Origin of the sequence: Arthrobacter sp. ISL-30, assembly GCF_018613855.1 — a bacterium.
Lineage (GTDB): Bacteria > Actinomycetota > Actinomycetes > Actinomycetales > Micrococcaceae > Arthrobacter.
In genome coordinates this window covers 1-49613 of sequence record NZ_JAGGPK010000048.1, presented here as the reverse complement: position 1 = coordinate 49613, position 49613 = coordinate 1, and the positions used below count along the sequence as shown (strand labels likewise).

The following is a 49613-nucleotide window of genomic DNA, read 5'->3' as shown; positions in this document are numbered from 1 at the left end:
GCATCGGTGGATCAAGGCTAAAGCACCAGTGACAGCCAGAACCATCCGCGGACCGGCTCCGGAACCCCTTATCCGCTCGTTTGAACAGGCTGCGCCGAACGGTTGGCCGAGCGATCTGTCGACCATGTATCGTCTCTTCGACGGTGCAGAACCGTCAACGGCGGGGAACATTCTCCCGAGGTATCGCCCACTTCCCTTGGAGGAAGCTGAGAAAGTGCGACAAATGATGCTCAGCATCTGGGCACAGGTCGGGGCGGACCTAAACGCAGAATTCGAACGGGAAAAAAGTTCCCCAATCTATCGAAACCTGCGGGCGGTCCATGAAGCCCACAGCAGCGTTCCTGTGCCCGAACCCCACAAACCCTATGACCCCGCAAGTGCTGAAGCTGATGAGGCCGGCACTCGCGCTTGGATGTTCATTTCCCCGTTCCTGCCGATCGCAGACAACAACGCCGGCGACTTCCTGTTCATCGATCTCAGAGCCGGACGGCAGCACGGCTGCGTCAGCGAGTATTTCAAGGACGACGCCGATTGGCGCCCAGCCATCTGGTCATCCGTTGAAGAACTCCTGGAGGAAATGCTGACCAGCCTGCGAACAGGACGACCAGCATTCTTCTCCAGGCCCTCGGTAATAGACGGTTGTCTGAATTGGAAATTCGTCCGGGAACTGTAACCAATCAAACAGGGCAGCTCCGGAAGGCCCAGACTGGCCTGTCCCGGGAGGCCGGTTCCCACTCGCGGTCAGGAAATGTGTGAATTGGAATGGCGGTCAAATCGGAGCTTCTAATTGGCGTTTCATTGCTCGCATTTGGGGAACCGTGAGCGGGATGCGCGCATGGACGAGGTGAGACTCGGGGCCCGAGTTGAAGAGCGGGATCGTGGCCCCGCCGGGCCAGTAGTCGTCTCGATGTTCCTCACGAACCTAAAGTTCGCCGCCGTACTTTCGCTCACCTAGCAATCCGATTGCAGCCGAGAGTGCAATTATCGCAAGGCCTGCCCATCATCCAGCTACTCCAAACGATTGCTAGAACCATCGCCACGAGACCTGGAACTGCTCCCGACTGGGTGGAAGGCGGGAATACAGCAACACCCCGCGTCAAGCTTCAGTCGCGGATATTCTCCTCCAGGTAGCCGACGACCCATTCGTGGAGCTGGCTGGTGCTCCAGGTGGGAGTAGCAACGAGGAGCACTTCGCGGTCCTCGCGGATGACACGGGTAATGCCGTCTTCACGCCCGAGGGCCTTGACCATTCAGCCTACCATCCGGTTGTGCTCATGGCCGATGTCCTCCCGCAAAGACACTTCAAGCTCCCGGCCGCGGAGCTCGTCGTCGCCGAGGTCTTCCACTTCCACGACAGGCTCGTCCTCGCCCGCCTCCTGTTCGACTGGGTTGTCGCCCCGGTTCAGATTGTCAATGAGTCCCCGCGCATACTTGGCGATGGTGTCGTCCGGAGATTCGCGAACCCCGTGTAGGACACCGTGGGCGTGGGCCGACGGTAGCCCAGGCAGGAAGTTGTGGATCTCGCCCTTGCCGCTGACAAGGCACGGGTGGTTGTTGTGGGCGTACCGCTTGATGCGGTGGCGGGCAATTTCCCACCGGGCCAAGGGTGCGCGGTCCTGCACCACGGCCGCGAGGTAGGACACCAGCCCGTCCAGCAGGTACAGCGACTCCAGGGACAGAGTCTTCTCTTCCTCGTACATGTACCGCTCCCAGGACGGCCACACTTCCCGCGGCACGCTGGCAGGGTCCGTGGCACCGGGGGCGTCCGGCCGTGTGAGGTTGGAAATGATCCACCGCCACAGGGGCACCAGACTCTCGATAGAGCCGTCGAGGAGAGCGTCAGGTTCCTGGCCGTGGGCCGACAGGGCGTCCCGCAGCCGCTCCAGTGCCGGCCCGCGCTCATCCAGATACTCCTGGAAGGCGACCTCGGACTGTTTCTTGGTCATGTTGATGTAGTTGACGTAGTGCGACATGGCATCCCCCTTTTACGGCCAAAGCATATCGACCTATTGAGGTGCGGGCTGCCCGGAATCAGGCGTTTGGGCCGCATTCGCGAGGTAGCGGCGGGGCCACGGGGCGATCGAGCAATTCTGAAGAAGCCGCCTCCGTTTCCGCTGCCTAGCATTAGGGTGTTCCCATCAGGTCGCGCAGAAAGGCAGCTGCAATGAATGACGCCGAAAACTCCACCACGAGCACCAAGACGTACGACGGGTTTACCGACGAGGAACGAGGCGCGATGAAGGAGCGCGCCAAGGAGCTCAAGGGGTCTACCGGCCGCGGATCGCGCGGTCCCAAAGTGGACGGGGAAAGCGAGGTGCTGCAAAAGATCGCCGAGATGCCGGAAGCGGATCGTGCCATCGCCGAGCGGCTCCATGCGATTATCAAGACCAGCGCCCCGGAGCTCTCGCCGAAAACCTGGTACGGCATGCCCGCCTACGCCAAAGACGGCAAGGTGGTCTGCTTCTTCCAAAGCTCAAGCAAATTCAAGACACGGTACGCAACGTTCGGTTTCAACGACTCGGCGAACCTCGACGACGGCACCATATGGCCTACCGCCTTCGCCCTGACGAAGCTGACCGCCGCCGATGAGGAAAGGATCAGCGCGCTCGTGAAGAAGGCCGTCAGCTAAGGACGGCCTTGGGCCGTCGGCGGGAGCGCCCGGGCCTTCGGACCGGGGTGTTTTTCTTCGTACCGCGCTTTACTGGTTCTGCTGCACAAGGCGGCACGGGATCGGCACGTTGCCGCCATAGAAGCTTGGGGAGGTGGGCACAACGAAGTATTCGATCCCGCCCGTCGCACATTGGGTTTTACCAATCATGACGTTGTCAGCCCAGACCGGCCCCGAATCCCTGACAGTCCAAGCCGGGAAATACATCGTCATGAGCATGAGCGCGAATCCAATCAGGACCGCGAAAGGCGCCTTGGGCGAGACACGCTTGACCGCCGACGCGAGGATTGGCACGACGCCCAGTACGAACATCGTGGGAACTACCGAGTATCGGCTGAATGTGAACAGCTCTTTCCAGTCGTCGCTACTGAAATGTGCGTAGTCGAAGTACTTGGTTGGGGTGACCACGACACAGGCAGCCCAAACCACGGCAGAAGCAGCGATGAACAGGCCGGCGAGCCTCCGGTCCCGACGCGTTCCAAGGATTATTACCGCTGCCACTACGACCGCCATCACGATTGAAACAATCACAATTGGAGCAGCCCCGAAATTGATGATCTGCTGCGTTATGTGCTGGGGATTGCCGTAGGCAATTGGACCAGCGGTGTTGATGAACCACCCGTATATAACGGAGAGCGGATCGATGGGGTCGCTGCCCACTCCGGACCTCGGGTAACTGAGGGTCGCAGAGACCTGACAAGCGAGTCCGATGGCGAGGCCAATCCGGGCAGGCCAATATGCCCGATCTTTCCACCGGAAGAAAAACAGCGGGACGAAGACGATCGAGATGATTTCCGTGAGCGAAGTGAGGCTGGCTGCAGTGAACAAGCCAATGGCACCCGCCACCGACTTGGCTGGCTTGATCAGAAGCCACGGCGCGAGCCACAGGAGGTACCAGTGAAAGTTCGCGAAGTTACCCAGCGTCTCAATGGCGCCGACGTTAACAAATACGGGTATTGCCGCCCATGCCCCGCGTATCCACACGTTCTGGGTAACGGCTTGCGCACAATGGAACGTCAAGACGGCGACGACTGCCACACCCGCACACGCCAGGACTGTCATTGCCTGCGCATAGTCAGCAACGGCGAAGAACCTCACCACTACTTCGGCCGCCAGTCTCGGTACAACGTGCAGATAGCCGGCGTAAGGCCTGAACGGCGTCCAGTCCTGGCCAGGAGCCATGGCGTCTGTGATGAATACGTTGCCGTCTTCAGCCCAAACAACTCCCTGAGCCCTTGTAGGCAGGCGCCACAAAGCCAAAAGAGTCAGAAGAACTACTGAACAAAGGTAGAAAATGGCGCGAGGAACAGGTTTCAAGGCTGATCGGCTCCATCGCCTATCAGGATCAGGCTTCGGATTACCACTACGCTGCCATGGCCGCCACAGCCGTTCGCTGCTTTCCGTCATGATCCCCATTTTCTTGTGTTGTTCGGGCTGACTCGAAGGTCCCCCTAACTTTATCGGCTAACTGCCGTCAATCTGTCGTCCGCGTTCGTCGTGCGATCGTTTGATCCACACCCGAACGCTCCCGCGGGATTCCTGCGACGCAATTGAAAAGCCCTTGGGATCCTGCCGTGACAGGCTCCCAGGGGCTTTCTGTTTTAGATCGGGTTCGGCAAATGCCCTCCGCTACATCCCCGGCTGGCCGGGCTGGTCCGGCTCCGACTTCTGGCCCGACCCCTTGAAACTCTCGGAAACCTTCGTGAACACGTCCTTGATGGTTGTTTCTGTGCTCGTCAGCAGGTCAGGCTGGACGTACACATTCTGTTCCGGCGGCAAACCAAATTCATTCTGGATATGGCCCGCTCCTGCTACGCCGTCCAACGCCACAAACACCTGCCCATCTGTCTTCGCAATTGCCCCAACGCGGCCGAATACGACCGTGGTCTCATTCGCCTGGAACCCAACTGTCAGCCCTATATGGGTCCTGTTCAGCTCCCCCGCTGCCACTGCCTTCTCGTTTGAACTTCCGCTGTAATTCACGATCTTCTCCTGAAGTTGGATGGCGCCTTACAGCAGCAGTCTATGGACGGACGAATGCAGACGTACAGCGCGGCGCGGATGTACATTGAAGCCCGGCGGCAGCGTCCGAAGGACGGCGGGACGGCATGCTTGGGATTCGGAGGCAAATATGGCGAGCACCGATTACGAGTTCCGGACTGTTTGGCGGGTCGCCGGGACTGTCTCCGAAGTGAAGAACATACTCGGCGATGCAATGTCACTGCCTCAGTGGTGGCCCTCTGTTTATCTCTCCGTCAGGCCCCTTTCAGCGGGCAACCCGGACGGCACCGGCCGGGCAGCAGACCTTCACACCAAAGGCTGGTTGCCGTACACCTTGCGCTGGACGCTCACCGTCACCGAACCGATCACCGATTCCGGCTTCGCCATTAACGCACAAGGCGACCTTAACGGAACCGGCAAATGGACATTCGTGCAGGATGGCCCGGAAGTCATCATCACGTACGACTGGCGGGTCAACGCCGCCAAACCGCTTCTCCGGCGGCTCAGCTGGCTACTGAGACCCGTTTTCTCCGCCAATCATCACTGGGCCATGGCGCGAGGCGAGGAGAGCCTGGCACTCGAGCTCCGCCGTCGTCGGTCCCCTGACCGGCCGGGAAGCATTCCACCGCCGCCCGGTCCCACTTTTGCCCGGTGGGTGCGCGGGAGGCAATAGGGGCCGGAGGCAATAGGGCACAGGCCCGGGCCGCAAGGTGAGGAAAAAATGTTCCTGACAGCGGGGGACCAAAGGTCCACACTGGGGATATGAGTGTCGAAACCAATGGTCCGGCCACCAACCAAGCCGCCCCTGTTTCCCCCGTCATGGTTCCCTCCACGGGACCCATCACTCGAGAAGAACTCCAACTTGCCTCGCGCAACCACGCCCTCCCCCTGGAGATGCTCCGCTGGCCGATTACCCCGGTTGGCATGCACTACCTCCTGATCCATTTCGACATCCCCAAGGTCGATCCCATTAGCTGGCGGCTCCGGCTGGGCGGCCTGGTTGACCACCCGCTCGAATTCACCCTTCCTGAGCTGAAGCACCGCGAACGCCGCACAGTGCCGGTGACCATGGAATGCGCCGGCAATGGCCGCTCCCGCCTGGAGCCAAGGCCCGTGAGCCAGCCATGGGACCAGGGCGGAGTCGGCACGGCGGAATGGACCGGGACTCCACTCGCCCCGATCCTGCACGAAGCCGGAATCGCGTCCGACGGCGTCGAGCTCGTCTTTACCGGTGCGGACCGCGGCGTACAGGGTGGAACAGAGCATCAGTATGCCCGCAGCCTCAGCATTGAGGACGCCATGGGCGACGACGTGCTGCTGGCCTATGAGGTGAACGGCCAGCCCCTGCCGCCGCAGCACGGCTACCCGCTCCGGCTGCTGGTTCCGGGCTGGTATGGCATGACAAGTGTGAAGTGGCTCGAATCCATCGAGGCTGTGGCCAAGCCGTTTGAGGGATACCAGCAGGCCATTGCCTACCGCTATCAGCAGGGACCCGATGACCCGGGCACGCCGGTCCAAAGGATCAGGCTCCGGGCTTTGATGGTGCCGCCCGGGATACCCGATTTCTTCACCCGCAACCGACTGGTACCGGCAGGTCCGGTGTTGCTGGAGGGCCGCGCTTGGTCGGGAACCCATCCGATTGAGCGGGTGGAAGTGTCCGTTGACGGCGAGTGGGCAGAGTCGCACCTTGAACCACAGGCAGGCGCTTACGCCTGGCGGGCCTGGACATTCCCGTGGGTGGCTGCCGCCGGAGAGCATGAACTCGCTTGCCGCGCCATTGATACCGCCGGCACTGTTCAACCGAACGAAGCCGAATGGAACTACCAGGGCATGGGCAACAACTCCGTGCAGCGCGTGAAAGTAACCGTCCGCAATTGACGCCCTTCCGAAGGCGGGTCCGCGACGAACCACCGGTAGGATTACGGGGCCGACTCCCCCAGGGAGGAGACGGCCCCGCCAATCAACTGCCGAAGGGGATGACATGCGCGCGCCGCAACGCAACACACCCTTCCAGGCGCTGCGTTCCGCCGCCCTCGCCACCGCCATTGTGTCCCTTGCGGGCGGAGCCCACGTCTTGGGTGGCGGCACACTGCCGGCTCCCCCAATCCTTCTGGCCGTGGTGGCCCTCACCGCGCTCGGGACCACGCTGGCAACACGCATTAAGCTAGGTCTTCCAGCCATGGCTACGCTCCTAGGCGGGGGGCAGCTCCTCCTCCACGAGGCATTTACGGCTCTGGGACAGGCGGTCCCTCCAGCGGCCGGGACCACGGGTCACCACAGCTATTCGTCGCGTGTGGTGATGGCCGCCGACGTCGGTGCTTCCGCCCACGCGCACGCGCCTGTCACCATCGCCGATGCCGCCATGCTCGCGGGCCACATCCTGGCCACCCTGCTCGCGGCCGTTGTGCTGGCCAAGGGTGAACAGTCACTCTGGCAGCTGGCCGCATGGCTGCGGCCCCTCGTGCAGCTTCCGCATGTCGTAAGGGTCCTGCCCGACGCCGGCACCTGTGTTGCGCCCTTCGGCGCACCGTCAGGTTTCATTCCCCGCCCGGGGCGGAACCTCAGGCAAGACAGCAGGCGCGGCCCGCCTGCCGCCGTCGTAATTTCTGACTCAGTACTTTTCTGACTCAGTACTTTTCCGACTCAATACTTTTCTGACTCAGTCCATTTCTGACTCCGCCCGGCGCCAGCCTGCAATCGCCCTTTTCATTGGCGCGCAAATTTTACGCGTGACGGGCATACCCTCCCTACCCCTCGCACGCCCTCTGCGTGCTCGAAAGGCCATCTTCCATGAACACGTCCCTGCTTCGTCGTACCCTCACCGCCGCTTCCCTGGCCGGGGGAACGGCCATCCTCATGCTGGGCGGTATACCCGCGGCGTCGGCGCATGTGTCCGTCGATCCGAACAAGACCGAAGCCAATTCCTATGCCCTCCTGACCTTCGGCATACCGCACGGCTGCACCGACTCCGGAACCACCAAGGTGACCATCACGCTGCCCCAGGAGCTCAACGATGCAACGCCCACCGTCAACCCCAACTGGAATGTAGAAAAGGTTGTGCAGGTGCTCCCCGAGCCCCGGAAGCTCGCGGACGGCACTACCATCACCAAGCGCACCGGGCAGATCGTCTACACGGCCAAAGCGCCCCTCGATCCACACATGCGGGACGCCCTGGTGCTGTCAGTGAAACTGCCAGACACTGCCGGGAAGACCCTTTACTTCCCTACACTGCAGAACTGCGAGCAGGGCCAGACCGACTGGGCTGAGATCCCGGAGGAAGGCCAGAACCAGGATTCGCTGGAGTCGCCGGCTCCCTCCATCGCCGTCACGGCAGCAGCGGGCGACGGACATGCCCATGGCGCTGCCGCCGTCGACACGACGCAGGCAACATCCGTAAACAACGACGGCGGGGCCGGCAACAGCGGGACCGGCAACGACGGCGGGGCCAACGTACGCAGTTGGACAGGACTGGCAGCCGGCGTTGCCGGACTCGGTCTTGGTGGCGCAGCGCTGCTCCGCGGCCGGACAGCTCGTACGGCCAAATCGGCCACCTAGCACTGGCTAGCCGCGTCTCTGGGCAGAATGAGGGCTGGCGGTTTTGACGCCCGGAACATCACAATCCGGGCGTCAATCCGCCCCGCCCGCCGTGGCGCGTTGACTGGCGCCGACTCGAACGTAATTCTGGGGGCATGAGCCCTCACCGCAAAAAGAAGAGTTTGTTGCTTACTGCAGTGGCAGCTTGCGTCCTGCTGCTCTCCGCCTGCGGCCAGGGACAGCCGCAAGGGCAGGGTTCTCCCGCCGGTACGGCGACTTCCGATTCATCCACGTCTTCAACCACGCCGGCTTCACCCACGCCTTCGAGCCCTGCCGCGGTGCCATCCGAGTCCATCGCGGCTGCCGGCACCCCGCGCTGCAAGGCCGACAGCCTGGAGGCACGAATGGACTCCGACAAGGGAGGCGGCGCGGCCGGGAGCGTCTACATGAAGCTCGTCCTGACCAACACCGGCGGCGCAACATGCCTTCTTAAGGGATTCCCCGGAGTGTCACTGACACACGCTCCCGATGGTGAGCCCATCGGGCTGGCCGCTTCCCGCGACAACGTAACGTCCGTGGTCGACGTTGTCCTGGCGCCGGGCCAGTCCGGAACCGCGGTATTGCGCTACGTGCAGCCCGGAAACATCCCCGAGTGTAGCCAGGCTCCGGCCATGGGCTTCCGGATCTATCCGCCGGAAGAAACAGCTTCTTTGTTCATAGCCCAGGAAACGAGGGCCTGCACTAACGCGGACATCAGCCTGCTCGCCGTGAGCCCTTTCCAGACGGCCTAAGCTGCTACTCCCCCTGCAGCTGCTTTTCCCACACGTCTAAATACTGTCAGAGGCATGGGGCATGATTGAGGCATGCAGGGAAAGCTGCCATCCAGCGGCTCCATGGACCGCTTCAGCCAGGCCACCCGGGAATGGTTCCTGGGCGCTTTCAACGCGCCGACTCCCGCGCAGGACGGCGCCTGGAACGCCATTTCTTCCGGCTCCCACGCCCTGGTTGTTGCGCCCACCGGCTCTGGCAAGACCCTGGCCGCCTTCCTCTGGGCCTTGGACCGGTTGCTATCTAAAACCCCTGCCGCCGAACCCCTGCCTGAACTGAACGCACCTGCGCGAGGCCGGGCCAGGGCTCCCAAGCGCAAGACTCGGGTCGTGTATATCTCCCCGCTCAAGGCCCTAGGCGTTGATGTTGAACGCAACCTCCGCGCACCGCTCATCGGCATCACCCAGACCGCCAAGCGCCTGGAACTTCCCGCGCCGCTGATCACGGTGGGCGTCCGGTCCGGAGATACGACGGCGGCCGACCGCCGCGCGCTGCTCAGTCACCCACCCGACATCCTCATCACCACGCCCGAGTCGCTGTTCCTGATGCTCACGTCGCGAGCACGGGAAACCCTAAGCGAGGTTGAGACTGTTATCGTGGATGAGGTCCATGCAGTCGCCGGCACCAAACGCGGCGCCCACCTCGCGGTGTCATTGGAGCGACTGGATGCCCTGCTGCCCAAGCCCGCGCAGAGAATCGGACTGTCTGCGACCGTGGAGCCGCGAGAGCTTGTGGCCCAGTTCCTCGCCGGTTCCGCCCCAGTGGAAATCGTTGCACCCCCGGCCAGCAAGAACTGGAACCTCACGGTCACGGTTCCTGTGGAGGACATGGCGGATCTCCAAGGTGCCTCGGGGGCCTTCGACTCCGGGCCTGCGTCCGGACTGCAGCCCCAGGCATCCATTTGGCCCCATGTGGAAGAGAAGATCGTCGACCTCGTCCTCTCCAAGCAATCCACTATCGTTTTCGCCAATTCAAGGCGCCTGGCCGAGCGCCTGACGGCGCGGCTCAACGAGATCCATGCGGAGCGCCAATTGGTGGCGGTGGGCGCCGATGTGTGGTCTGAAAATCCCGCTTCTTCGCCGGTGCCCGCGTCCAGCGGCGTACCCGTTTCCACGGCAACGCCGGCGCGCATGATGGCGCAGGCGGGGAGCACCAGCGGTGCTGAGCCGATCCTGGCACGAGCCCATCACGGCTCTGTATCCAAGGACCAGCGGGCCATGATCGAGGACGACTTGAAGTCCGGGAGGCTGCGGTGCGTCGTGGCGACGTCGTCCCTGGAGCTCGGCATCGACATGGGCGCGGTGGACCTCGTTGTCCAGGTGGAGTCTCCGCCGTCGGTGGCAAGCGGACTCCAGCGCGTCGGTCGGGCCGGGCACCAGGTCGGCGAGATCTCCGAAGGTGTACTCTTCCCCAAGCACAGGGCGGATCTCGTCCACACCACCATCACCGTCGAACGGATGTTGGGCGGAAAGATAGAGCGGCTCCACATCCCTGCCAATCCCCTGGACATCCTGGCCCAGCAGACTGTCGCGGCCACGGCCCTGGGAAGCATCGACGTCGAAGAGTGGTTCAGCACGGTCCGCCGTTCAGCGCCGTTTGCCACCCTCCCGCGCTCGGCGTTCGAGGCCACGCTTGACCTCCTCGCAGGCCGGTACCCCTCCGACGAGTTCGCCGAACTGCGGCCGCGCATCATCTGGGACCGCGATGCCGGAACCATAGAAGGCCGGCCCGGGGCGCAACGGCTGGCTGTGACATCCGGCGGCACCATTCCGGATCGCGGACTCTTCGGCGTCTACATCATTGGCACGGAGGTTGAAGGCTCAGCCAGCCCGTCCTCAGGGGCCTCAGAGGGTGCCGGCGGTCCGGCGCCGGGCTCCAGTTCCCGGTCGGCCAAGGGCGGGCGCAGGGTTGGCGAGCTCGACGAGGAAATGGTTTACGAATCACGCGTCGGCGATATTTTCGCGCTCGGCGCCACCAGCTGGAAGATCGAGGACATCACTCACGACCGTGTCCTGGTCTCCCCCGCCTTCGGCCAGCCAGGCAAGCTCCCCTTCTGGAAGGGGGACTCCCTGGGACGTCCCGTCGACCTGGGACGCGCACTGGGAGCCTTCGTCCGCGAGCTGTCCGTATCGGATCCGGCACCAGCTATGGAGCGTTGCAAGGCGAGCGGCCTCGACGACTTCGCGGCAGGAAACCTGCTGCAGTACCTCGGCGAGCAAAAGCAGGCAACAGAGGTGGTGCCCAGCGACCAGACCCTCGTCGTCGAACGCTTCCATGACGAGCTCGGAGACTGGCGGGTGGTCCTGCACAGCCCCTTCGGAATGCCCGTCCACGCACCATGGGCTCTCGCCGTCGGGCAGCGGCTGCACCAGCGCTACGGGCTGGACGGCTCTGCCATGGCGGCCGACGACGGCATTGTGCTGCGGGTGCCCATGATGGAGGACGAGCCGCCGGGGGCAGAGCTCTTCCTGTTCGAACCCGAGGAACTGGAACAGATCGTGACGTCAGAGGTGGGCGGCAGCGCACTGTTCGCCTCAAGGTTCCGCGAGTGCGCTGCAAGGGCCCTGCTGCTGCCGCGGCAGAACCCTGCAAAGCGGCAGCCCTTGTGGCAACAGCGGCAGCGTTCGGCCCAGTTGCTGGACGTAGCGAAGAAGTACCCGTCGTTCCCCATAGTGTTGGAAACGGTCCGCGAATGCCTGCAGGACGTCTATGACCTCCCCGCCCTGAAGGAGATTGCCTCCGCTGTTGAGCGGCGCGAACTGCGGATCGTGCAGACCACGACACAACAGCCCTCCCCCTTCGCCAAGTCACTGTTGTTCGGCTACGTTGCCCAGTACCTGTACGAGGGAGATTCCCCGCTGGCGGAACGCCGGGCCGCGGCCCTGGCGCTGGATTCAACCCTGCTCAACGAGCTCCTGGGCCGAGTGGAGCTGCGGGAACTCCTCGACGCCAAGGTCATCGAAACCACGGAACTCGAACTCCAGCGACTGGCACCGGACCGGCGCCTCAAGGGAATGGAGGGGGTCGCAGACCTGCTGCGGCTCTTGGGCCCGCTCACTCCGGAAGAAGTGGCCGCCCGGCTGCAGCCTGCCGAAGCGTTGGTCGGCCAGCCCGTCGAAACGCAGCCTGCCGACGGGGAACCCCCGGCATCAGTGGCCGAGGCCGCCGGGCACCTCTCCACCCTGCAGAAGGCCAACCGTGCGCTCAAGGTGAACATCGCCGGCGTCGAACGTTACGCCGCCGTGGAGGATGCGGCGAGGCTGCGCGATGCCATCGGCGTGCCTCTTCCCATGGGCATTCCGCTGGCCTTCATTGAGCCCGTGGCAGACCCGCTGGGGGACCTCGTTTCCCGCTATGCGCGGACCCATGGTCCGTTCACGTCCGCGGAGGCAGCAGCCCGCCTGGGATTGGGAGTTGCAGTCGTGGCGACGGCGCTTAGGAGGCTCGCCACCGACGGACGCGTCGTGGAAGGCGAGTTCCGTCCCCATCCGGCCAGTAGCCCCGCCCCCGCCCTGCCGTCAGATGCTTCGCTCGCGGGCTCCGTTGCCCTGGACGACCCTTCGCACGCCACCAATGAGACTCCGATGGCGGCGGCTGGTGCCCCGCCGGCCCCAGAGTGGTGCGATTCCGAGGTGCTTCGCAAGCTCAGGCGGCGTTCCCTCGCTGCCCTGCGTGCCGAGGTAGAACCTGTAGACGCGACAGCGTACGCACGCTTCCTCCCCGCGTGGCAAAACGTCACCAGGCCGGGTTCCCGGCGGAGTTCAAGCCTGCGTGGCCTCGACGGCATCATGACCGTCGTCGACCAATTGTCCGGAGTTCCTGTGCCAGCGTCGGCGTGGGAGCCCTTGGTGCTCGCGAGCCGGGTGTCGGATTACCAGCCGGCCATGCTCGATGAACTAATGGCCGCCGGTGAGATCCTCTGGTCCGGTTGCGGCTCCCTTCCAGGAAACGACGGATGGATCAGCCTCCATGTGGCCGAAGCGGCGGAACTGACCCTGAACCCTGTGCCCGGCTTCGAACCTGGCGATGCAGAGCAACGGCTTCTCGATTTCCTGCAGACGGGCGGAGGGGCATACTTCTTCCGGCAACTGACCGAGGTCGCCGGAGGAATGGACACCGTGTTGAGTGACGAAGCCGTCGTTGCCGCCCTCTGGGACCTGGCATGGGCAGGCCGGATCACGGGCGACACCTTTGCCCCCGTCCGGGCGTTGATCGCGGGCGGCAAGACGGCGCACCGGCAGGTGGCAAGGCCGCCCCGGGCGAGATCGCTGCGCATGAGCAGGCTTGGCCGTTCCCATGGCACCGGGCTCATGGGCTCCCCTGGCTTGGGTTCACCGGGTTTGGGTTCACCGGGGTTGGGTTCACCGGGGTTGGGTTCACCGGGGTTGGGCGGCGGACGTTATGGGTCCGCATCAGCCGCACCGGCCACCCCGCCCCTCGCCGTCGGCCGCTGGTCTGCGCTGCCGGTTCCCGAACTGGATGCCACCGTCCACGCCCGGGGCACCGCCGAACTCCTGCTCGACCGTTATGGCGTGGTCACCCGCGGATCCGTGATGGCCGAAAACATCGTGGGCGGCTTCGGACTCATGTACAAGGTCTTGGCCAGGCTCGAGGAAGCGGGCCGCTGCCGCCGAGGCTATTTCATCGAGCATCTCGGGGCTGCACAATTTGCCGTTCCAGCCACGGTGGACAGGCTCCGCTCCTTCACCGAAGATGTCCAGCCGGACAAGGCAGAGCCCATGGCGCTTGCCCTGGCGGCCACTGACCCCGCGAACCCCTATGGCGCCGCGCTCCCTTGGCTGGCACTGTCTGCAGAGGCCGGTTCAGGACATCGCCCCGGGCGGAAGGCGGGCGCGCTGGTGGTGATGGTCGACGGCGCCCTGGTGCTTTACGTGGAACGCGGCGGCAAGACACTCCTTGCTTTCAGCGAAGATGAGCAGGTGCTTTCCGCCGCAGCGGCGGCGCTGGTTGATGTCGTTAAGCGCGGGGCCATTGACAAGCTATTTATGGAGAAGGTCAACGGCCATGACCTCCTGGAAACTCCGGTTGCGGCCGCACTGACGGCGGCCGGCGCCTACTCAACTCCGAAGGGCCTGAGAATCCGTGCCTGAGGGTGACTCCATTCGGCGGACGGCCATCGAGCTCCACGAGGCCCTGGCCGGGCAGGACTTGATCGAATCCGACTTTCGCGTGCCCCGCTTCGCCACCCTGAACCTTGGGGGCTGGACCGTCAGTGAGGTAGTGCCACGGGGAAAGCACCTCCTGATGAGGGTCGTCAGTCCAACCACCGACAGTCCGGCCACGGACCGCAACGCCCGGCAGGCACTGACCATCCACTCACATTTGAAGATGGAGGGCAGCTGGCAGGTCTATCCTCCGCGAGGGAGGTGGAGGAAGCCCGGTCACACCGCCAGATGTGTACTGCGGACCGCGACCGCAGACGTCGTCGGGTTCTCGCTGGGCGTCCTCGAGGTGGTGCCCACCGCAGAGGAGGACCAGGTGGTGGGCTATCTCGGGCCCGACCTGCTGGGACCGGACTGGGATCCGGCAGAGGCGGAACGTCGGCTCCGAGCAGCCCCGGGGGTCCCCCTCGGTGTGGCGTTGCTTGACCAGCGAAATGTTGCCGGAATCGGCAACATCTATCGCTGCGAAGTCTGCTTCCTGGCCGGGACACACCCCGCTACCCCGGTAGCGGAAATAAGCGGGCTCGGAACGGTGCTGGAGAATGCCAAGCGCCTGCTTCAGGCCAATGCCGGGCCTATACGGCGCCGGACGGTCGGCGTCGACGTCATCATGGACGGTCTGCGCGGCAAGGGTCGCGGCGACTCATTGCGAACTGCTGCTTCTGGACGCCCTGCCGCTTTTGGACGCCCTGCCGCTGGACGGCCTGCAACTTCTTACTGGGTGTACCGCCGGGAGCATCAGCCCTGTCTCCGCTGCGGCACACCGATTCGACGAGGAGTGCTGGGCCCGGCTTCCGGACTGGAGGAGCGAGATATCTACTTCTGTCCTAGCTGCCAGCCCGAGCCGGAACGCTAGCGCTCTCTGGGCCGGTTTCCGGGGCGGTTTCCGCGGCGGTTTCCGCGGCGGTTTCCGCGGCGGTTTCCGCGGCGGTTTCCGGGGCGGTTTCCGGAACTTTATGTTCTGGGACGAGGAACATCGGCAACAACAGTTGCACCAGGGGTCCGATTGCCAAGGCGTACAACACCGTTCCCACGCCGACGGATCCGCCCAAGAGCCAGCCAATAGCCAGGGCCACCACCTCGATCAGCGTCCGCGACAGGCGCACTGACCAACCGGTGCGACGGGCCAGGCCGGTCATAAGACCATCGCGGGCGCCAGGGCCAAGCCGGGCACCGATATAGCAGGCGGACGCGATGGCGTTGAGCAGGACAGCACCCACGAGCAGGGCGATCTGGCCACCCAGGTGGGAGAAAGCCGGGATCAGCGCTAGTCCCAGGTCCGCGAACACGCCCACCAGGACTGCGTTAGCCAATGTGCCAAAGCCAGGCTTCTGGCGCAGCGGGATCCAGAGCAAGAGGACCAAGAAGCTCACCACCACAACCACAGTGCCGATGCTCCAGCCTGATTGGCCGGCTACGCCCTGATGGAAAACGTCCCAGGGATCGAGGCCCAGGCTGGCCCGGATGAACATCGCGAGGGAGATCCCGTACATCGCGAGGCCGATCAGGAGTTGCCCAACCCGGCGAGGGAGCCTGGATGAACGGGTGAGCCTGGACGAAGGGCGGCCTGAAGGGCGGGACGGGGATTTCTTGAAGGGACGAGTCAACATGCCATAGATCTTTCCAAAGAACTGGCCTTGTAATCCATAGCCAGTTTGCAATACTGGACCTATGCCCGGCTCCTTGAATCCCACAGCCCTAGTCCGCCTTCTCAGGTCGTGGAACATCGGTTCCGGCCCCGCATACCGCGAGCTGGCCGACGTCGTACGCTTGCTTGTCCTGGACGGGCGCATCCCGCTGGACGTCTCGCTGCCCAGCGAGCGGGCCCTTGCCGAAACGCTGGGACTCAGCCGCACCACTGTGACCGCGGCCTATGCGAGTTTGCGCGAACAGGGCTACCTGGTTGGCGGGCAAGGCAGCCGAGCGCGCACTGGAATCCCGCACCGCAGCATACCGGTGAGCATGCCGGGCCTGGCCATTCCGGATGGGGTGCTGGACCTCGCCTACGCCTCCTTGCCGGCAGCTGGCGAAGCGGTGCATCGGGCTTTCGCGGAAGCACTGACGGAACTCCCCGCCCTGCTGCCCGGCTTTGGCTACGATGCGATTGGAGTCCCAACGCTGCGCGAAGCGATCGCGGCGCGCTATACAGCAGCCGGCGTCCCTACTAGCGCGGGGCAGATCCTGATCACATCCGGTGCGCAGCATGCGCTGAACATCGTGCTGCGCACCATCGCCGGGCAAAACCAGAGAGTCCTGGTTGACCATCCCACGTATCCCAACGCCCTTGACGCCATCCGCTCTGCACGCTGTCGGCCTATTTCTGTGGCGTTGCCGGAAGGCGCGAAGGCCGACGTCGGGGACGGAGACGGCGGCGGCTGGGACATCGAGGCAATGGTCTCGACTATGCAGCATCAAAGACCCGCCATGGCGTACTTGCTCCCCGACTTCCACAATCCCACCGGACGAATCATGTCCAACCTTCAGCGGCGCCGCCTGGTCCGGGCAGCAGCTTCCGCGGATACCATGCTTGTGGTGGATGAAACCCTGCGCGAATTGAACCTCGACGGCGTCGCAACGTCACCACTGGCAGCTTTCAGCCCCGCCGTCGTGTCCATTGGCTCGCTGAGCAAGTCGCACTGGGCCGGCCTTCGAACTGGCTGGATCCGGGCAAGCGAGGACATGATCACACGGCTGGTTGCCACCCGCACCACGATGGACTTGGGCGGACCCGCCGTCGAGCAGTTGGCGGCCGCGCACCTAGTGCGCTCGTTCGAAGAACCGCTGGTGCATCGGCTGGAAACTCTTCGGGGGCAACGCGCGGCGCTGATGGGCCTCCTCGCCGAACACCTTCCCGACTGGAAGCCTGAACGTCCGCGAGGAGGGCTCACCGTCTGGTGCAGGCTCCCGTCGCCATCCAGCACTGCCTTGACGGTAATAGCGCCGGAATTTGGCATCCGTTTGGCGGCCGGGCCACGGTTCGGATTGGGAGGAGCGTTCGAACAATACCTGCGCGTGCCGTTCACTTTGCCGCCGGCTCAGCTCGAACAGGCTGTCCTTGCCCTTCGCTCGGCACAGGAAAAGTTGGATGAATCCCCCCAGCTACGGAGAACCCTGAAGGAGGCACCTCCCGCCGCTATTGCCTAGCCCTGTTTCTGGGGCGGGGCCGTTTGTTTGGGGGCGGGGGCGCCACGTGAGGACGCGCATCGAGCGCCGGGACGCGGCGACAGCGTGGGGACACCCAGATCCGGGTGTCCCCACGCCATCCCCCTGTCCCGCGGCAGGTTCCGCGTCCGCACGACACGTTCCGCGTCCGCATGGTAGGTCCCGCGGTGCGCCGCCTACGCGTAGACCTTCTCCAGGAAGCCGGACCAGGCCTTCGCGGTGGCCTCGGAATCACCCGAGCCGCTGAAATCGTGCACCGCCATCCCCACAGGACCGCCGAAAGCATTGCGACCGAAGAAGCGGTACATGGCATCCTCCGTACGCAGGCCCAGGAAGTTCTCGTTGGAGAAGTCGATGTCGCCGGACAGACGCCCGACGCCTTCGAGGTCCAGATCGACCCTTTCGCCCTGCACGGCATCCTCGACGCCGAGAGCACGCTTCAGCCGGATAAAGCCATCCGGCGTCTGCGACGAGGCCGGTGCCTGGATGTCGGTGAATTGCACGGGCTTGCCGTCGAAGTACTGCAGGTACTGGCCCAATGTGTGCATGTAAAACTGCGTGTGCTTGCTCGCGCCGTCGTACTGCTCGTCCCAGTTGTCCGCGAAGATGCCGCTGTGCACGTAGTGGATGCGGGCCCGGCCACCCTCAAGCGGTTCGATCACGTGCTCCAACTGGTTGAACCAGCCATCCGGTCCTTCCATGCGATTCACCAGGTGGTTCGGGTACTCCTCCACGGTGTTGACTGATTCCCAGCCTTCATTTGGGAACAGCCATGCCGCCGTGTCCTTGGTGACGGCCTCCCATACGCGCTCGGGCGTCCCTGGCAGTTCGCCGTCGAATTCGATCCTGAATTCCTTGTTGTCGCTCATTGCTCTGTCCCCTTCTAGGTGTTTGAGGTGCGTGATGCTTCTTTGAGGGCCGGATGGAGGGCCACGATCAGCCGATGACGGCGGCCGGCTCCTCCGCCGTCGTGGTATTTGGCAACGAGCCTCGTTACGGCGACGCCGAGCTCCTCCGCGAAGGCGGCGCGGTCGGCGGCAGTGCGGAAGGTGATGTCGGCGTCGATGGCGAAGCTGGCAAGCTTCTTCTTGGCGGCGGCGGAGCCTGCAATCAGCTTGCCCATCTCCTGGACAGTCCTGGAGGCCAGCGCAAGCAGCCAGAAGGCGGAGAAGCGGTCCGAGAAACGGTGCGGATCCGGAGCCACGGAGGCCAGCGCCGCCGGCGAGATTAGGTACGAGGCCGCCGTCGCGCGCACAACCCTCTCCGTGACATTCCCCTTCTTCCGCTCCTCCACGAGTTCCACCAGCCGGTGTGCTTCCAGCGCTTTGAGATGGTAGTTCACCTTCTGCCGGGGCAGGCCCACTTTAGCCGCGAGCTGCGTGGCCGAAGCGGGTTCAGCCAGTTCGCGGAGGATGCGCGTCCGGATCGGATCCAGCGACGCTTCCGCCGCGGCCGGGTCCTCGATCACTTCGATGTCCAACATGCTTCCATTGTGCGTACCGACAATTTTTTTTGTCAAGAACATTTTTACCGTCGGTGCTCGTTTCGATGGTTCCCTGGCCAGTAGACGTTGCCCGACGTCGAGCACGCAGCCATCGAACCGGAGCGGGCAGGGTCCACGCCAAAGTAGAATGGACCGATGATGCAATCCCCCCTCCCAGTGCGCGACGGCGTGAACGCCACCCGCCTGCGCCTCCCCAACGAGGGGCGTTGGGACACCGCGATGGACTACATGATGCATCGTTGGGGCCACATTGATCCGCAGGGCATCGAGGACAGGTTCGACGCCGGGGAGATCGTGGGCGAGGGCGGGATTCCCCTGAATCGGACCACCAGGCTCGAGGACCACACCTTCATCTGGTACTACCGCACGCTGCCTCCGGAAACGCGGCTGCCGGTGGAGATCAGCATCCTGCATCAGGACGAGCACATACTCGTTGTGGACAAGCCGCACTTCCTGCCAACGACACCCGGCGGTACCTACATCCAGGAATCCGCCTTGGTCCGCCTGCGGAACCAACTGAACCTGCCGGACCTCATCCCGATGCATCGCCTGGACCGGATGACCGCCGGCGTCCTGCTGCTCTCAACGAACCCCGAGACCCGGGGCAAGTACCAGGTGCTCTTCGAGAAGCGCCAGGTCCAGAAGGAATACGAGTGCGTCTCCGCCGCCGAGCCGGCCGCCGGCCATAACGCCGTCGAATTCCCCGCGGTGGTCCGCAACCGCATGACCAAGTCGCGCAGCTACCTCCTCGCGGAGGTAGTGGACGGCGAACCCAACGCAGAGACCCGCATCGACCGGCTGAGGACGTTTGACGGCGGCACTGGCGACGGCGGCACTCACGACGGCGGCACAACTCACCGCCGGGCGCTGTACCGACTGGAACCCCACACGGGCAAAACCCACCAGCTTCGAGTCCACATGGCTTCCCTGGGGCTGGGGATCCTCAACGATGCGTTTTATCCTGAGGTGCTGGACAAAGCCCCTGACGACTACTCCAAACCCCTGCAGCTGCTGGCACGGGGAATTCGCTTTGTGGACCCCATTCGCAACCAGCCCGTTGAGTATCGCAGCCGGCTCGAATTGAGCGAAGCCAGGTCTTAGCCGCACAGCGAACAGCGGCAGCGCAAGTGTCCCGCATGGGCCGATTTTCGCCCCTCCCGCCATTGCCCTCGGCGGCCTACGATGGGAGTCCATGGTGCGTTCTCCATCGCACTGCGGCGCTGAGGAGGCAGCATGGATCAGCTGAACGAAATCCCCGGGGACAGGACGGCATCCCGGTTCGCCTATGCTGCGGCCGCAACCGGTGCGGTGGGAGTGGTCACCCTCGGAGCCATGTTCGCTGTGGAGGTCCCGCGCGGCGGGCCATTTGTCTTCGGTACCATCACCGACGCCACCGGCGCAGTGTTCAATGTGCTGGTGATTCCGGTAATCCTGCAGGTCCAACGCAGGGTGCCGCCCGCGCCGTGGACGGATCCGATCAAGTGGATCACGGTCTCAGCCTGTGCGGCCGGGGCGGCCAGCTCCGCGCTGCTGGTCTTCAAGGTCCTGGACTTCAACTCCTCGACCTCCATCTCGATCGCCTCCATCAGCCTGCAGGCCCTTTGGTTTTTCCTGGTCCATGGTCGACTCCGGAAGGTAGAGGGCTATCCCCGCAAGCTCTCGCGCCTGGGACGATTCATCGGCGGTGCACTGCTGGTCGGACTGCCCATTGCAGGTGCGGGCTATGCGGCCCAGAGTCCAGATTGGCTGAAAACGGCTGTCATGGGGATCGGGATCGCGCTAGGGGCGGCATCCTGGCTGGCCTGGCCGTATTGGTACTTCCTGGCTGGACGGCATCTTGGCCACAAAGTGGACCTGGGAGCGGCGGCAGCTCCTCCGCAAACTGCCCACTGAGAGCAGTCAGGCCTCCAGCGCGTCCCGGAAGATATCCACCGTCGGCTGGCCGAACAGTACAAATTCCACGAGCTCCGGGCCACTGTCCGGATTCTCCGCGTCGAAGCGCCGCACGGCGTCGAAAGCTATGGACGCTACTTCGCCCGCATCCCAGCCATAGATACCGGCGCTAACAGCCGGAAAAGCCAGCGACCTCGCGCCCAGATCCTTGGCTACCCCGAGGCTCTGCCGGAAGCAGGAGGCCAGCAGCGCGGGATCGGTCTGCCCCGCATGGCGGTTGGGCCCCACGGTGTGGATGACCCATTGTGCGGGAAGTCGGAAGCCGGGGGTCGCGACGGCGGAGCCCACCGACAGCCCGTCCGGCAGTTCCGTTTTCCGGAGTTCGCGGCATGCCTCAAGGAGTTCAGGTCCCGCCGCCCGATGGATCGCGCCGTCCACTCCCCCGCCGCCGAGCAGGGAGGAGTTTGCGGCATTCACGATCGCGTCCACGTGCCGTGAAGTGATGTCGCCCTCAACAATTTCAATCCGCATGGAGCCAGTCTGCCATCGGCAGGTTCCCTCGAGAGGAAAGTGCGGTAATTTGTGCCCATGGACATGAGCTTCGCCGACGGCTGGGGTGCCGCAATCTATTTTTGGATCATCCCGCTCGTCCTCGGCGATGCCGTGTTCCCGCCCGTGCCCTCGGAGATGGTGGTGATCACGGGCGGCGCACTGGCGGCCGACGGCAGGGCCAGCGCCTGGCTGGTCGGAGTCATTGCCGCCACGATGTCCTGGCTTGGCGACATGGTGGTCTTCCAATTGTTTAAGCGTCGCCTCAGCCATGTCCTGGATCGCTGGAACTGGGGACGCCGCCTTCACCGGGGCATTCATGACGCAATTGCCAAGCTCGGCCGCTCCTCTACCTACGGAGCCATCATCGGGGCACGCTTCATCCCGGGAGGACGCCTCGCCACATCGGCTGCGGCGGGTATCGCCGGTGTCTCCACCAAGGGCTTCAGCCTGTGTGCGGGATTGGGGGCCATCCTGTGGGCATCCCTGCAGACCGGCCTTGGCTACTTCGCGGGCACCGCGACGGGGTTGCCTTTCTGGGCGAGCTCGCTGATCGGCGTCGGTGTCGGCCTACTGATCGGCGTCTGCATCGGCGTTATCGCAACCCGCCGTCGCGGCAACCGCTCCCCCATCGACGAACCTGGCGAACCGCTGCTCCCCTGAACCGGACCTTGCTTAAGCCAGCGTTGCTAAGACCGATGCTCAAACCGGCGCCCACTTGCCGCGGGTGCGGCGGAGAACATAAAGGCTTCCGGTCACGGCAACGCGTTCGACGGCGTCACGCATCATCGCGGCAGAGGTCCTGGCTTCGCTGTTCTCACCTTGGTATTCGCCCGCTGGCACCATGAAGCGCAAGCAGATCTGGGGAATGCCGGCCACAATATCCAGCTGGTTTGATTCCACGTGATGGCGGGTACCAAGCGCTTCCACTGCTGCGGACATGACAGCTTCGGGTGGGTTGCCAGGCCGAAGGCCAGTGATCTTAAGCCGGGTCTGGAACGAAGGCATGCTTCAACCCTAGTAGCTAAGGCTCACTGCCATGGAGACCGTCGAGAGTAAGCTGCACCAACGGTTCTCTGTAGTCAACGCGCACGACGCCGTCAGGAATCCTTGAGTCCGCTGCCGGGGCGGACCATTCTTGAAGGCAGGAACGCGGCGCAAATACAAAGGAGACTGAAATGACATACAGCGACCAAAGCAGCGACACGGCCGTCCGGACAGCGGGCATGATTGCCGCCCTGACCTATATTGACGGCGTCGGTTTTCACGGCGTCGCCACATCTATCGCTAAACCGTCCCCCACGATCAACCCGGACTGGTCCACGCTTCTCCGCAACGCCGGGACCGCCGTCGCCTCCATCACATGGCCCGAAGACCTTCACGAGACCGTAGAAACGTTCGTGGCCGCCGCCGGGCAACTGGCCGCAGCTCTCGAGAAGCGCGACATAGAGTCGGCCAAGGCCCCCGCACGGGAAGTTCACGTTGCCTATCACGCCCTAAGCGACGGCGGCTGGAAGCACTTATCAGCGGCCGCAGGTACTGCTGGGAGCGCCGAGACCCCTGAGGGGGCCGATAAGCACCATCACGACCATCACGGACATTAAGCCCAACTGATCGCTAACCCGTGTTGCGCAGACCGGCTGCCACTCCATTGATGGTGATGAGCATGGCCCGCTGCAGGCGTTCGTCGATCTCCGATTCCGCGCCGTTCTTGGCCTTGGCCGCCTGCTCACGAACACGTCGGAGCAGTTCCACCTGCAGGTAGCTGATGGGGTCGAGGTACTGATCGCGGATCTCGAGCGACCGCTTCAATGTGGGCTGCGCGTCGAGGAGTACGGATTCCCCGGTGAGGTTTTGGATCTCGGAAACCGTGAGCTCGTACTCGGCCCGGATCGCGTGGAACAGGTGGTGCAGACCGGACGGAACCAGGGAGGACACGTAGTGCCCGGCAATATCCATGTCGGTCTTGGCCAGGGTCATCTCCACATTGGAAATCACGGACCGGAAGAAGTGCCAGCGGTCCATCATTTCCACCAACTGGGCGGAGTTGCCGGCCTCCCGCGCCGCCTTTAAACCGGAGCCGACGCCGAACCAGCCCGGCACGATCTGACGGGACTGCGTCCAGCCAAACACCCAGGGAATGGCGCGCAGGCCGCCAAGGCCGGCGCCGGAGTCCGGGCGCTTGGAGGGGCGGGATCCGATGTTCAGCGAGCCCAGCTGCTCCACCGGCGTCGAGGCCAGGAAGTAGGCGGGCAGGTCGGGATCGTCAATCAATGCACGGTAGCGGGCAAATGCGGCGTCGGAGATGATCTCCATGACATGCCCGTAGCGTTCGCGCTCGTCGTCGGAGGTACGCGGCGTGCGGTGCAGTGCAGAGCCCTGCATGACGGCGGCCAGCGACAGCTCCAGGTTTTCCCGGGCCAGCTCCGGCAGCGAATACTTGTCCGAGATAACTTCGCCCTGCTCGGTGAACTTGATTTCACCTTCGAGCACACCGTTCGGCTGCGCCATGATGGCGTCGTATGTGGGTCCCCCACCTCGACCAACGGAGCCTCCACGACCGTGGAACAGCCGGACGCTGACGCCGTGCTTGGCGGCGACGTCGCGCAGCTTACGCTGGGTCTTGTGGATCTCCCACTGACTGGTCATCACACCGGATTCCTTGTTGGAGTCCGAGTATCCGAGCATGATTTCCTGCACGTTGCCGCGCAGCCGGACGAGTTCCCGGTAGGACGGATCGCTCAGCAACTGGTCCACGATTTCCGCGGAAGCCCGCAGTTCCTCCACCGTTTCCAGCAGCGGCGCGAAGCCGATCTTGGCGTGCGGGGCGGTGCCGAACAGGTTTACCAGGCCGGCTTCACGGGCCAGGACTGCGGCGGCCAGGACGTCATCGGCGCCGCGGGTCATCGAGATGATGTAGGTCTCGACGACGTCGGGGCCGTAGGTGCGCAACGCCTGCCGGATCTCGCGGAAGACGTCGTACGTGCCGTCAGCAGCGCCGTCGAGCCTGATCGGGTGGCCTGACAGCGGACGGCGAGAGGCAAGCTCGGCGCTGAGGAACTCGAAGCGCTCCTCGCGGCTGAGTTCCGCGTACGGCCTGCCCAGTTCGCCAAGGCGATCCACGAGCTGCCCGACGGCGTCGTGGTGGTGATCGGCGTGTTCGCGGATGTCCAGGGTGGCCAGGTGCAGGCCGAAGGAGGCGATGGCGCGGCGTACGCGGGCCAGGGCACCGTCCGCCACCAGGCCGGCGGAGTGGTTGCGAAGCGACGACTCCAGCAAACCCAACTCGGAAATCACCTCGGTGGTGGCAGTGTAATCACGACCAGGTTCGTGCTGGCTGCCCGCTGCGACTCGCTTGCCCGTGTTGATCAGCTTCGCCTTGATGCAGGTGAGCTTCAGTCGGTACGGCTCCTGTGCGTTCAGTTCAAGGATGCGCTTGTCCAGGCCGGGAAGGTTCTTGAGGTCGACGTCGATCGAATCCAGCAACTCCTGGTCCGCCCCAAACAGTGACGTGGAGTTGGACAACACCGAGATGAGGTCGTCGATCAGGGCGATGCTGATCCGGACCGCGTTCTGGTTCTGCAGCTGCAGGATCTCGCGGGTGACTGCCGCAGTTACGTTCGGGTTGCCGTCGCGGTCCCCGCCGATCCACGAACCGAAACGGATGGGGGGATTCCCGGCATTCAGGGTGACGCCGTGCTCAGCCAGCAGCTCGGACAGCTCGGTCAGCATTTCCGGCATGGCGTCGGTGAGGATGCTGTTGAGGTAGTAGATGGCGTTGCGGGCCTCGTCCACGGGAGTGGGCCGGACCTGGCGGAGCTCATCTGTCTGCCACATCTGGTCGATGATCTCGGACAACTGGCGGTCCTGGCGCCGCCGGGCAGCGGTGCCTTCCTCAGTGGGCTGGGCAAGGACGTCCGACAGCTTGCGGACCTTGTCCAGGACGGAGCGACGGGAGGCCTCAGTGGGGTGCGCAGTGAAGATCGGCCGGACGTCGAGCTCGTTCACGACGTCCTGCAGCACGTGTGGGCCTGCCTGCCCCGCTATCTCGGCAACGGCCTTGGCCAGCCAGCCATCCTTCTCCTGGCGGGTCCGCAGTCCGCGCACCCGGTGGACCTGCTCAGCGGCGTTGGCAAGGTGGAAGTAGAACGCGAAGGCGCGGACCAGGTCGGTCGCCTGCTCAAGAGGCAGGGAGGCCAGCAGCTCGCGGACCTGGGCGACGACGTCGTGCGCGCTCCAGGGACCCGTGGCATCTGCGCCGCCGCGAGCGGCTTCCTTGGATTCCTTGGTGAGGAGGCGGACCTGCTCCACGAGGTCAAGCAGTTGCGGCCCGTGCTGTCGGACGAGGGATTCGCCCAGGAGCGTGGAAACGCGACGGACGTCGGCGCGAAGTTCTGCGGCGAGATCCGTACCGTTGTTTTGTGCAGTGTCAACCATGAAAAAAACTTACCTCTGATTATTGGCCCGTACACTGCGCTGGATACTGTGAGCCGGATTACTAGTTCCTATGGGATGTTACCCGCAGCACGCATGGGCCGGGAATTCGTTTCACATAGTGTCCGAACATAGCGTCCGACCGGCGGGTCTCAGCTGGCGCTGCCGCCTCCCGGGAATGCCCGGGCCGGGTGCATAGTTGAAGGCAACGACACAGCACCCGCTTTTGGAGGATCCGTGAGCACAGCAACCCAGGCAACTGAGGCCCAACTGGAGCGCTGGCAGCGCTTTCGGCGCAGCAGGAATTCCGCCCTCGCCGCGGAGCACGGCTGGCTCACGCTGACGTCATTCCAGTGGCTCGATAGTGAGCCGTCCACTGTGGATCTCGCGCCGGGGCTCTGGTCTACGGACGGCACGACGGCGACCCTCACCGCAACGGCTTCGGACGGATTGACGCTGGTGGAAACCGGTGAGCCGGTAGATGGGACGCTTACCGCGACCCTTCAGGATGAGGAATCACTCATGTGGGTCCAGTTCGGGGGCGACGACGGCACCCAGGTTGTAGTGGAACTCGCCATGCGTGCGGGCAAGTACGCCGTCAGGACACGCGACAACTCCTCCCCCGTCCTGACTGAGTTCGAGGGCGTGCCCACTTTTGACTACAAACCGGACTGGGTGATCGAAGGACGGTTCGAGCCCTACCCGGAGCCGGTTGACGTCCCTATCAGCACCGCGAATCCGCTCGTGGAGGGGGTGCACCGTTCGGTTGGCGAGATCGTGTTCCGTGTCCCCGGACTGCCCCACGAAGTCCGGCTCCACGCCGAGGAGGAGAAACTGGGTGCACTCAACGTCACCTTCCACGACGAGACCAACGGGATCACCACCGACGAATGGCGCAAGGTGTTCGTGCCCCGCCCCCGCCCGGACGGCAGCGTCATCATCGACTTCAACCGCGCCATCAACTACCCCAGCGCCTTCACGCCCTACGGCACCTGCCCTATGCCCGTCCGAGGCAACTCCATAGATGTCGCAGTGGAGGCCGGCGAGAAGCTGCCAACAGGCCGGATCGTCTAGGACTGCATCGCTTTCATTTGGGGGCCATTCGGATGGCACCGTCAAGCCGGATGGTCTCGCCGTTGAGCATCGCATTGTCCACGATGTGGGCCACGAGGTTGGCATACTCGGCGGGTCGTCCAAGCCGGGAAGGATGAGGGACCTGCCGGCCGAGGGAATCCTGCGCCTCTTGGGGCAATCCGGCCAGCATGGGTGTTTCGAAGATGCCCGGGGCGATGGTCACCACCCGGATCAGCGAGCGCGCGAACTCCCGGGCAAGGGGCAGGGTCATGGCTGCCACCCCTCCCTTGGACGCCGAATAGGCGGGCTGGCCGATCTGCCCGTCGAACGCTGCTACGGAGGCGGTGTTGATGATGACGCCGCGCTCGCTGCCGCCAAGTTCGGTGGTGGCGGGCTCGGTCCGGGCCATGGCCTCGGCTGCCAGCCGAAGGACATTGAAGGTGCCTACGAGGTTGATCTGGATGACTTTGCTGAAGGCGTCCAGAGGCAGGACACCTTCTCGCCCCAAGACCTTGCCGGGAGTCGCGATTCCGGCACAGTTCACCACGATCCTCAGGGGACCGAGCGCTGTAGCGGCGTCGACGGCGGCCTGGACCTGTTCCGGGCTGGTCACGTCTGCCGGGACGAAAACCGCCTTGCCCCCAGCTGCTGCGCCCGGGGTGCGGGAGTTGAGCTCGTCGGCGTAGGCAGCCCCATTGGAAGTCGGCAGATCCATGATCACCACGGACCCTCCGGCGTCGAACAATCGCCTGGCAGTAGCGGCGCCGAGGCCTGATGCCGCGCCCGAGATCAGCGCAACTGCGCCCTTGATGTCCACACATCCTCCTTGATGCCGCCTTGCAGTCCGTTAATGCATGTTAACTGGATCACAGCCGTTCCGCACATCGGGGAGAGGGCAGCGGACCTGCCCGGCGCCGAACGACGGCCTGGCAATGCTCAGTTGCAGCTGGCCCACGCATCGCTGCAGCAGTGTTCAGCTAGGCTGCAGCAGAGCTCAGCTAGGCTGGCGCTATGCCCCGCCCCGAGGACGTCCCACGCCTTTCAGGAGAACCATCTTCAGGAGAACCCGCACCAGCAGACCGGGCTACTGCGGCGGCGCGGGCTGTTACCCGGCATTTCGGCCAGCGCCTTCCCTTCCTCCCCTGGACCCACCTGGGCGCAGTGGCCCACCCCTCCAACCGGCTCCAGAATCTCTTCCGCCCGTGGCATTACTGGTGGCAGGCGCACTATCTGGACTGCCTGGTGGATACGGGGTTCCGCGAGCTCGCAACCGGCACCAGGTTCGACGGCGGCCTCCGTCCCAGCGCAGGCAGGCTCGCGTCCCGGCTCGTCACGGGAATCCGGCTCAGGAACCTCCTGCGCTTCACTAACAGCTACTACGACGACATGGCCTGGTTTGCCCTGTCCACCCAGCGGTTGCAGAAGCTCGCGGATCAGTCACGAAAGCCCGGGCGCAGGCGCAATGACCGAATCCGGCGCAGGCTGTCTCTCGAATTCGACTCCGCTTCAACGGATGACCTGGGTGGCGGCACTTTCTGGAGCATCAAGCGCGATTTCAAGAACACTCCGGCCACCGCACCCGTCGCCCTCTACTTTGCCCGCTCCGGGTATCCGGACAAGGCACAGGCGTTGGTGGACTGGCTGAATGCCCGCCTTTTCGACGCCGACCGTGGCCTCTACCTGGACGGCATCCGGATCAGCAACGGGCAAGAAATCCTGGAAGAAGGGGTCTACACCTACAACCAGGGACCCATCCTGGGCGCCTTCCTTGAGCTCGGAGGGGAGCGGAACCTGGACCGCGCCGCCGTCGTCGTTGCCGCCGTCGACCGTCACCTCACGGTTCCTGCAGTCGGCGTTGCCAACCGGCTTCTGCGCTGCGACGGAACCGGCGACGGCGGGTTGTTTACGGGGATCCTGGCGCGGTACCTCGCCCTCGCCGCGGCCGATCCTCGACTTCCCGCAACGACCCGTGCTACCGCGAAACGGCTCGTCACAGACACGGCCGAGGCGTTCTGGGCTGGCAGGATGCTCCGCCCCGAACGAGCTGAAAAAGGAAGAACCAAGGCCCCGGACTGGCTGGTCTTCTCAGTCCACGCGCAACTGCCCGCGGCCGAAACGTATCCGCCAGGGTCCGCCGTCGAGCTTTCCACGCAGCTGCAGGCATGGATGACGCTCGAAGCTGCCGCCACGCTCACGTAAGGGCGACTGACTTAAATTACGAAACGCAACACTGACGTAATTGTTGTGATGTCAGTCACTTAACTACCTCTTAGCTTGGTGCTTAGGTTTGGCTAACCTACCATTTTTCCATTGACGCCACTTCTCCCGGGGTCAAGAGGACCGCGGTCCCACAACTCGTGTTCGCAGAAAGCAGCTCCAATGATGATCCGCTCAAAGGCACTGGCCGGCATTGCACTCGCAACCACCGCTGCACTCGGACTGGCAGCCTGTGGCTCCAGCCCCTCCGCCACTCCCGCAGCGACTGAGGCACCTACCGCAGGCCCCGGTGAGCTCACCGTCTACAACGCCCAGCACGAGAGCCTGACCAAGGAATGGATCGAAGCCTTCACTGCTGAAACCGGCATCAAGGTTGTGCTGCGCCAGGGCTCGGACACGGAGATGTCCAACCAGATCGTCCAGGAAGGCGCGGCCTCCCCCGCCGACGTGTTCCTCACTGAGAACTCTCCCGCAATGGCGCAGGTGGAGAACGCGGGCCTCTTCGCGGACGTAGACAAGGCCACGATCGACCAAGTTCCTGCCGAATTCCGACCCTCCACAGGCAAGTGGACCGGCATCGCCGCCCGTTCTACCGTGCTGGTGTACGACAAGGCCAAGCTGAGCGAAGACAAGCTGCCCGAGTCCATGCTGGATCTGGCCAGCCCGGAGTGGAAGGGCAAGTGGGCCGCGTCGCCGTCGGGCGCCGACTTCCAGGCAATCGTTTCGGCCCTCCTTGAACTCAAGGGCGAAGCCGCCACGAAGGAATGGCTCGCAGGCATGAAGGAGAACTTCAAGGCCTACAAGGGCAACAGCACCGCCATGAAGGCCGTCAACGCCGGAGAGGTGGACGCCGCCCTGATCTACCACTACTACTACTACGGTGACCAGTCGAAGACCGGAGAAAACTCCAAGAACGTCATGCCGTACTACTTCAAGAACCAGGATCCGGGCGCATTCCTCTCGGTCTCGGGCGGCGGTGTGCTGAAGTCCTCCAAGAAGGCCGAGCAGGCCCAGGCTTTCCTGAAGTTCATCACCGGCAAGAAGGGCCAGGAGATCCTGAAGGACGGCACCTCCTTCGAATACGCCATCGCTTCCGAGGTTGCCGCGAATGACAAGCTGGTTCCCATCAAGGACCTGCAAGCACCCACTGTTGACCCCGCCAAGCTGAACTCCAAGAAGGTCACCGAGCTGATGACTGAGGCAGGACTGCTGTAATTCCATGACCACTGGTCTATCGGCCCCCGAGCTTCCGGGGGGCACGACGGCGGGCAAGGGCAAGCGCCCTCGCCCGCCTTTCGGCGCTTCAGCGCTCGGGGCCATCGCCGTACTGATCGCCCTGTTTTCCCTCGTTCCGTTGGGTTACGTCGCCTACATGACGTGGGCAACCGGCTGGGATGCCGCCGTCGGACTGATCTTCCGCCCGCGAGTGGGTGAGCTTCTGGTCAACACGCTGCTCCTTATGCTCTTCACCGTGCCTTTGTGCCTCGTGGCCGGCGTCGGCGGCGCCTGGCTCGTCGAACGCACCAGGCTTCACGGGCACAGGATCTGGGCAGTTGCCCTGGCAGCGCCGCTCGCAATTCCCGCCTTCGTCAACAGCTATGCCTGGGTCTCCGCGGTGCCATCGCTGGAAGGTGTCTGGTCCGGCGTACTGATCGCCACCCTGTCCTACTTCCCCCTCGTCTACATCCCTGTCGCTGCCACCTTAAGCCGGCTGGATCCCGCGATCGAGCAGTCCGCGGCATCGCTGGGCCTGGGGCCGTGGGCAGTATTCTTCCGGGTAATCCTGCCGCAGCTCCGTATTGCCATGATCGGTGGCGCACTCCTGGTTTCGCTGCACTTGCTGGCTGAGTACGGGGCGTTCGCCATGATCCGCTTTGATACCTTCACGACGGCGATCATGATCCAGTACCAGTCCACTTTCAACGGATCAGCGGGCAACATGCTGGCCAGCGTCCTGGTGTTTTTCTGCCTGATACTGCTGCTGATCGAGGTCCGCAGCCGTGGCACAGCGCGCTACGCCCGGGTAGGCTCCGGGGCCCAGGCCAAGGCCGTTCGGCTGCCGCTGCGCCACTACCAGGCTCCCGCCCAACTGGCCCTGCTGGCACTCACGCTGCTGGCGTTCGGGCTGCCGCTCTGGTCGGTCCTGCGCTGGGTCATGGCGGGCGGCGCGCAGGTCTGGGGCGCCACTGAAATCCTGCCCGCCCTCCTGCAAACGCTGGGCTACGCACTCGCGGGAGCCGTTGTGACTACAGTGGTGGCCTTTCCCATGGCTTACCTGGCAGTCCGGCACGCAAGCTGGTTCACGAAGCTACTGGAACTGTCCAATTACGTCACCAGCTCCCTTCCCGGGATCGTGGTGGGCCTCGCTTTCGTCACTGTCAGCATCCGCGCCGTCCCTGGCGTCTACCAGAGCGCCGGGGTATTGATTGCCGCCTACGTGCTGCTTTTCCTGCCCCGTGCACTGGTGAATCTCCGCTCGGGATTGGCCCAGGCCCCCAAGGAACTTGACGAGGCCGCGCGGGTGCTTGGGAAGCCCCCGCTGGTCTCCTTCTTCAGGGTCACGCTGCGGCTCACCGCCCCTGCCGCGGCTGGCGGAACGGCCCTTGTATTCCTAGCGATCGTCAATGAACTGACGGCCACACTGCTGCTCGCCCCCAACGGCACCCGCACATTGGCAACGCAATTCTGGAGCAAGAGCAGCGAGATCGACTACTCGGGCGCAGCGCCTTATGCCCTGCTGATGATCGTACTTTCCGCCCCCATGACCTACCTGCTGTTCCAACAGTCCAAGAAAGTAGCCGGACAGTGACCGAGCAAGCCCCCTCGAGGCTCCCCGAACCGCGCGTCGCACCCTCCGTGGCCCCCACCACCAACGGCCATCTGGACATCACGGACGCCACCAAGAACTTCGGTTCCCAAGCGGTGCTGAAGGGGGTCAACCTGCATGTCGCAAAAGGCGGCACTACCGCCATAGTGGGACCCTCCGGGTCGGGAAAAACGACCTTGCTGCGGCTCATCGCGGGGTTTGAACATCCAGCTACCGGCACCATCAGCCTCAATGGTCGTCTGGTTTCCGGAAACGGGGTCTGGGTGCCCGCCCATAAGCGGCAGATTGGCTACGTGGCACAGGACGGCGCGCTGTTTCCGCACCTCACCGTAGGCCAGAATATCGCCTTCGGCCTGGACTCCAGCAAGCTCAATGGCCACGGTTCGGGCCGCCGAGGGATTCGCTCGCGGGTCGGGGAACTGCTGGAAATGGTGGCGCTGGATCCCGCCCTGGCCAACCGCCGCCCGCATCAGCTCTCCGGAGGGCAGCAGCAGCGCGTGGCCCTTGCGAGGGCGCTGGCACGGCAGCCGGAACTTATGCTGCTCGACGAGCCCTTCTCAGCCCTGGATGCCGGTCTGCGCGTGGCCACGCGACGCACGGTTGCGAAGGTGCTCAATGCTGCCGGTGTGACCACCATCCTGGTGACGCACGACCAGGCCGAGGCCCTCTCCTTCGCGGACCAGGTAGCCGTCATGTGCGGCGGGAAGCTGGCGCAGATTGGGAACCCGTTCGTGGTCTACACCCGTCCGGCCGATCGTGCCACGGCAGAGTTCCTCGGTGACGCCGTCATCCTCGACGCGTGGATGGAGGGATCCCTCGCAACGTGTTCGCTGGGAGCCATTCCCGTCCGTCGTCCCCCTGCCCAAGGCCGCGTGCAGCTCATGCTTCGTCCGGAGCAGATCCGGATCGCGGAGGACGGCCCTATCCGCGGCGTTGTAGTGGACACTGACTACTTCGGCCCTGAAACTACCGTGCGCCTGAAGTTGGCCGTGCCCCCGGAACTTGCGTCAGGTGCCGTGCCGGATCCCCGCTTCCCCGGCGGCGGAGAAGTCATCACTATTCGCCACTGGAACGCCTCGATTGCCAGACCTGGCATGGAACTTTGCCTGCGAGTGGTGGGCGAAGGAGTCGCCTTCCCGCTGGAGGGCTGAAACCGCGGGGTTGAGCTATTTCGCTGCAGCCAGCGGCGTGTAGCGCAGCGACTTGAGAGTCAGCTCTCCGCCGCCGGAGGCCACGCCGAAGGAGGGCGCGCCGTCGTGCGGGAATACCAGCGACGTCAGGGTCTCCTCGCCCCCACTGGCAAAGACCTCCACGGAGCCGTAGTCGACGTAGACCGTCAAGGACACGCTTCCGTCCTTCGGTTCGATGCCGACCCGCCGGGCTTCTTTGTAGGTGGAGGCGGCCGACTCTTTCTCCATAGCTCCGCCGGCATCCGGCTCCCGCGTCAGCGACAGCATGCGCGATTCGAAGTCGTAGTCGAGCTTTGCGAAGACCTTGTCCCCGTTGCGCAACTCGAGGAAGGCCTGCGAACCGTCTTCCCCGTGCTGCCGCTGGAATTGGACGTCGAGCTTATAGGCCCCCGTTTCGGGAACCGGAAGCCCAGCCGCGCCGTCCCTGCCGAACTTCCGCTCGTCGACGTCGATCGGGTGGCCTTCCAGCGAGCGCAGGGCCGGAGTCGGCGTCGAAACAAGCCGCGGTGTCCCCTCGATGGTGGCCAGTCGCAGGTCCCGCACGATCGTGTCCGCTCCGCCGTGCCAACCGTCCGTGGGAAGGTCGCGGGCGTAGGTCCAGTTGTTCATCCAGCCAATAGCGTGGCGTGATGCCATCCGCTGGGATTCCGTCAGGCGGGGATCGTCCCAAGTGACGGTGGCGTAGAAGTCGGCCCCGGCGTCGAGCCACTGGTGCTGCTGGTCTGTGGGGGTGAACGTGGCACCGTCCCATGTCCCGGTCCAATACGCCACGCCGGTGGTGCGTCCTTCCTCGGCTCCGTTGGCGCTGGCGGCCAGGACCCAAGTGCGCTTGGAGGGGTCGCCGTCGACATCCATCTGGAAGAGGTCCGGGCATTCGAGGGCGCCGAGGCCCGTGCGCTCGAAGCCGGACACGTAGGTCCAGGATTTGAGGTCCTTCGACGTGTATATGCCCAGTTTGTGGCCCTCAGCGAGGACCATGACCCACTGATTGTTTGCCTCGTCGCGGATGACCTTGGGGTCGCGCCAGTCCTTCGCCCCGGGGTTGTCCATCACGGGGTTTCCGTCGTGCTCCTTGAAGGAGTAACCGCCGTCGGTGGAGTAGAACAGCGACTGCCGCTGCACGCCGTCGTCCTGCTGTGTCAGGAGGGCGATCACAGCGTCCTTGCCGAAGCCAGCGGTGTTGTCGTGGTCCACGACGGCGCTGCCCGTCTCGATGTCCCCCAGCCCGTTCTTGTACTTCTGGATCGCAACGCCTTCGTCCTTCCAGTGGACAAGGTCAGTACTAGTGACGTGAAACCATTCGGTGCCGTTTCCCTGTGGGTAGTCGGCGTTGTACAGGTAGTAGTAGTGCCACACTCCATCGAGGAAAAACGGCCGCTGGGGATCATTCATCCAACGCTGCTCCGGCGTGAGGTGGTAGCTGGGCCGATAGCCTTTGTCTTCAGCAGGGCGGGTGAAGCTGATTCCCGCGGGGGCAGCCTCCACTGAAGCCGCGCCGACGTCGGCGAGCATCCGCTCAACCGCGAACGGGCTGATGCAGTCGGGACGTTCGGCGGCGTCGGCTACCGTCACGGCGTCGGCAACTTTCACGACGTCGGCCCGGGAGCTGGACCGCAGATAGGTCTCCGTTCCGGTGCGGGCGGCAGCCATCCAACCGTCCCGGCACGCAATGCTCTGAACATCCGAGATCCCGTCCCGGCGGATCGTGTGGCCAGACGCTTCGAGGCTGCGGTCGCCGGCGTCGGGAGAGTAGGACGTGAACGAGCCGTTCCGCTCCTTCGACACGGCCTGGGCGCCAGCGATATCCGCCAGGGCCTGCATCGCCAGCTCCCGGTCACGCCCCTCACCGTGGGCGCGGTCCGCTTCGTGTCCCTGGGATCCGACCACGAGCAGTAGGGCGACAAGCCCTACGACGATGGCGATTGCAGCGGCAGCGACGACGGTCCGGCGACGGAATGCGGACAGGACTGATGGGAACATGGGGGCCAATCATTGGGGACAAAACAAAAAATGCCCGCGCGTCCTTTGGACTTCAGGACGGCGCCGGCATTGTTGAACCACCCATTTTACAGGAGCAGGCCGCTTTTACCGGAACTGGCCCTTAACGGGATGCGCCCTTTAGCGGAACCAGTCATTAACGGAACGTCCGGTGCGGCATCAGGCTATGGGCTTCTTCTTTTGCGGATAAGGCGTCTCGTGGCGGGCCAGCATTTCAACGAACCCCGCGATCTTCTTCTGCCTCGTCGCTGCCTGCTTCACTGAATTGGTGCGGTAGATGAGGGCAAATCGGTTCGTCTTGGTGAGCACGTCGAACATGGCCTGGGCCTCGGGCACCGCGGCAATCGCCGCCGCAAGGTCCTCCGGAACTTCCGCAGAGGCCGAAGCCGCGTAGGCGGCTTCCCAGCGCCCGTCCGCCTTGGCGCTCTCGACGGCGGCCCGTCCGGCGTCGGTCATCTTTCCTTCGGCTTCCAGCCGTGCCACGTGACCGACATTGATGGCCGACCAGGGGCTCTTGGGGCCCCGTCGGGTCATGTACTGGAAGACGCTTTCGTCGTCGCGCCTCTTGGCCTGGCCGTCGATCCAGCCAAAGCAGAGCGCCTCATCGAGCGCCGCCTTGTGGTCAAGCTCGGTGACGTTTCCGCCCTTCTTATGCAGGACCAGCCACACGCCGGAACTGTCGGCATGGTTCGCCTCCAGCCAAGAGCGCCATTCACGGGCATCCTTGACCAGCAGTTCTGGCGCTTCGATTGGCATTTTCCCAGCGTACCGTCCTCACGCAACCGGTCATGGGTTAGATTGCTGATGTCACTGCCGTCCTGAGGAGAGCCGATGCTGCGAGTTCGACCCATCCACTTCACATCAAACCTCAATGAATGGGAGGAATTGCTGACTGCAATAGGCATGGTCAAATCGGTCGACGAAGGCACTTGGAAGGAGTTCGACGCCGGTGCCGGGCGCCTTGCGCTGCACCCCACTGATTCCGCCTTTGCAGAGGCCGGCGCCACAGTTTTTGGTGTGGAAGTGGGCGACTTGGCGGAGTTCGCCCGCCGCACCAATGAGGCCGCCGGAGGGCCCGACGCCGACGCAGCAACAGTGATAAGCGCCGACCGGGGGGACGCCTGCCGCATCAGGAGCGGCGACGGCTTCACGTTCCTGGCAGACAAAGCCGAGCACGGAGCGAACTGCGCGGACGCAGATCCGGCGCTGACCGTCGTCGAGGTCTGGTTCACTGAGAAACCGGAGGCGGCCATTGAAACCCTGCACGCCATCGGTGCGAGCTTTAGGCCGGTTCCGGACAACGACGAAACCGCCGACTTCACTGCCAAGAACGGCGGCGTCCTCATGGTCCGCCCCGGTTCAGGCCCTGCCCACGCGGGGATCGGCTTCGAGTACGACGGCGACCTGGAGGCACTGGCGGCGCGCCTCACCGCAGCGGGCCACGAGGTTCGCGTGACCGAGGAGGCGTACGGGCGTTCGCTGCACGTCGCCAATCCCGATGCCGAGGCCCCGGCGGTCTGGATTTCACAGCCGGCCCGCTAGTCGTCGAGGAGCGAGGCTGCCGAGGTGCGAGCTCTCGGCGCTTTCGCCGGGCTATTCAGCCGAGATCTCACCCCTCGACATCCCAACTCGTGACGGGCCACAGCGCCGTTAGTCAGGGGATGCGGTAGAACTTAACCATGAACGTTCGCACCCCAGACCCATACTCAGGCTGGCTTTCCGACGAAGATCTCTTCGAAGCCCGTGGCCGCCTACCGATGGTTTACGTAGAGGCGGTACCGGTTCGGCTGGATCCGCTGGGGTTCGTGAACGAAGTGGGCACGCTGTTGCAAGGTGATGCAGACGGCACTATGGTGCGTTCGTTAGTGTCCGGGCGCGTGCTCTACCGCGAGACCATCCGGGCGGCGCTGCTCCGGCACATGGAGAAGGACCTCGGCCCGCTGGCCTTCCCGCAGCTGCCAATCAGCCCCGTCCCGTTCACAGTGGCGGAATACTTCCCCGCGCCCTCGCAGACTGGCTTCACCGACGATCGGCAACACGCCGTGTCCCTGGTTTATGTCATCCCCGTGACAGGTGAATGCGATCCGCGCCAGGACGCCCTTGAATTGACGTGGATGACGCCTGAAGAAGTCCTCAGCGACGAGGTCCAGCAGGAATTCCACGGCGGCCGGGGGGCCTTGGTTCGCCAGGCGCTCGCCTTTGCGGGAGTCGGCTTCTAGGTTCTGATCCCGGGCCCTACGTCCCGGGCCTCCACCACTTCGCACGGTCGGTTTTATAGACTGGTGGGCGGACTGACCGTGAACCAAAGGACTCCGATGCCCCACAGCCCAGCCGCACAGCAGTATGTCGAAAAGCAGGCTGGAGCTCTGCGGGCCGGCGATTCCCTGCTCCTGCCGGAAGACGGTCGGGTGGCCGAAATCAGCGAAATCGAAGTCCAGTACGACGACTTTCAAGTACCCGCCCTCCTCGCCGTAACCACCCACGACGGCGGACTGGTCCGGATTGCGGTGGCCTCAACTGTTGCCATTGTCGCTGGTGTTCAAGACGCTCCCGCAGATCCCGCCGTCCCCACCACCGACGCTCCCGCAGATCCCGCCGTCGGTGAGCCTTCGACGGCGCAGCCTCCCGCCGTCGTCGTCCCGCCCCAGCCCGAGGTGCCGCCGACATTCAACGGCCCCACCCCCGAAGAGCTGGCCCTCATCCCGGAACCGAACGGGACGCCGGAGCGGGTTGTAGCCGCGGCGGCAGAAGAACATCCCGGGCGGAACGGTGTGCTGCTGCTCAGCGAGCGTTTGGCGAAGGGCATCAATACCAAGTCGGGCAGCTGCCTGCGGGACCTCAGCGACCTCGCAAACGAGCTTTTCGTTGTCCTAAAGGATTGGCAAAACGCCCTGGCGGTGGCGGATTTGCTGAACGTCCTCCCCTTCGACGGAAACCCTGGGCGTTGGACGTCGATTGAGCGGGCCCTGGCTTTGTCGGCCTATATCGCCCGCGAAAACGGCATGCCCGAGCGGGCCGAAGTGTACGAGAAGCTACTTAAGGCACCGGAGTCCGGGGAATCAGATCCCTTCAAGGCAAGGATGAACGCGAAGGTCCGCCAGAGGGCCCTCAACGAGCCCAATCTCTACGACAAGGAAATCTTCCGGGCCATGGACAACTCCAACCACGAGGCCGAACGGGAATGGCGCCTGCTGCGGCTGGATGCGCTGCTGTTCCTGAGAGCCCACGGAGGTTCGGAGACCATCGCACCGGGCGAGCTGGAGCGTCGGATCGGAAACGAACTCGACGCCATTCGCGCATGATTCCATAGGCTAAGTGATAGCCGCATACCTCTGTTGTGCCCTATGGAACCGCTGTAGATTCGGGCCATGACGAACAATCTGAGCGTTGTAATGAACTGCGACGCGCAGCAAGTTTGGGCAATGCTGCGCGAACCATCGCTGGTTGCCCAGTGGCATGGCTGGGAATCCGAGGATCTGCGAAACGAAATCAATCAAATCTACTTCAGCGACACCGTCGTCGAGGCTCCGGACCACACCAGCCTGACAGTGGCCGGAGGCGACGTATTCGAGCTCCGGCCGGTACCCACCGGCACCGAAGTCAAGGTCACCAGGTCGGCGCTGGACCACGACTCCGAATGGGTTGCCTGGGACGAAGACATCACCCAAGGCTGGCTGACGTTCCTCCACCAGCTGCGGTTCGCCATCGAACACCACCCGCATGGACACCGCCGCACCCTGTTCTTCCAGGCAGCCGGAAAGAACGGTTCAATCATCAGCAAGCTTAGGCTGGATGACCCGCCCAAGCGTGGAGAAAGCTACTCCTTGACCTTGGACACGGGCGAGGAAATCAGCGGCAAGGTCTGGTACAAGACCAACCACCAGGTGGGGCTGACGGTCCACAGCTACGCCGAACATGGTGACGGCCTGCTGATAGTGGCGGACCAGCCGCCCGTCGAAGAGGTCAGGCCCGACGGCGGGTCAATGGTGATCATCTCCACTTACGACCTCGGGGCGCATGACTTCGAGGCCATTCGCAACCGTTGGGACAAGTGGCGCGAGGAGAAGTACCCGGAGTCCGAACCTATCGGCTGACCTCCTGGGCTGACCTTCCGATCATGGCCCGCAGGCTGGCGGGCTCATAAGCTGGCAGACTTGAACGGTGCCAGCGATTGATCAAACAACTGCATCCGCCCCTGCCTTCTCCTTCAGAGTAGGTGAGCGAATCGAGGAGAGGTGCGCGCCGTCGTCGGCCCAGCAGGAAGCGAATGGCGGCAGATTCCTGGGACGAACGGGGACTATCAATACGCCACACGGCCGCATCCAGACGCCGGCGTTCATCCCTGTCGGAACCAAGGCGACCGTCAAGTCCGTGCTCCCGGAATCCATGAAGGAACTGGGGGCACAGGCACTGCTGGCCAATGCCTACCATCTGTACCTGCAGCCGGGACCGGAGGTCCTGGATGAGGCTGGCGGCCTTGGAGCCTTCATGAACTGGGAGGGGCCGACGTTCACCGACTCCGGCGGGTTCCAGGTGATGAGTCTTGGCTCGGGGTTCAAGAAGGTCATCGATATGACAGGTCTTGACGCCTCGGGCCCGGATGATGCGGTAGCCCCGGGCAAGGAGCGGCTGGCCCATGTGGACGAGGCCGGGGTCTGGTTCAAGTCGCACCTCAACGGCGACCGGCACCGTTTCAGCCCGGAAATCTCGATGCAGGTGCAGCACCAGATCGGCGCCGACATAATGTTTGCCTTCGACGAGCTCACTACCCTGCAGAATTCCCGGGGCTACCAGGAGGAGTCGCTGGAACGCACCAGGCGCTGGGCCGAACGTTGTGTAGCCGAGCACGTGCGGCTGACTGCAGAGCGTGCAGATAAGCCGTATCAGGCGCTGTTCGGCGTTATTCAGGGCGCACAGTATGAGGACCTGCGCCGGAAGGCATGCCGTGACCTAGGGGCGATGCCGTTTGACGGTTTTGGCGTCGGCGGCGCCCTGGAAAAGAAGAACCTTGGCACGATCGTGCGCTGGTGCAACGAGGAACTGCCCGAGGACAAGCCAAGGCACCTGCTGGGAATCTCCGAACCGGACGATATCTTCACGGCCATTGAAAACGGCGCCGACACCTTCGACTGCGTCTCCCCCACGCGCGTCGCCCGCAACTCCGCCTTCTACACCCCGACCGGCCGCTACAACCTCTCTGGTGCAAAGTACAAGCGCGACTTCGGACCCTTGCAGGAGGGCTGCGATTGCTACGCGTGCGCCAACTACTCGCGTGCCTACATCCACCACCTGTACAAGGCACACGAGATGCTGTCCGCGACGTTGATCTCCATCCACAACGAGCGCTTCGTAGTGAAGATGGTGGACGATGCCCGGCTGGCCATCGAGTCCGGGACCTTCTTCGAGTTCAAGGCGGAGACTCTGGGAAGGTACTACGGGTAGGCGACCCGTCGCCGTCGTCGCCGGCATAGCCGTCGCGGTCGCGGCCCGCCGTAGTCGCCGTCGTCGCCGGCATAGCCGGAACGCGTCCGGTTCGCCCTAACGTTCCGGCATGCTGGACGCCTTCCCGCGACGCGGCGTTACGTCTACAGCCACACCGCTACCCCGCACCGTTCGGGCGACTTCGACGGCCCGGCGACGATGGGACCCGCCTAGACCCTCACGCCGTAGCTCGGTTCGCGCTTCTTGATCAAGCCGATGACCAGCGCAGTAATCGGGACGAACAGGAACTCCACGAGGGTCTTGTACAAGAAGCCGACAAGGACGTAGTTCACAAACGTCGGGAAGTCCGTGATGCCAATGACGGATGCCGCGATGCTGCAGAAAATCAGCGTGTCTACGAATTCACCCACTACGGAGGAGCTCATGAGCCGCGCCCACAGTGTCCTCTCCCCGGTGCGTGCCTTCATCTTCACGAGGATCCAGGAGTTGATGGTCTGACCCGCCAGGAAGGCAAGGAGCGAACCCAACACGATCAAGGGCACGGGTCCCAGGGCACCCTCGATCGCGGCCTGCTTCGCGTTGCCGTAGTCGTCGCCAAAGCCGGGCAGCGCAATGATGATCCAGTAGCAGAGGGAGGCAAACACGGATAACGCGAAACTGGTGACGATCGCCTTGCGCGCCACCTTGAACCCGTATACCTCACTCATGACGTCGCCCAGGATGTACGCCAGCGGGAACAGGAAGAACCCGCCATCGGTGACGATCGGGCCCAGAACCACCCCTTTGGATGCGCCGATATTGGAAAGGATCAGCACCACGGCCATCACGGCCAGCATGATCCCGAAATAGGGAGAACCGATCGAAGCAAATCTGGGGATGGGCCTGCTCAGCGTGCTGGAGCCGGAGGTGGAGGACATGGCGTATCCGTTCGTAGTGGTTCGCGCAGGCGGCGGAAGTAGCACGTCGCCCCGCTGTATTAGCACTGGAAATGGCCGAACCGGCAAGGCGGGCCACCCCCATTCTCGCACCGCCGGTTCTCCGTATGGAGTGAGTGAGCGTCACACGGGACGCCGACGGCGGGTGCCCGGCCTGCACAAGCCGGGCACCCGCCGTCGTACGCCTGAAACCGGAAACTAGACCTTGGCCAGGTCACCGTCCTCGTCCCTGGCTGCGTCGTCCGCAAACCGGGCCGAACCGGACGGACCAAACGCGCTGCCCTGCTCTTCATCCAGGTGGGTCGACTTCTTGTTCTTCAGGGCGAAAATGTAAACCAGCAGCGAAATGAAGATCGCGACAGTGACGTAGGTGAAGAACAGTTCCACCTGTCCCACCTTCTGCAGGGCCGCTCCGATCAGCGGAACCGTGCCGCCAAACAGGGAGTTGGCGATTGCATAGCCAAGGCCCACGCCGAGGGCACGGATGGACGCGGGGAAGAGTTCCGCCTTCACCAGCGCGTTGATCGAGGTGTAGCCGCCCACGATCAGCAGGCCGCCCATCATCAGCAGGAACGCCGTGAACGGGTCCTTGGTCCCGGACAGCGTCGACAGCAGCGGCCAGGTGAAGAGAACGCCAGTGACGCCGAACCAAAGGAGCAGCGGCTTGCGGCCCACCTTGTCCGAGATGAGGCCGTAGACGGGCTGGAGGAGCATGAAGATGAACAGGGCCCAGAAGTTGATCACGGAGGTGTCGGTCTTGGCGATGCCTGAGGTATCGTTCATGAATTTCAGGATGAAGTTGGTGTACGTGTAGAACGCCACGGTGCCGCCGAGGGTCACCCCGATGCAGATGAGCAAGGGCTTCCAGTGCATGGTGAACAGCAGCTTCATGGTGCCCGGCTGAGCCTCGCCCGCCACCGGAACGTGCGCCGCCCGGATCTGGTCTGCGGAGACGGTTTCCTCCATGGACCGGCGGAGCCACAGGACAACCAGGGCCGCCGCACCGCCCAGGGCGAAGGGGATCCGCCAGCCCCACTCGGTAAGTGCATCCTTGGCCATGACGTTTTGCAGGATCACCAGGACCAGCAGGGCCAGCATCTGGCCGCCGATTAGCGTCACGTACTGGAAGCTGGAGAAGAAGCCGCGGCGCCTGGATGTGGCTGCCTCGGACATGTACGTGGCGCTCGTGCCGTATTCGCCACCGACGGAGAAGCCCTGGAGCAGACGGACCAGAACCAGCAGGATCATGGCCCAGATGCCGATGACGTCCTGGGTGGGCAGCACGGCTATCGCGAAGGAACCGGCGGACATCAGGGTCACACTCAGGGTCAGCGCGGCCTTGCGGCCGTTGCGGTCGGCGTAGCGGCCGAAGAACCAGGCGCCGATGGGGCGCATGAGGAACGACGTCGAGAACACGGCCATCGCTTCCAGGCCGGCCTGAAGCTCATCCTTGGAGTTGAAGAAGTGAGCCTGGAAGTACGCGGCGAAGACTGTGTAGACGTAGAGGTCGTACCACTCGACGAGGTTGCCCGCGGATCCCTTCAGGATATTTCCGACTGCTCTGCGAGTCTGTGCCGCCTCAGTTTGGGGCAGTGCTTGCTGCGTGCTCATCGACGAACCTTCCTGCTCGGCGCCGCCATCGGCAACCGTTTTGTGTGTGCTGTAGTGCTGTCCACGGCGTCCTTGCTCATGGTTCCTCCTCGACATTGACAGACCCCCTGAAGCAGAGGACACCAGCCAAACTATGCGTGATCCAAGGCACAACCAACGCTGGCGGGGATTTCCTAACACTTCCTTAGGTTTTCCCCCGGAAGGCGAAAATCCTCAGGAAGGAGTAATCTCCAAACGGGCCGTGGACGCCCGATCTGGGACTCCCCCTCAGGGAAACCCAGCAAAAAAAGGGACTCCTCCTCAGGAAAAAGGACCAGGCAATGGAAGTGCTCATCGTCGAGGACGACGACGCCATGGCGTCCGCCCTCGATGCTGCCGTGCTTTCTGCCGGTCACCGGGCAACCAGGGTTTCCCGTGGTGCGGATGCCCTCCTGGTCCACAGAAAATTCGAAGTCATCCTGCTGGACCTGGGGCTTCCGGATCTCGATGGCCTCGACGTGCTGCGGAAGCTCCGCCAGGTCACCCAGTGCCCCATCCTGATTCTCACAGCCAGGGATGATGAGCGCAGCGTAGTCCTCGGCCTGCGCTCCGGAGCGGACGACTACCTCGTCAAGCCGGTAAAGCTGGTTGAGCTGCTGGCCAGGATCGAAGCGGTTACGAGGCGCACAGGCCGCTCCAGTGCTAACAAGCACCACAGCATCGTGCTAGGCGATCTCGACGTCGACCTTGACCGGCGCGTGGCGACCGTCGGTTCCCGGGTGCTCCCGTTGACGGCCACGGAATTCGACTTGCTCGCCCTGCTGGCCCGGCATGCCGGATCAGTGGTCACCCGGGAACAGATTCTGGACGCGCTGTGGGGTGACGCTTTCCTGGCCTCGTCACGGTCACTCGACGTGCACTTGACGGGGTTGAGGTCAAAACTCCAGCTCCCCGGTTTCATCATCAATGTCCGCGGCGTCGGCTACCGGATTGAGGCGGATCCCGCGTGAAACTGCGCGTCCTGGGCGTCCTGAGCCTGCTGTCCGTCCTCATAGTGATTGCCGTTTCCAATGCGATCCTGACGTCCGCCAGCCGGGAGCTCACCCAAGAGGTCCAAATCAACCGTGTTGCCGCCCTTAACCGCTTCGCCCAAGTGGCCTATGACGCGGCAACGGACAACGATTCCAGTCAGCTGCAGAGGGAGATGGATGGCTACTCGAGACTGTATGGTGAAGGAATCCTGATCCGGCTGCCGCAAGGCACCTTGCGCTCGGGCGGCCTTGGTGAGGATCGGGCAGAAGTGCGTGAGGCGTTATCCCGGGCCAGCCTGAACCTCAGCGACACTACCCTTCCCGCCCTTCAGCCATTTGGAGCCGGCTCCGAGGTCATCTCCCGGTCCTTTGGAAGCGCCAATCAGGTCCTGGGCGAGGCTGTCCTCGAAGTGAACCTGGAGGCGGCGAGGCAGAAACTGCGGGAACGATGGCTCGTCGTCGGACTGGCGGCGGCCGCCCTGGGGACTGTCCTTCTCCTGGCCGCGGCGCGCGTGACCGGATGGGTGCTGCGTCCCGTTCATCGCCTGAACTCCGCCGTGACGGAACTCGAGTCAACGGGAAAAACAAGCCAGCTCCCTGAGGCCGGTCCGCCGGAGCTAAGGGAACTGAGCCGTTCCTTCAGCAGGATGGCCCAAACCGTCAGCGAAAGTATCGATTCCCAACGCCAGCTGATCGCAGACACCTCCCACCAGTTGCGCAACCCGGTGGGCGCCCTGCGGTTGAGGATCGATCTGCTGCAGCTTGAACTGCAAACTGACAGGGAACAAGCTGCGGCGGCAGGGGTAGTGGCAGAGGTGGAACGCGTGGAAGAGCTCCTGGACGGCGTACTCAAGCTCGCGGCCGCGGAGCACAAAGCGTTCGAGGGCTCAGCCAGGGGCCCGCTAGGCCCCGCTTCCCGTGGAGGCCAGGCCCCCATCGATCCCTTCTCTGTCCTGCAGGAGGAAGTGGAACGGGCCGCGCCCGCCGCGCGGCTCGCCGGAAGCACCCTGGAGCTGCAGGCCCCGCCTGAGCCGCCGTTGCAGCTGGCATGCAATGCGGATGAACTGGCCCACATGGTTGGAGAGCTCCTCACCAACGCCATCAAATATGCCCCCGGCGGCCACATCTCTGTGGGTATTCACGATCGCCCGGAAGCGACGTCGATTGAGATATCCGACGACGGTCCCGGGCTCTCAGCCGAGGAACGGGCAGCGTCCACCACTCGGTTCTGGCGATCCCCACGGCATCGGGAGATTCGGGGCAATGGCCTTGGCATGACCATCGTGGACAGGCTGGCGGAGGCGAATGGAGCCCGCCTGGTGCTGGAGGAACGATCACCGCATGGGCTGATTGCCCGCATCGAATTTCCCCGTCGACCCGCCCCACAGCTTGTCCCCTCCGGCCCGGCGGTGTCCTGATGACTGACCTCCGCTCCGACGATCTTGCCTCGCCCGATTTTCCGACGCGTCGGGTAGCCCTCAAAGCCGGACTGGCCATGGGCCTGGCCGGACTCCTGCTGCCCGGCCTTACCGCGTGCACTCCGCAGGGACGGCCAGGCAAAGTCACCGTGGCGGGCGGCGAGACGGGCGGTTTCTACCTGGAGTTTGCCACCCTGCTTGCCGAGTCGTTGCAGCGCCATGAGGTAGCCAGCAATGCCGAGCCACTGATTACCGGGGGCAGCCTTGAAAACATGGAGCGGCTCCTGAATGGTGAGGCCACGTTCGCCGTCGCTCTGGCAGATGCGGCGGCGGAGCAGGCTGCGGCGGCAGAGCAGGCTACGGCCACCGCCGCGGGTGGGCTGGTCGCCCTCGGCAAGGTGTACGAAAACTATGTGCACTGCATTGTCCGGAAGGACAGCGACATTCGACAATTTGGCGACCTTGCCGGCAAGACTGCCGCCATCGGTGAGGCCGGTTCAGGAACGTCACTGACCACGCATCGGATCATCGCGGCGTCCGGACTTGGTGCCTCTGCCGCCAACCCTTCAGCAGCGAATACGATCACAGAGCTGAACCTCGGCCTCAATAATGGGCTCGCAGCATTGCGCGAGGGGTCCGTGGATGCGCTGTTCTGGTCCGGCGGGGTGCCCACAGCTGCCATCACGGCTGCCAACAAGGAAGTCGGAATCAGGTTGCTCGACCTCTCCGCCCTGATCCCGGCGACGCGGACGCGTTACGGCGCCTTCTACGATCGGGTCCTCATCCCTGCAAACAGCTATGAGGGAGCGTCGGCGGTGTGGACGGTCGGGGTGGCCAACCTGCTCCTGTGCCGGAACGACCTGGATGAACGCATCGTCAAGGGCACCGTCGAATTGTTGGTGAACCACGCCCAGGAACTCATTCCCAAATCCAGCCTGGGCGTTCAGTTCCTGAGTCCGGAGACGCTCATCAACACCGCGGGAGTTCCGCTTCACCCAGCGGCTGCTGCCGCCTACCGGACGCTTCACGGCTAACGCCTCCCACCCAAGTAACTGGCATTAGTTGTCGTTATGAACCCTGATAACGACAACAACTGCGACCCAGTTGGGCGATGCAGAACGACGGCGGCGCGGAGCCCCCTTCAGAGCAGAGCCGCCTTCAGCGCGGGTCAGCGACCGTCCCCATGAACAGCGGTAGGCCGGTTTCGACGTGAACAACCTGGTAGTGGAACGCCCGGTCAAATTCGATGGATATTGCGGGCACAGGCGGGGCGCTGGTGACCATGCCGTTGATCTGCGTGACCGCTGCAGCCACCGTTCCCTTTTCCGCGACGGTGATGTTGGCAGCTTGGGCAGCCTGAGTCAGCATCAGTTCCCGTTGGATGGCGTCAAAGTCAATGTTGGTGCTGAGTGTCTTCTGCAGTCCTAGCTCAGCCATCACTTCGCGGAGATCGAAACTGGTCTTGTGATCCCAGGTGGGTAGCTGGACCTGGACCTGGGCCTGGGCTTGGGCTGGCTCCGCACCGCCGAAAGCCTCCGCGATGTCCGTGAGCTTTGCCGCTCCGAACTTCGTACCCGTCCCCTTGTCGCCGCCCTCCGCTTGGTCAGGCAGGATCAGCCTCATCACGAACCCTTCGGCGTAGGGCAGGTCCACTCCACGCCAGCCGGCACCTTCGGCGTACGCGACCTTGAGTTCGTTTCGCATGGCGGGTGCCATGATCTGCTCGCCATCTGCCTTCGTGAAGGGGCTGTCAAAGGTCCTGTTGGCGTCGAATGGATGCTGCCATGCGGCGGCAAAATAGAGGGCATTGAGCAGGCTGAAGGTGTTCCTGACGTCGTATTTCGCTGGCGCCTGCTTGATCCGGCCACCGGTGTTCCGATCCACCCACGCGTCGATGGCAGGTTTGGTGGCCGCTTCGTTACTGAAGTCCACCGGAAAGACCCCCGTTCCGTAATGTCGCGCCAGTGTGTCCAGATAACCGGGGCCTGTGGTTACGTTCCTATCCACGAATAAGCCGTTGGCCGAGTGCAGCACGGGATGCTTTGGCGGGTTATCCTCGTCCACGGACCCGGGGTCGCCGTCGAAATCCTCCAATGAGGCGAGAAGGGCGTTCATAGCCTCGTCCCGACGCACCCCTGCCAATCCCAGCACCTCGTCCAACTCGACGGCCGTTTCGCCGGAGGCACCTGCGCGGAGCATCGCCAGGGCGATGAGCAAACTGCCTGGCGACGAGACGGTGTTTCCGTCGGACCCGTCGCCGCCGTTTTCCAGCAGGGCGCTGCCGAGCACAAAAGCGGAGTTCCGCAAGGCCCGCACGTCGGCGTCGTATTCGGAGAGTTGCAGCGAAACCCTCTCGACGCCGTCGGCTTTCAGCAATTCGGGGCTGGGCGACGAGCACGCCGTCAGGGTCAGCGCGGCCGCAGCTGCCACGAATTTAGCCGTTCGAATCCTGTGCATCACTGCCCCCCGTCCATCCACGGAATATCGCCTGCCCATAGTCAAGCAGCAGGGTGAGACAGTAGCGATGCCGGGTCGGTCACAGTTTGCTGTCGTTTCGGTCTCGGACGACGAGGACGACGCTGGTGGCGCGAACTCCCTAGTAGGGCGAGGCGCGCTGGGGCAAACTTGGGGCAGCGTGATTGGCAGAGCTCACGACGCGGTAGCCGTCTTGCTGCCTGCATGGCCGAAGCGGACCGAAGGCGAGGCAAAGCATGGCTGAACACTTTGCAACTATCGAAGAGTACATCGCTTCCTATCCACCCGACGTGCAGCAGGTCCTCCAGGAAATCCGACGGCGGTGCCACGCGGCAGTTCCTAACGCTGGCGAGAAGATCAGCTATGGCCTGCCAACCATCAGGCTTAATGATCACTATGTGGTCTACTTCGCGGGCTGGAAGCATCACTTTTCCGTCTACCCGATTCCGGACGGAGACGAGGACTTCGAGCGGCGAATCACGCCGTATCGCGCCGCGAAGGGAACGCTGAAATTTCCACATAACAAGCCTGTCCCCTACGACCTCATCGAGGAAGTGGCCCGGCTGCTGGCCGGACAGCGGAGCGGCCGGTATTGACGATAAGCGGGAGATTGATCGAGCCGATCGGGCGTCAGGCCCCGAAGGCCTTTGACCCCGGGGCACCTGGTCTCTGGAAACGAGGGCTGGCCGTGGTCGGCGCTAGGCAAAAGTGTGCTGCGTGACCCCCAGCCCCGTCAAAGGCCAGCACCATATGGCCGCTTCCCTGTTATACCTTCGTCCTAGCCTCGTCTTATGACCAAACCCATAAAATTGGCATCTCTAAATAGCCTGCATGAAGCTGGCCGGAAGGAACGTAGGAGCATTGCCTTTGACATCGGGTTAATTTTTGGAGGTGGCGCCGTCCTTTTTTGAACAGCAGTCCTACTCTGGAGCGGCCCAGACTTATTTTCCGGGGAAAGCGGAAGGCACCTTTGGAAATCATCTACTTGAAGCAGTCAGGACGTTTGAGCTTGATGCAGCCGGCATGGCGCCACTTATAGCGCTGGGTGGTGCCATTCTTGCCCTCAGTCGACTCGAACGACACTCGCCGGAAGACCTTGGATCCGACCAAGCAGCAACGTTGTCGACCCGATTGGACTTCCGTAATCCATCCAAATTTATGTTGGCGCTCATTGCGGCAACGGCTCCTTTCCGAGGATTGACTTGGGTTGCGCTGCATATGGGTGAAAAAGACTCGAATCGCGGCGCGGTTGCGCTTTATTTGCTTCTATGCAGGACTTCTCGCCCTGTTCGGAGCCTGGTTCCGGCAGTGGCTGCCCTAAATGCTTCTAATGAAGGACGCAAAGTCCTTTCGATTCTGATGAGAGTCTTGGCCTACGGATTTCCTGCCGCCGCATTTATCTCTATGGCACTGACATTGGGCATGTCTTACGTGCCGCCCGTTGCAGTCTTGCTTCTGACCGGCTGCATTCAATGTGAGTGCGTGCGAGGAATTCTCAACGCAAATCCAACACTTCCCAAGCCATGGAATCCGGTTAGCGCACTTGTATTGGATCTCCGGGCTTTGAGCCACAACATGGTTCACCGACGCTGGGCAGACCTTCGATCTAGTTGGTCCTCGCAAATCACGGACCTCACTAAGCCTTGATCCACCGATGCTG

At 63.6% G+C, this 49613-nt stretch carries 44 protein-coding genes; 28 read left to right on the top strand and 16 right to left on the bottom strand.

Annotated features, from left to right (window positions below; translation table 11 throughout):
• Positions 1–28 precede the first annotated feature (28 nt).
• On the top strand, positions 29–673 hold the full coding sequence (locus J7E82_RS17780; RefSeq protein WP_308113937.1) for an SMI1/KNR4 family protein: 645 nt from the start codon (positions 29–31) through the stop codon (positions 671–673).
• Positions 674–1103: 430 nt separating this feature from the next.
• On the opposite strand, the gene J7E82_RS17775 is transcribed toward J7E82_RS17780, so the two are convergent.
• Together J7E82_RS17775 and J7E82_RS17770 are read right to left on the bottom strand one after the other, a co-directional pair.
• Positions 1104–1250 carry a hypothetical protein gene (locus J7E82_RS17775; protein ID WP_214865029.1) on the bottom strand — a complete coding sequence of 49 codons (147 nt, stop codon included), beginning with the start codon at positions 1248–1250 and terminating at the stop codon, positions 1104–1106.
• Positions 1251–1973 (bottom strand): hypothetical protein, encoded by a 723-nt coding sequence (locus J7E82_RS17770; protein WP_214865027.1) that lies wholly within the window; start codon positions 1971–1973, stop codon positions 1251–1253. It abuts the gene before it with no gap.
• Positions 1974–2164: 191 nt separating this feature from the next.
• Here J7E82_RS17770 and J7E82_RS17765 point away from each other — a divergent pair, with 191 nt between their 5' ends.
• Positions 2165–2629 (top strand): iron chaperone, encoded by a 465-nt coding sequence (locus J7E82_RS17765; RefSeq protein WP_214865025.1) that lies wholly within the window; start codon positions 2165–2167, stop codon positions 2627–2629.
• Positions 2630–2698: 69 nt separating this feature from the next.
• Here the strand turns inward: J7E82_RS17765 and J7E82_RS17760 are convergent, their stop codons facing one another.
• Positions 2699–3850 (bottom strand): hypothetical protein, encoded by a 1152-nt coding sequence (locus tag J7E82_RS17760; RefSeq protein ID WP_214865023.1) that lies wholly within the window; start codon positions 3848–3850, stop codon positions 2699–2701.
• A 447-nt stretch (positions 3851–4297) separates the two neighbouring features.
• A complete protein-coding gene (locus J7E82_RS17755) occupies positions 4298–4651 on the bottom strand; it encodes a hypothetical protein (RefSeq protein ID WP_214865021.1) in 354 nt (117 codons plus the stop codon).
• A 148-nt stretch (positions 4652–4799) separates the two neighbouring features.
• On the opposite strand from J7E82_RS17755, the gene J7E82_RS17750 reads away from it, so the two are divergent.
• From J7E82_RS17750 to J7E82_RS17720, 7 genes are all read left to right on the top strand, one after another.
• Positions 4800–5342 (top strand): SRPBCC family protein, encoded by a 543-nt coding sequence (locus tag J7E82_RS17750; protein ID WP_214865019.1) that lies wholly within the window; start codon positions 4800–4802, stop codon positions 5340–5342.
• Between the two features lie 146 nt (positions 5343–5488).
• The gene (locus J7E82_RS17745) at positions 5489–6547 is read left to right on the top strand and encodes a sulfite oxidase (RefSeq protein WP_251042079.1); all 1059 of its coding nucleotides are present in this window, start codon (positions 5489–5491) and stop codon (positions 6545–6547) included.
• Positions 6548–6650: 103 nt separating this feature from the next.
• Positions 6651–7295, top strand: a complete 645-nt coding sequence (locus J7E82_RS17740) for a hypothetical protein (protein ID WP_214865015.1) — start codon at positions 6651–6653, stop codon at positions 7293–7295.
• A gap of 164 nt (positions 7296–7459) precedes the next feature.
• The gene (locus tag J7E82_RS17735) at positions 7460–8224 is read left to right on the top strand and encodes a YcnI family protein (RefSeq protein WP_214865013.1); all 765 of its coding nucleotides are present in this window, start codon (positions 7460–7462) and stop codon (positions 8222–8224) included.
• Positions 8225–8388: 164 nt separating this feature from the next.
• Positions 8389–8994, top strand: coding sequence for a DUF4232 domain-containing protein (locus J7E82_RS17730; protein ID WP_251042072.1), 606 nt, complete (start codon positions 8389–8391; stop codon positions 8992–8994).
• A gap of 72 nt (positions 8995–9066) precedes the next feature.
• Positions 9067–14142 carry an ATP-dependent helicase gene (locus tag J7E82_RS17725; RefSeq protein WP_214865009.1) on the top strand — a complete coding sequence of 1692 codons (5076 nt, stop codon included), beginning with the start codon at positions 9067–9069 and terminating at the stop codon, positions 14140–14142.
• On the top strand, positions 14135–15070 hold the full coding sequence (locus J7E82_RS17720; RefSeq protein ID WP_214865007.1) for an Fpg/Nei family DNA glycosylase: 936 nt from the start codon (positions 14135–14137) through the stop codon (positions 15068–15070). Before J7E82_RS17725 ends, J7E82_RS17720 begins: the two co-directional genes overlap by 8 nt.
• Here J7E82_RS17720 and J7E82_RS17715 read toward each other — a convergent pair.
• Complete coding sequence (locus J7E82_RS17715) at positions 15042–15707, bottom strand: YitT family protein (protein WP_251042077.1); 666 nt, start codon at positions 15705–15707, stop codon at positions 15042–15044. The genes J7E82_RS17720 and J7E82_RS17715 overlap by 29 nt on opposite strands.
• A gap of 178 nt (positions 15708–15885) precedes the next feature.
• On the opposite strand from J7E82_RS17715, the gene J7E82_RS17710 reads away from it, so the two are divergent.
• The gene (locus J7E82_RS17710) at positions 15886–17358 is read left to right on the top strand and encodes a PLP-dependent aminotransferase family protein (RefSeq protein ID WP_214865005.1); all 1473 of its coding nucleotides are present in this window, start codon (positions 15886–15888) and stop codon (positions 17356–17358) included.
• Between the two features lie 194 nt (positions 17359–17552).
• On the opposite strand, the gene J7E82_RS17705 is transcribed toward J7E82_RS17710, so the two are convergent.
• Both J7E82_RS17705 and J7E82_RS17700 read right to left on the bottom strand, forming a co-directional pair.
• Positions 17553–18245: an SRPBCC domain-containing protein gene (locus tag J7E82_RS17705; RefSeq protein ID WP_214865003.1), complete on the bottom strand. Its 693-nt coding sequence runs from the start codon at positions 18243–18245 to the stop codon at positions 17553–17555.
• Positions 18246–18259: 14 nt separating this feature from the next.
• A complete protein-coding gene (locus tag J7E82_RS17700; RefSeq protein ID WP_214865001.1) occupies positions 18260–18859 on the bottom strand; it encodes a helix-turn-helix domain-containing protein in 600 nt (199 codons plus the stop codon).
• 159 nt (positions 18860–19018) lie between these two features.
• Here J7E82_RS17700 and J7E82_RS17695 point away from each other — a divergent pair, with 159 nt between their 5' ends.
• Positions 19019–19981 carry an RluA family pseudouridine synthase gene (locus J7E82_RS17695; protein WP_214865034.1) on the top strand — a complete coding sequence of 321 codons (963 nt, stop codon included), beginning with the start codon at positions 19019–19021 and terminating at the stop codon, positions 19979–19981.
• A 132-nt stretch (positions 19982–20113) separates the two neighbouring features.
• Entirely contained in the window at positions 20114–20773 is a 660-nt protein-coding gene (locus J7E82_RS17690; RefSeq protein WP_214864999.1) for a hypothetical protein, read from the top strand.
• A gap of 6 nt (positions 20774–20779) precedes the next feature.
• Here J7E82_RS17690 and J7E82_RS17685 read toward each other — a convergent pair whose 3' ends face one another.
• Positions 20780–21304, bottom strand: coding sequence for an O-acetyl-ADP-ribose deacetylase (locus J7E82_RS17685; protein ID WP_214864997.1), 525 nt, complete (start codon positions 21302–21304; stop codon positions 20780–20782).
• 57 nt (positions 21305–21361) lie between these two features.
• On the opposite strand from J7E82_RS17685, the gene J7E82_RS17680 reads away from it, so the two are divergent.
• Positions 21362–21985, top strand: a complete 624-nt coding sequence (locus J7E82_RS17680) for a DedA family protein (protein WP_214864995.1) — start codon at positions 21362–21364, stop codon at positions 21983–21985.
• 39 nt (positions 21986–22024) lie between these two features.
• On the opposite strand, the gene J7E82_RS17675 is transcribed toward J7E82_RS17680, so the two are convergent.
• Positions 22025–22330, bottom strand: coding sequence for a hypothetical protein (locus J7E82_RS17675; protein ID WP_214864993.1), 306 nt, complete (start codon positions 22328–22330; stop codon positions 22025–22027).
• A 170-nt stretch (positions 22331–22500) separates the two neighbouring features.
• Between J7E82_RS17675 and J7E82_RS17670 the strand changes: the two genes are divergently transcribed.
• Entirely contained in the window at positions 22501–22926 is a 426-nt protein-coding gene (locus J7E82_RS17670; RefSeq protein ID WP_214864991.1) for a hypothetical protein, read from the top strand.
• A 13-nt stretch (positions 22927–22939) separates the two neighbouring features.
• Here the strand turns inward: J7E82_RS17670 and ppc are convergent, their stop codons facing one another.
• Positions 22940–25759: a phosphoenolpyruvate carboxylase gene (gene ppc, locus J7E82_RS17665; RefSeq protein WP_214864989.1), complete on the bottom strand. Its 2820-nt coding sequence runs from the start codon at positions 25757–25759 to the stop codon at positions 22940–22942.
• Between the two features lie 234 nt (positions 25760–25993).
• Between ppc and J7E82_RS17660 the strand changes: the two genes are divergently transcribed.
• Positions 25994–26830, top strand: a complete 837-nt coding sequence (locus tag J7E82_RS17660) for a DUF1684 domain-containing protein (RefSeq protein WP_214864987.1) — start codon at positions 25994–25996, stop codon at positions 26828–26830.
• A gap of 13 nt (positions 26831–26843) precedes the next feature.
• On the opposite strand, the gene J7E82_RS17655 is transcribed toward J7E82_RS17660, so the two are convergent.
• Complete coding sequence (locus J7E82_RS17655; protein ID WP_214864985.1) at positions 26844–27647, bottom strand: 3-hydroxyacyl-CoA dehydrogenase; 804 nt, start codon at positions 27645–27647, stop codon at positions 26844–26846.
• 194 nt (positions 27648–27841) lie between these two features.
• Between J7E82_RS17655 and J7E82_RS17650 the strand changes: the two genes are divergently transcribed.
• From J7E82_RS17650 to J7E82_RS17635, 4 genes are all read left to right on the top strand, one after another.
• A complete protein-coding gene (locus J7E82_RS17650; protein WP_214864983.1) occupies positions 27842–29029 on the top strand; it encodes a glycoside hydrolase family 76 protein in 1188 nt (395 codons plus the stop codon).
• Between the two features lie 180 nt (positions 29030–29209).
• Positions 29210–30262 (top strand): iron ABC transporter substrate-binding protein, encoded by a 1053-nt coding sequence (locus tag J7E82_RS17645; protein WP_214864981.1) that lies wholly within the window; start codon positions 29210–29212, stop codon positions 30260–30262.
• Positions 30263–30266: 4 nt separating this feature from the next.
• On the top strand, positions 30267–31856 hold the full coding sequence (locus tag J7E82_RS17640) for an iron ABC transporter permease (protein WP_214864978.1): 1590 nt from the start codon (positions 30267–30269) through the stop codon (positions 31854–31856).
• A complete protein-coding gene (locus tag J7E82_RS17635; RefSeq protein ID WP_214864976.1) occupies positions 31853–33025 on the top strand; it encodes an ABC transporter ATP-binding protein in 1173 nt (390 codons plus the stop codon). The genes J7E82_RS17640 and J7E82_RS17635 overlap by 4 nt, the downstream gene beginning before the upstream one ends.
• Positions 33026–33040: 15 nt before the next feature.
• Here J7E82_RS17635 and J7E82_RS17630 read toward each other — a convergent pair whose 3' ends face one another.
• Positions 33041–35044, bottom strand: coding sequence for a glycoside hydrolase family 32 protein (locus J7E82_RS17630; RefSeq protein WP_214864974.1), 2004 nt, complete (start codon positions 35042–35044; stop codon positions 33041–33043).
• Between the two features lie 177 nt (positions 35045–35221).
• Positions 35222–35818 (bottom strand): YdeI family protein, encoded by a 597-nt coding sequence (locus J7E82_RS17625; protein ID WP_214864972.1) that lies wholly within the window; start codon positions 35816–35818, stop codon positions 35222–35224.
• 75 nt (positions 35819–35893) lie between these two features.
• Here J7E82_RS17625 and J7E82_RS17620 point away from each other — a divergent pair, with 75 nt between their 5' ends.
• From J7E82_RS17620 to tgt, 5 genes are all read left to right on the top strand, one after another.
• Positions 35894–36604: a VOC family protein gene (locus J7E82_RS17620; protein WP_214864970.1), complete on the top strand. Its 711-nt coding sequence runs from the start codon at positions 35894–35896 to the stop codon at positions 36602–36604.
• A 137-nt stretch (positions 36605–36741) separates the two neighbouring features.
• Positions 36742–37281, top strand: a complete 540-nt coding sequence (locus tag J7E82_RS17615) for an NUDIX hydrolase family protein (protein ID WP_214864968.1) — start codon at positions 36742–36744, stop codon at positions 37279–37281.
• A 96-nt stretch (positions 37282–37377) separates the two neighbouring features.
• Positions 37378–38364, top strand: a complete 987-nt coding sequence (locus tag J7E82_RS17610; protein WP_214864966.1) for a DUF6707 family protein — start codon at positions 37378–37380, stop codon at positions 38362–38364.
• 66 nt (positions 38365–38430) lie between these two features.
• The gene (locus J7E82_RS17605) at positions 38431–39156 is read left to right on the top strand and encodes an SRPBCC domain-containing protein (protein WP_214864964.1); all 726 of its coding nucleotides are present in this window, start codon (positions 38431–38433) and stop codon (positions 39154–39156) included.
• A 67-nt stretch (positions 39157–39223) separates the two neighbouring features.
• A complete protein-coding gene (gene tgt, locus J7E82_RS17600; protein WP_214864962.1) occupies positions 39224–40504 on the top strand; it encodes a tRNA guanosine(34) transglycosylase Tgt in 1281 nt (426 codons plus the stop codon).
• Between the two features lie 209 nt (positions 40505–40713).
• Here the strand turns inward: tgt and J7E82_RS17595 are convergent, their stop codons facing one another.
• The gene (locus tag J7E82_RS17595) at positions 40714–41421 is read right to left on the bottom strand and encodes a queuosine precursor transporter (protein WP_214864960.1); all 708 of its coding nucleotides are present in this window, start codon (positions 41419–41421) and stop codon (positions 40714–40716) included.
• Between the two features lie 216 nt (positions 41422–41637).
• Positions 41638–43050: an MFS transporter gene (locus tag J7E82_RS17590; protein WP_214864958.1), complete on the bottom strand. Its 1413-nt coding sequence runs from the start codon at positions 43048–43050 to the stop codon at positions 41638–41640.
• Positions 43051–43370: 320 nt separating this feature from the next.
• Between J7E82_RS17590 and J7E82_RS17585 the strand changes: the two genes are divergently transcribed.
• From J7E82_RS17585 to J7E82_RS17575, 3 genes are read left to right on the top strand one after another with little or no spacing between them, the layout of a single operon-like run.
• Positions 43371–44039, top strand: coding sequence for a response regulator transcription factor (locus J7E82_RS17585; protein ID WP_214864956.1), 669 nt, complete (start codon positions 43371–43373; stop codon positions 44037–44039).
• On the top strand, positions 44036–45478 hold the full coding sequence (locus tag J7E82_RS17580; RefSeq protein ID WP_214864954.1) for a HAMP domain-containing sensor histidine kinase: 1443 nt from the start codon (positions 44036–44038) through the stop codon (positions 45476–45478). Before J7E82_RS17585 ends, J7E82_RS17580 begins: the two co-directional genes overlap by 4 nt.
• Entirely contained in the window at positions 45478–46512 is a 1035-nt protein-coding gene (locus J7E82_RS17575; protein ID WP_214864952.1) for a TAXI family TRAP transporter solute-binding subunit, read from the top strand. The genes J7E82_RS17580 and J7E82_RS17575 overlap by 1 nt, the downstream gene beginning before the upstream one ends.
• A gap of 124 nt (positions 46513–46636) precedes the next feature.
• On the opposite strand, the gene J7E82_RS17570 is transcribed toward J7E82_RS17575, so the two are convergent.
• Positions 46637–47935, bottom strand: coding sequence for a serpin family protein (locus J7E82_RS17570; RefSeq protein ID WP_214865032.1), 1299 nt, complete (start codon positions 47933–47935; stop codon positions 46637–46639).
• Between the two features lie 254 nt (positions 47936–48189).
• Here J7E82_RS17570 and J7E82_RS17565 point away from each other — a divergent pair, with 254 nt between their 5' ends.
• Positions 48190–48549: an iron chaperone gene (locus J7E82_RS17565; protein WP_214864950.1), complete on the top strand. Its 360-nt coding sequence runs from the start codon at positions 48190–48192 to the stop codon at positions 48547–48549.
• The last annotated feature ends 1064 nt before the right edge of the window (positions 48550–49613 follow it).

What these genes read in the sequence shown, in the direction of transcription:
- J7E82_RS17745 (WP_251042079.1), top strand. Translation starts at nt 5,489, where the DNA reads ATGGTTCCCTCCACGGGACCCATCACTCGAGAAGAACTCCAACTTGCC.
- J7E82_RS17750 (WP_214865019.1), top strand. Translation starts at nt 4,800, where the DNA reads ATGGCGAGCACCGATTACGAGTTCCGGACTGTTTGGCGGGTCGCCGGG.
- J7E82_RS17690 (WP_214864999.1), top strand. Translation starts at nt 20,114, where the DNA reads ATGGATCAGCTGAACGAAATCCCCGGGGACAGGACGGCATCCCGGTTC.
- J7E82_RS17615 (WP_214864968.1), top strand. Translation starts at nt 36,742, where the DNA reads ATGAACGTTCGCACCCCAGACCCATACTCAGGCTGGCTTTCCGACGAA.
- J7E82_RS17765 (WP_214865025.1), top strand. Translation starts at nt 2,165, where the DNA reads ATGAATGACGCCGAAAACTCCACCACGAGCACCAAGACGTACGACGGG.
- J7E82_RS17610 (WP_214864966.1), top strand. Translation starts at nt 37,378, where the DNA reads ATGCCCCACAGCCCAGCCGCACAGCAGTATGTCGAAAAGCAGGCTGGA.
- J7E82_RS17775 (WP_214865029.1), bottom strand. Translation starts at nt 1,250, where the DNA reads ATGGTCAAGGCCCTCGGGCGTGAAGACGGCATTACCCGTGTCATCCGC.
- J7E82_RS17650 (WP_214864983.1), top strand. Translation starts at nt 27,842, where the DNA reads ATGCCCCGCCCCGAGGACGTCCCACGCCTTTCAGGAGAACCATCTTCA.
- J7E82_RS17590 (WP_214864958.1), bottom strand. Translation starts at nt 43,050, where the DNA reads ATGAGCACGCAGCAAGCACTGCCCCAAACTGAGGCGGCACAGACTCGC.
- J7E82_RS17585 (WP_214864956.1), top strand. Translation starts at nt 43,371, where the DNA reads ATGGAAGTGCTCATCGTCGAGGACGACGACGCCATGGCGTCCGCCCTC.
- J7E82_RS17680 (WP_214864995.1), top strand. Translation starts at nt 21,362, where the DNA reads ATGGACATGAGCTTCGCCGACGGCTGGGGTGCCGCAATCTATTTTTGG.
- J7E82_RS17575 (WP_214864952.1), top strand. Translation starts at nt 45,478, where the DNA reads ATGACTGACCTCCGCTCCGACGATCTTGCCTCGCCCGATTTTCCGACG.
- J7E82_RS17630 (WP_214864974.1), bottom strand. Translation starts at nt 35,044, where the DNA reads ATGTTCCCATCAGTCCTGTCCGCATTCCGTCGCCGGACCGTCGTCGCT.
- J7E82_RS17685 (WP_214864997.1), bottom strand. Translation starts at nt 21,304, where the DNA reads ATGCGGATTGAAATTGTTGAGGGCGACATCACTTCACGGCACGTGGAC.
- J7E82_RS17595 (WP_214864960.1), bottom strand. Translation starts at nt 41,421, where the DNA reads ATGTCCTCCACCTCCGGCTCCAGCACGCTGAGCAGGCCCATCCCCAGA.
- J7E82_RS17620 (WP_214864970.1), top strand. Translation starts at nt 35,894, where the DNA reads ATGCTGCGAGTTCGACCCATCCACTTCACATCAAACCTCAATGAATGG.
- ppc (WP_214864989.1), bottom strand. Translation starts at nt 25,759, where the DNA reads ATGGTTGACACTGCACAAAACAACGGTACGGATCTCGCCGCAGAACTT.
- J7E82_RS17770 (WP_214865027.1), bottom strand. Translation starts at nt 1,973, where the DNA reads ATGTCGCACTACGTCAACTACATCAACATGACCAAGAAACAGTCCGAG.
- J7E82_RS17725 (WP_214865009.1), top strand. Translation starts at nt 9,067, where the DNA reads ATGCAGGGAAAGCTGCCATCCAGCGGCTCCATGGACCGCTTCAGCCAG.
- J7E82_RS17645 (WP_214864981.1), top strand. Translation starts at nt 29,210, where the DNA reads ATGATGATCCGCTCAAAGGCACTGGCCGGCATTGCACTCGCAACCACC.
- J7E82_RS17675 (WP_214864993.1), bottom strand. Translation starts at nt 22,330, where the DNA reads ATGCCTTCGTTCCAGACCCGGCTTAAGATCACTGGCCTTCGGCCTGGC.
- J7E82_RS17700 (WP_214865001.1), bottom strand. Translation starts at nt 18,859, where the DNA reads ATGTTGGACATCGAAGTGATCGAGGACCCGGCCGCGGCGGAAGCGTCG.
- J7E82_RS17625 (WP_214864972.1), bottom strand. Translation starts at nt 35,818, where the DNA reads ATGCCAATCGAAGCGCCAGAACTGCTGGTCAAGGATGCCCGTGAATGG.
- J7E82_RS17715 (WP_251042077.1), bottom strand. Translation starts at nt 15,707, where the DNA reads ATGTACGGGATCTCCCTCGCGATGTTCATCCGGGCCAGCCTGGGCCTC.
- J7E82_RS17640 (WP_214864978.1), top strand. Translation starts at nt 30,267, where the DNA reads ATGACCACTGGTCTATCGGCCCCCGAGCTTCCGGGGGGCACGACGGCG.
- J7E82_RS17735 (WP_214865013.1), top strand. Translation starts at nt 7,460, where the DNA reads ATGAACACGTCCCTGCTTCGTCGTACCCTCACCGCCGCTTCCCTGGCC.
- J7E82_RS17695 (WP_214865034.1), top strand. Translation starts at nt 19,019, where the DNA reads ATGCAATCCCCCCTCCCAGTGCGCGACGGCGTGAACGCCACCCGCCTG.
- J7E82_RS17740 (WP_214865015.1), top strand. Translation starts at nt 6,651, where the DNA reads ATGCGCGCGCCGCAACGCAACACACCCTTCCAGGCGCTGCGTTCCGCC.
- J7E82_RS17710 (WP_214865005.1), top strand. Translation starts at nt 15,886, where the DNA reads ATGCCCGGCTCCTTGAATCCCACAGCCCTAGTCCGCCTTCTCAGGTCG.
- J7E82_RS17670 (WP_214864991.1), top strand. Translation starts at nt 22,501, where the DNA reads ATGACATACAGCGACCAAAGCAGCGACACGGCCGTCCGGACAGCGGGC.
- J7E82_RS17705 (WP_214865003.1), bottom strand. Translation starts at nt 18,245, where the DNA reads ATGAGCGACAACAAGGAATTCAGGATCGAATTCGACGGCGAACTGCCA.
- J7E82_RS17760 (WP_214865023.1), bottom strand. Translation starts at nt 3,850, where the DNA reads ATGGCTCCTGGCCAGGACTGGACGCCGTTCAGGCCTTACGCCGGCTAT.
- J7E82_RS17570 (WP_214865032.1), bottom strand. Translation starts at nt 47,935, where the DNA reads ATGCACAGGATTCGAACGGCTAAATTCGTGGCAGCTGCGGCCGCGCTG.
- J7E82_RS17565 (WP_214864950.1), top strand. Translation starts at nt 48,190, where the DNA reads ATGGCTGAACACTTTGCAACTATCGAAGAGTACATCGCTTCCTATCCA.
- J7E82_RS17605 (WP_214864964.1), top strand. Translation starts at nt 38,431, where the DNA reads ATGACGAACAATCTGAGCGTTGTAATGAACTGCGACGCGCAGCAAGTT.